Source organism: Bradyrhizobium sp. Mp19, from assembly GCF_029952935.1.
Lineage (GTDB): Bacteria > Pseudomonadota > Alphaproteobacteria > Rhizobiales > Xanthobacteraceae > Bradyrhizobium > Bradyrhizobium elkanii.
Genome location: NZ_JASAUT010000014.1, coordinates 1 through 56334 on the forward strand (window position 1 = coordinate 1; position 56334 = coordinate 56334).

The 56334-nt window shown below is 65.1% G+C and carries 52 protein-coding genes (1 of these 52 only partly in view); 24 read left to right on the forward strand and 28 right to left on the reverse strand.

Features of this window, described 5'->3' with window-relative positions; genetic code table 11:
- Positions 1–123: 123 nt before the first annotated feature.
- The 3 genes from QJT82_RS17550 to QJT82_RS17560 all read right to left on the reverse strand — a co-directional run bounded on the left by QJT82_RS17550 (position 124) and on the right by QJT82_RS17560 (position 3241).
- Positions 124–1632, reverse strand: coding sequence for a tripartite tricarboxylate transporter permease (locus QJT82_RS17550; protein WP_028341157.1), 1509 nt, complete (start codon positions 1630–1632; stop codon positions 124–126).
- 6 nt (positions 1633–1638) lie between these two features.
- Positions 1639–2124 carry a tripartite tricarboxylate transporter TctB family protein gene (locus tag QJT82_RS17555; protein ID WP_028341156.1) on the reverse strand — a complete coding sequence of 162 codons (486 nt, stop codon included), beginning with the start codon at positions 2122–2124 and terminating at the stop codon, positions 1639–1641.
- Between the two features lie 151 nt (positions 2125–2275).
- A complete protein-coding gene (locus tag QJT82_RS17560) occupies positions 2276–3241 on the reverse strand; it encodes a tripartite tricarboxylate transporter substrate binding protein (RefSeq protein ID WP_028341155.1) in 966 nt (321 codons plus the stop codon).
- Between the two features lie 380 nt (positions 3242–3621).
- Between QJT82_RS17560 and QJT82_RS17565 the strand changes: the two genes are divergently transcribed.
- The 7 genes from QJT82_RS17565 to QJT82_RS17595 all read left to right on the forward strand — a co-directional run bounded on the left by QJT82_RS17565 (position 3622) and on the right by QJT82_RS17595 (position 9392).
- The gene (locus QJT82_RS17565) at positions 3622–4038 is read left to right on the forward strand and encodes a hypothetical protein (RefSeq protein WP_028341154.1); all 417 of its coding nucleotides are present in this window, start codon (positions 3622–3624) and stop codon (positions 4036–4038) included.
- Positions 4035–4898 carry an alpha/beta hydrolase gene (locus QJT82_RS17570; protein ID WP_210199786.1) on the forward strand — a complete coding sequence of 288 codons (864 nt, stop codon included), beginning with the start codon at positions 4035–4037 and terminating at the stop codon, positions 4896–4898. Before QJT82_RS17565 ends, QJT82_RS17570 begins: the two co-directional genes overlap by 4 nt.
- Before the next feature lie 30 nt (positions 4899–4928).
- Positions 4929–5846: an amino acid ABC transporter substrate-binding protein gene (locus QJT82_RS17575; protein ID WP_028341152.1), complete on the forward strand. Its 918-nt coding sequence runs from the start codon at positions 4929–4931 to the stop codon at positions 5844–5846.
- Positions 5847–6000: 154 nt separating this feature from the next.
- Positions 6001–6732, forward strand: coding sequence for an amino acid ABC transporter permease (locus QJT82_RS17580; protein WP_016845630.1), 732 nt, complete (start codon positions 6001–6003; stop codon positions 6730–6732).
- Positions 6733–6734: 2 nt separating this feature from the next.
- On the forward strand, positions 6735–7427 hold the full coding sequence (locus QJT82_RS17585; protein ID WP_028341151.1) for an ABC transporter permease subunit: 693 nt from the start codon (positions 6735–6737) through the stop codon (positions 7425–7427).
- A gap of 191 nt (positions 7428–7618) precedes the next feature.
- Positions 7619–8350, forward strand: a complete 732-nt coding sequence (locus tag QJT82_RS17590; protein ID WP_028341150.1) for an amino acid ABC transporter ATP-binding protein — start codon at positions 7619–7621, stop codon at positions 8348–8350.
- Between the two features lie 181 nt (positions 8351–8531).
- Entirely contained in the window at positions 8532–9392 is an 861-nt protein-coding gene (locus QJT82_RS17595) for a D-amino-acid transaminase (RefSeq protein WP_028341149.1), read from the forward strand.
- A 238-nt stretch (positions 9393–9630) separates the two neighbouring features.
- On the opposite strand, the gene QJT82_RS17600 is transcribed toward QJT82_RS17595, so the two are convergent.
- From QJT82_RS17600 to QJT82_RS17610, 3 genes are all read right to left on the reverse strand, one after another.
- The gene (locus QJT82_RS17600) at positions 9631–10089 is read right to left on the reverse strand and encodes a carboxymuconolactone decarboxylase family protein (RefSeq protein ID WP_028341148.1); all 459 of its coding nucleotides are present in this window, start codon (positions 10087–10089) and stop codon (positions 9631–9633) included.
- A gap of 27 nt (positions 10090–10116) precedes the next feature.
- Positions 10117–11733, reverse strand: coding sequence for an MDR family MFS transporter (locus QJT82_RS17605; RefSeq protein ID WP_028341147.1), 1617 nt, complete (start codon positions 11731–11733; stop codon positions 10117–10119).
- Positions 11734–12064: 331 nt separating this feature from the next.
- Positions 12065–13213: an HlyD family secretion protein gene (locus QJT82_RS17610; RefSeq protein WP_035631700.1), complete on the reverse strand. Its 1149-nt coding sequence runs from the start codon at positions 13211–13213 to the stop codon at positions 12065–12067.
- Positions 13214–13355: 142 nt separating this feature from the next.
- Here QJT82_RS17610 and QJT82_RS17615 point away from each other — a divergent pair, with 142 nt between their 5' ends.
- The 4 genes from QJT82_RS17615 (at position 13356) to QJT82_RS17630 (ending at position 17350) form a co-directional block, all read left to right on the forward strand.
- Positions 13356–14267, forward strand: coding sequence for a LysR family transcriptional regulator (locus QJT82_RS17615; protein ID WP_028341145.1), 912 nt, complete (start codon positions 13356–13358; stop codon positions 14265–14267).
- Between the two features lie 279 nt (positions 14268–14546).
- Positions 14547–15518, forward strand: coding sequence for a tripartite tricarboxylate transporter substrate binding protein (locus QJT82_RS17620; RefSeq protein ID WP_028341144.1), 972 nt, complete (start codon positions 14547–14549; stop codon positions 15516–15518).
- Between the two features lie 145 nt (positions 15519–15663).
- Positions 15664–15849 carry a DUF3311 domain-containing protein gene (locus QJT82_RS17625; RefSeq protein ID WP_028341143.1) on the forward strand — a complete coding sequence of 62 codons (186 nt, stop codon included), beginning with the start codon at positions 15664–15666 and terminating at the stop codon, positions 15847–15849.
- Between the two features lie 10 nt (positions 15850–15859).
- A complete protein-coding gene (locus QJT82_RS17630; RefSeq protein WP_028341142.1) occupies positions 15860–17350 on the forward strand; it encodes a sodium:solute symporter family protein in 1491 nt (496 codons plus the stop codon).
- On the opposite strand, the gene QJT82_RS17635 is transcribed toward QJT82_RS17630, so the two are convergent.
- The gene (locus QJT82_RS17635) at positions 17321–21004 is read right to left on the reverse strand and encodes an indolepyruvate ferredoxin oxidoreductase family protein (protein ID WP_028341141.1); all 3684 of its coding nucleotides are present in this window, start codon (positions 21002–21004) and stop codon (positions 17321–17323) included. The two genes, QJT82_RS17630 and QJT82_RS17635, sit on opposite strands and share 30 nt — an antisense overlap.
- A 157-nt stretch (positions 21005–21161) precedes the next feature.
- Between QJT82_RS17635 and QJT82_RS17640 the strand changes: the two genes are divergently transcribed.
- On the forward strand, positions 21162–21617 hold the full coding sequence (locus QJT82_RS17640) for an Lrp/AsnC family transcriptional regulator (protein WP_028341140.1): 456 nt from the start codon (positions 21162–21164) through the stop codon (positions 21615–21617).
- Between the two features lie 110 nt (positions 21618–21727).
- On the opposite strand, the gene QJT82_RS17645 is transcribed toward QJT82_RS17640, so the two are convergent.
- Positions 21728–22228: a hypothetical protein gene (locus tag QJT82_RS17645; protein ID WP_028341139.1), complete on the reverse strand. Its 501-nt coding sequence runs from the start codon at positions 22226–22228 to the stop codon at positions 21728–21730.
- Between the two features lie 60 nt (positions 22229–22288).
- Positions 22289–22702: a hypothetical protein gene (locus tag QJT82_RS17650; protein ID WP_245288730.1), complete on the reverse strand. Its 414-nt coding sequence runs from the start codon at positions 22700–22702 to the stop codon at positions 22289–22291.
- A 128-nt stretch (positions 22703–22830) separates the two neighbouring features.
- On the opposite strand from QJT82_RS17650, the gene QJT82_RS17655 reads away from it, so the two are divergent.
- Positions 22831–23751: a LysR family transcriptional regulator gene (locus QJT82_RS17655; protein ID WP_028341137.1), complete on the forward strand. Its 921-nt coding sequence runs from the start codon at positions 22831–22833 to the stop codon at positions 23749–23751.
- Positions 23752–24248: 497 nt separating this feature from the next.
- Here QJT82_RS17655 and QJT82_RS17660 read toward each other — a convergent pair whose 3' ends face one another.
- The 3 genes from QJT82_RS17660 to QJT82_RS17670 are packed head-to-tail and all read right to left on the reverse strand — an operon-like array spanning position 24249 to position 27487.
- A complete protein-coding gene (locus tag QJT82_RS17660; RefSeq protein WP_028341136.1) occupies positions 24249–25034 on the reverse strand; it encodes a fumarylacetoacetate hydrolase family protein in 786 nt (261 codons plus the stop codon).
- Between the two features lie 12 nt (positions 25035–25046).
- Positions 25047–26411, reverse strand: a complete 1365-nt coding sequence (locus QJT82_RS17665; RefSeq protein WP_028341135.1) for an LLM class flavin-dependent oxidoreductase — start codon at positions 26409–26411, stop codon at positions 25047–25049.
- Positions 26408–27487 (reverse strand): Ldh family oxidoreductase, encoded by a 1080-nt coding sequence (locus tag QJT82_RS17670; protein ID WP_028341134.1) that lies wholly within the window; start codon positions 27485–27487, stop codon positions 26408–26410. The genes QJT82_RS17665 and QJT82_RS17670 overlap by 4 nt, the downstream gene beginning before the upstream one ends.
- Positions 27488–27890: 403 nt before the next feature.
- On the opposite strand from QJT82_RS17670, the gene QJT82_RS17675 reads away from it, so the two are divergent.
- A complete protein-coding gene (locus tag QJT82_RS17675; RefSeq protein WP_028341133.1) occupies positions 27891–32006 on the forward strand; it encodes a GAF domain-containing protein in 4116 nt (1371 codons plus the stop codon).
- Here QJT82_RS17675 and QJT82_RS17680 read toward each other — a convergent pair.
- From QJT82_RS17680 to QJT82_RS17690, 3 genes are all read right to left on the reverse strand, one after another.
- Positions 31980–32321, reverse strand: a complete 342-nt coding sequence (locus QJT82_RS17680) for a hypothetical protein (RefSeq protein ID WP_028341132.1) — start codon at positions 32319–32321, stop codon at positions 31980–31982. The two genes, QJT82_RS17675 and QJT82_RS17680, sit on opposite strands and share 27 nt — an antisense overlap.
- Positions 32322–32377: 56 nt before the next feature.
- Complete coding sequence (locus tag QJT82_RS17685; protein ID WP_016846164.1) at positions 32378–32617, reverse strand: DUF2171 domain-containing protein; 240 nt, start codon at positions 32615–32617, stop codon at positions 32378–32380.
- A gap of 72 nt (positions 32618–32689) precedes the next feature.
- Positions 32690–33160, reverse strand: a complete 471-nt coding sequence (locus tag QJT82_RS17690) for a cupin domain-containing protein (protein ID WP_244481944.1) — start codon at positions 33158–33160, stop codon at positions 32690–32692.
- A gap of 219 nt (positions 33161–33379) precedes the next feature.
- Between QJT82_RS17690 and QJT82_RS17695 the strand changes: the two genes are divergently transcribed.
- Positions 33380–33979, forward strand: a complete 600-nt coding sequence (locus QJT82_RS17695; protein WP_028341130.1) for a DUF1080 domain-containing protein — start codon at positions 33380–33382, stop codon at positions 33977–33979.
- A gap of 48 nt (positions 33980–34027) precedes the next feature.
- Here the strand turns inward: QJT82_RS17695 and QJT82_RS17700 are convergent, their stop codons facing one another.
- From QJT82_RS17700 to QJT82_RS17725, 6 genes are all read right to left on the reverse strand, one after another.
- A complete protein-coding gene (locus QJT82_RS17700) occupies positions 34028–35515 on the reverse strand; it encodes a hypothetical protein (RefSeq protein ID WP_028341129.1) in 1488 nt (495 codons plus the stop codon).
- A 115-nt stretch (positions 35516–35630) separates the two neighbouring features.
- Positions 35631–36737 carry a cellulase family glycosylhydrolase gene (locus QJT82_RS17705; protein WP_028341128.1) on the reverse strand — a complete coding sequence of 369 codons (1107 nt, stop codon included), beginning with the start codon at positions 36735–36737 and terminating at the stop codon, positions 35631–35633.
- Positions 36738–36969: 232 nt separating this feature from the next.
- Positions 36970–37917 carry a DUF5996 family protein gene (locus QJT82_RS17710; protein WP_028341127.1) on the reverse strand — a complete coding sequence of 316 codons (948 nt, stop codon included), beginning with the start codon at positions 37915–37917 and terminating at the stop codon, positions 36970–36972.
- Positions 37918–38097: 180 nt separating this feature from the next.
- Positions 38098–38697, reverse strand: coding sequence for an NAD(P)H:quinone oxidoreductase (gene wrbA / locus QJT82_RS17715; RefSeq protein WP_028341126.1), 600 nt, complete (start codon positions 38695–38697; stop codon positions 38098–38100).
- A gap of 171 nt (positions 38698–38868) precedes the next feature.
- Positions 38869–39567, reverse strand: coding sequence for a pirin family protein (locus QJT82_RS17720; RefSeq protein WP_028341125.1), 699 nt, complete (start codon positions 39565–39567; stop codon positions 38869–38871).
- A gap of 76 nt (positions 39568–39643) precedes the next feature.
- Complete coding sequence (locus tag QJT82_RS17725) at positions 39644–40396, reverse strand: SDR family oxidoreductase (protein WP_028341124.1); 753 nt, start codon at positions 40394–40396, stop codon at positions 39644–39646.
- A 116-nt stretch (positions 40397–40512) separates the two neighbouring features.
- On the opposite strand from QJT82_RS17725, the gene QJT82_RS17730 reads away from it, so the two are divergent.
- From QJT82_RS17730 to QJT82_RS17745, 4 genes are all read left to right on the forward strand, one after another.
- On the forward strand, positions 40513–41427 hold the full coding sequence (locus tag QJT82_RS17730; RefSeq protein ID WP_016846155.1) for a LysR family transcriptional regulator: 915 nt from the start codon (positions 40513–40515) through the stop codon (positions 41425–41427).
- Between the two features lie 190 nt (positions 41428–41617).
- Positions 41618–44053 carry a hypothetical protein gene (locus QJT82_RS17735; RefSeq protein ID WP_051447891.1) on the forward strand — a complete coding sequence of 812 codons (2436 nt, stop codon included), beginning with the start codon at positions 41618–41620 and terminating at the stop codon, positions 44051–44053.
- A 394-nt stretch (positions 44054–44447) separates the two neighbouring features.
- Positions 44448–45437 (forward strand): tripartite tricarboxylate transporter substrate binding protein, encoded by a 990-nt coding sequence (locus QJT82_RS17740; RefSeq protein WP_028341123.1) that lies wholly within the window; start codon positions 44448–44450, stop codon positions 45435–45437.
- Between the two features lie 144 nt (positions 45438–45581).
- The gene (locus tag QJT82_RS17745) at positions 45582–45953 is read left to right on the forward strand and encodes a hypothetical protein (protein ID WP_196238169.1); all 372 of its coding nucleotides are present in this window, start codon (positions 45582–45584) and stop codon (positions 45951–45953) included.
- Here QJT82_RS17745 and QJT82_RS17750 read toward each other — a convergent pair.
- The 4 genes from QJT82_RS17750 to QJT82_RS17765 all read right to left on the reverse strand — a co-directional run bounded on the left by QJT82_RS17750 (position 45950) and on the right by QJT82_RS17765 (position 49030).
- Complete coding sequence (locus QJT82_RS17750; RefSeq protein WP_028341121.1) at positions 45950–46423, reverse strand: YbaK/EbsC family protein; 474 nt, start codon at positions 46421–46423, stop codon at positions 45950–45952. The two genes, QJT82_RS17745 and QJT82_RS17750, sit on opposite strands and share 4 nt — an antisense overlap.
- A 5-nt stretch (positions 46424–46428) precedes the next feature.
- Positions 46429–47172, reverse strand: a complete 744-nt coding sequence (locus QJT82_RS17755) for a haloacid dehalogenase type II (protein ID WP_028341120.1) — start codon at positions 47170–47172, stop codon at positions 46429–46431.
- Positions 47169–48008 carry a dienelactone hydrolase family protein gene (locus tag QJT82_RS17760; RefSeq protein ID WP_028341119.1) on the reverse strand — a complete coding sequence of 280 codons (840 nt, stop codon included), beginning with the start codon at positions 48006–48008 and terminating at the stop codon, positions 47169–47171. The genes QJT82_RS17755 and QJT82_RS17760 overlap by 4 nt, the downstream gene beginning before the upstream one ends.
- 137 nt (positions 48009–48145) lie before the next feature.
- Positions 48146–49030, reverse strand: a complete 885-nt coding sequence (locus QJT82_RS17765) for a 4-hydroxyphenyl-beta-ketoacyl-CoA hydrolase (protein ID WP_018269758.1) — start codon at positions 49028–49030, stop codon at positions 48146–48148.
- Positions 49031–49501: 471 nt separating this feature from the next.
- Here QJT82_RS17765 and ykgO point away from each other — a divergent pair, with 471 nt between their 5' ends.
- Together ykgO and QJT82_RS17775 are read left to right on the forward strand one after the other, a co-directional pair.
- Positions 49502–49627, forward strand: a complete 126-nt coding sequence (gene ykgO, locus QJT82_RS17770) for a type B 50S ribosomal protein L36 (protein WP_002718645.1) — start codon at positions 49502–49504, stop codon at positions 49625–49627.
- Positions 49628–49750: 123 nt separating this feature from the next.
- Positions 49751–50434: a tetratricopeptide repeat protein gene (locus QJT82_RS17775; protein ID WP_051447890.1), complete on the forward strand. Its 684-nt coding sequence runs from the start codon at positions 49751–49753 to the stop codon at positions 50432–50434.
- 97 nt (positions 50435–50531) lie between these two features.
- Here QJT82_RS17775 and QJT82_RS17780 read toward each other — a convergent pair whose 3' ends face one another.
- A complete protein-coding gene (locus QJT82_RS17780; protein ID WP_018269760.1) occupies positions 50532–50708 on the reverse strand; it encodes a hypothetical protein in 177 nt (58 codons plus the stop codon).
- A gap of 359 nt (positions 50709–51067) precedes the next feature.
- Between QJT82_RS17780 and QJT82_RS17785 the strand changes: the two genes are divergently transcribed.
- Both QJT82_RS17785 and poxB read left to right on the forward strand, forming a co-directional pair.
- A complete protein-coding gene (locus QJT82_RS17785) occupies positions 51068–52030 on the forward strand; it encodes an alpha/beta hydrolase (protein ID WP_028341117.1) in 963 nt (320 codons plus the stop codon).
- 110 nt (positions 52031–52140) lie between these two features.
- Complete coding sequence (gene poxB / locus QJT82_RS17790) at positions 52141–53877, forward strand: ubiquinone-dependent pyruvate dehydrogenase (RefSeq protein WP_028341116.1); 1737 nt, start codon at positions 52141–52143, stop codon at positions 53875–53877.
- A gap of 189 nt (positions 53878–54066) precedes the next feature.
- Here the strand turns inward: poxB and cycA are convergent, their stop codons facing one another.
- Positions 54067–54459, reverse strand: coding sequence for a cytochrome c-550 CycA (gene cycA, locus QJT82_RS17795; protein ID WP_018269764.1), 393 nt, complete (start codon positions 54457–54459; stop codon positions 54067–54069).
- 235 nt (positions 54460–54694) lie between these two features.
- Here cycA and QJT82_RS17800 point away from each other — a divergent pair, with 235 nt between their 5' ends.
- A complete protein-coding gene (locus tag QJT82_RS17800) occupies positions 54695–56188 on the forward strand; it encodes an FAD-linked oxidase C-terminal domain-containing protein (protein ID WP_028341115.1) in 1494 nt (497 codons plus the stop codon).
- A gap of 97 nt (positions 56189–56285) precedes the next feature.
- Here the strand turns inward: QJT82_RS17800 and QJT82_RS17805 are convergent, their stop codons facing one another.
- Positions 56286–56334, reverse strand: partial view of a hypothetical protein gene (locus QJT82_RS17805; RefSeq protein WP_028341114.1) — the final stretch only. The gene runs 365 nt beyond the window's last position; only the last 49 of its 414 coding nucleotides appear in the window; the start codon falls outside the window, past its right edge — the gene reads right to left on this strand; the stop codon is at positions 56286–56288.

The window sequence follows — 56334 nt, forward strand, 5'->3', positions numbered from 1 at the left end:
CCGAAGGCGGGCGTCTCGAAGGATGGCCACGAGGGCACCGCCACGATATGCGATAGCCCTGCGCTTGCGGGAGAGGGGGGCGCACCACCGACTTGATGCGACTCAACTCCCTCTCGTCGCGCGCTACGCCCCCTCATCCAGCGCCACCAGCTCGCGTTTCTTGCGCAGCGACGGCAGCAGCGGGCCGACCAGCAGCACCAGCGCGAAGGCGAGGCAGATCGCCGAGATCGGCCGCTCCACGAAGGTCATGAGATCGCCCTGCGAGAGGATCAGCGATTTGCGCAGATTGTTCTCCAGCATCGGCCCCAGCACGAAGGCCAGCACCAGCGGCGCCGGCTCGTAGCCGAGCTTGCGCATGAAATAGCCGATCACGCCGAACGCGATCATGACGTGGACGTCGAACACGTTGTTGCTGGAGCAGTAGACGCCGATGATCGTGAACAGGATGATCAGCGGGAACAGCACGTTGTAGGGCAGCCGCAGCAGCTGCACCCACATGCCGATCATCGGCAGGTTGAGCACCAGCAGCATGAGGTTGCCGATATACATGCTGGCGACGATGCCCCAGAACAGCGTCGGGTTCTGCGAGATCATCAGCGGTCCCGGCTGCAGGCCGTGGATCACGAAGGCGCCGAGCAGCAGCGCCATCACGACGTTCGGTGGGATGCCGAGCGTCATCAGCGGAATGAAGGCGCCGCCGGCCGCGGAATTGTTGGCCGATTCCGGCCCCGCGACGCCCTCGATCGCGCCATGGCCGAAGCGCTCCGGATGCTTCGAGAGCCGCTTCTCCAGCGCGTAGGACGCGAACGATGCCACCACGGCGCCGCCGCCGGGCAGGATGCCGAGGAAGAAGCCGAGCACGGTGCCGCGCGCCACCGGCCCGGCGCTGGCCTTCCAGTCCTCCTTGCTCGGCAGCAATTGGTTGATCCTGGTCTTGATGATGTCGCGCTTGATCGCCTGCTCGGTGTTGAGCAGCACCTCGGCGACGCCGAACAGGCCCATCACGACCGGCACAAGGCCGATGCCGTCGATCAGCTCGAGGCGGCCGAAGGTCAGCCGCGGCTGCGCCGTGATGCTGTCCAGCCCGACCAGGCCGAGCACGACGCCGATGCATGCCATCAACAGCGCCTTGGCCATCGAGCCCTGGGTGAGGAAGGTGAGCACCACGAGGCCGAGCACCATCAGGCTGAAATATTCGGCCGGCCCGAACGCGATCGCGACGCTGGCAAGCGAGGGCGCCACCAGCATCAGGGCGATCAGCGCGAAGGTGCCGGCGATGAACGAGCCGAAGGCGGAGATGCCGAGCGCCGGGCCGGCGCGGCCCTGCTTGGCCATCTGGTGGCCGTCGATGCAGGTGACGACGGAGGCCGCTTCGCCCGGGATGTTGACCAGGATCGAGGTGGTCGAGCCGCCATACATCGAGCCGTAATAGATGCCGGCCATCATGATGATGCCGGATTCCGGCGTGCCGGACAGCGTCACCGGCAGCAGCAGCGACATCGCCGAGATCGGGCCGATGCCGGGCAGCACGCCGACCAGCGTGCCGATGAACACGCCGATGAAGCAGTAGAGCAAGTTGATCGGCAGCAGCGCGACGCCGAGGCCGTGGGCGACATTGACGAGAGTATCCATGGGCGCTCAACCGATCTCGAACAGGCCGCTCGGCAGCTGGATCGCGAGCAGATGCTTCAGCACCCACCACATCCCGAGCGGGGCAAGGATGGACAGCGGGATCGCCAGCGACCAGCGCACCGGATCGATCACGCGGAGCAGCAACAGCATCAGCGGGATCGCCGACAGCAGGAAGCCGAGCGGCTCCAGCGCAAAGGCGAACGCCGTGAGGCAGACGATGACCAGCACCGGCTTGCCCCAGCGCGCATTCTCCCAGCGCGAGGCGAAGGTCGGGCCGCCCTCGGTGACCGCCGCGATCATGATCGAGGCCGCGAACACGCACATCAGGATGCCGGTATAGAACAGCACGTAGCCGGAGCCGGGATCGTTGATGGTGCCGAGCTTCAGCTTGAGGCCCGACCAGATCACGAAGGCGCCGAGCCCGAGCCCGATCAGCCCGCCCCAGAGCTCGGAGTTGTTGAGGCGGAATTTGACGTTGGTTTGGTCTGTCATGTGTTGTGTTGCTCTCAATCACCGTCACCCTGAGGTGGCGGCGCGAAGCGACGCCCTCGAAGGGCGACGGTGCCCCGCTCCATCCTTCGAGGCGAGCCGCAAGGGCGGCTCGCACCTCAGGATGACGACGGCGCTTGTGGCGACTTAAACTCTACTTCTTCGCCAGCCCGAGCGTGTCGATCACCTTGCGCTCGGACTCGGTGACCTCGCCCACGAACTTCTTGTAGTCCTCGGTGTTCTTGTAGTTCGGCACCATGTCGTATTTCGCGAGGGTCGCGATCACCGCCGGGTCCTCGATCGCCTTCTTGAAGGCGTCGTGCAGCTTGGCGACGATCTTGGGGTCCATGCCCTTGGGGCCGGCGATGCCGAACGGCGAGTCATAGACCATGGGGTAGCCGAGCTCCTTCAGCGTCGGCACGTCGGGATAGTTCGGCGAGCGCGCGCCGGTCCACACCATCAACAGGCGGAGCTTGCCGGCATCGACCAGCGGCCGCCAGCCGGTGGAATCCGCCTGCAGCATGGTGTGCTGGCCGAGCACGGCGGCATTGGTCTCGGCGCCACCCTTGAACGGCACCTGGGTCAACTTGATCCCGGCCATCAGCGCGATCTGCTCCATGCCGATATGCAGCGAGGTGCCGGTGCCGGGCGTCGCATAGGTCACCTTGCCCGGGTTCTTCTTGGCGAAATCGACCACGTCCTGCCAGGTGTTGAACTGCGACTCCGCGTTGGTGGTGACGCCGAAGGTGTAGCCGGTGAGGTGAATGATGTAGGAGAAATCCTTCGCCGGATCCCACGACACTTCCTGCATCAGGGGCAGGCGGAACACGGTGATCGGGATCTGGGCGATGGTGTAGCCGTCGGGCTTGGCGCCGGCGGCCATCGTCGCGGGGCCCACGGTGCCGCCGCCGCCCGCCTTGTTGTCGACCGCGATCGGCTGGCCCAGCACCTTCGAGGCGCTCTCGGCGATCGCGCGCATCGAGATATCGGTCGAGCCGCCCGCCGGCCAGGGCACGATCAGCGTGATCGGCTTGGTCGGATAATCCTGCGCGAGCGCCGCTGTTGACACCAGCATGCCGGCGGCGGCGAGCAGGACCATCAAGCGATTGCGGTGCGACATCTCGATCTCTCCCTTGTGGCCGCGTTCGATCGTGGCCGCGTCTTGTTCGGTGTTGGCAATGATCGTTCCCGTCATGCTGGGACCGAGGGCGCATTGGACAGAACGGGGCGGGCAACGGAAGCGCGAATTGCGCTCGAAGCGCCGGCTGCGACAATTGGTCTGCCGCGACCTGCCGAGCGGCGGAATTCAATCGGCATTTGGTCTGACGGATCGGCCGTTCCCGGCAACGTGCGAGGAGGGCGCGGGGTGTGCGCGCCTGACCGGCAAGCCGGGGTTTGGTCAAGCGAATAATGAAGGGAACCCAAGGGCATCGGCGCCTTGCGGGATTGCGCGCTTGCCGTCATCATGGCGCCGCCCGCTGCAGGAACGCCGCCCGACAGATGACGCCATCGCCTGACGCCACCGACGACGCTGTGACGAGGGCGTTTGCCGGCCTTCCCGCATTGCTCGACGAGGCCCCTCGGCTGGTTGCGCGCGGGCGGCTGCTCGATTGCGACTGCCTGATCGGCCCGATGGCGCGGCCGTTTCATGCCGCGATCCGCGCCGGCCGGATCGTCGAGCTTGCGCCGTCGCCGGTCCTGATGCGCTCCTGGCGCTTTTCCTATCGCGCGACGCCGCAGGCCTGGGCCGCCTATTGGCAGGTCGAGCCGAAGCCCGGCTGGCACGATCTGCTCGCGCTGACCAAGCGCGGCGAGGCGGTGCTGGAAGGCGACCTGCATCCCTTCATGGCGCATCTGCAATACTTCAAGGACCTGCTGGCGCTGCCGCGGCAGCATTTCGCGGCTGCCGTGTCATGAGCGGCAAGATCATGAACGGCCACATCGAGCCGATGGTCGGCCGCTACGTTCACGTCGAGATCGGCGGCGAGCTGCACCGCATCTATTTCGAGGAGAACGGCAAGGGCATTCCGCTGGTCTGCCTGCACACCGCGGGGTCAGATGCGCGGCAGTGGCGCCATCTGCTCGCGGATACGCAATTTGCCGAAAATTTCCGCATCATTGCCTTCGATATGCCCTGGCATGGCAAGTCGAATCCGCCGATGAGCTGGACCGGCGATGAATACCAACTCACCACTGCGCGCTACACCGAGACCATCCGCGCTTTCTGTCGGGCGTTGGGGCTGGAGAAGCCTGTGGTGATGGGCTGCTCGATCGGCGGCCGCATCGTGCTTAACCTTGCGATCGAATATGCCGCCGAGTTCCGCGCGCTGATCGGGCTCGAGGCTGCCGATTTCCAGGCGCCGTGGTATGACACCAACTGGCTGAACCGGCCGGACGTTCACGGCGGCGAAGTCTGCGCCGCGCTGGTGTCCGGGCTGATCGCCCCGCAAAGCCCTGAAGCCGCGCGGATGGAAACGCTGTGGGCCTACAAGCAGGGCGGCCCCGGCGTGTTCAAGGGCGATCTGTATTTCTACCGTGTCGACGGCGACCTGCGCGGCCGGGTCGCGTCAATCGAGACTAAAGTATGCAAGCTCTATCTCCTCACGGGCGAGTATGATTTCTCCTGCACGCCCGAGGACACGAGGCGGACCGCAGCGGCAATAGGGGGCGCCAGCGTCACGATCATGGAGAAGCTCGGTCATTTTCCGATGAGCGAGAATCCGGAACAGTTTCGCCGCTACATCGCACCCGTCCTCGCCGATATTCTCACACAGTAAATCGACCGTTTCCACGCAAGGAGTAGACGTATGACACGCAAGTATCTCATCGGCCTCGCGCTCGCCGCCGCGGTCGGCGCGAGCCAGGCGCAGGCCCAGGAGCTGACCGGCACGCTGAAGAACATCAAGGACACCGGCGCGATCACGCTCGGCTACCGCGATTCCTCGATCCCGTTCTCCTATCTCGACGACAACCAGAAGCCCATCGGCTACGCCATGGACATCTGCTACAAGATCGTCGATGCCGTGAAGAAGGAGCTGAAGCTCGACAAGCTCGAGGTCAAGCTCAACCCGGTGACCTCGGCGACGCGTATCCCGCTGATGGCCAACGGCACCGTCGACCTCGAATGCGGCTCGACCACCAACAATGCCGAGCGCCAGAAGCAGGTCTCCTTCACTAACAGCCACTTCCTGACCGCCAGCCGCTACGTCACCAAGAAGGCGAGCAAGATCAATTCGATCGACGATCTGAAGGGCAAGACGGTGGTCTCGACCGCGGGCACCACCAACATCAAGCAGCTGACCGAGGCCAACCTCGCGCGCGGGCTGAGCGTCAATATCATCCCGGCCAAGGATCATGCCGAGGCCTTCCTGATGGTCGAGACCGATCGCGCGGTCGCCTTCGTGATGGACGACATCCTGCTCGCGAGCCTCGTCGCCGGTTCGAAGTCGCCGGATGACTACGTGATCTCCAAGGATGCGTTCTCCAAGCCCGAGCCCTACGGCATCATGCTGCGCAAGGACGACGCGCCGTTCAAGAAGGTCGTCGACGCCGCCACCGCCGCGCTCTACACCAGCGCCGACGGCCAAAAGATCTACGACAAGTGGTTCAACCAGAAGATCCCGCCGAAGGGCCTGAACCTCAACGTGCCGCTCGGGCCGGAGATGAAGAAGCAGCTTGCCAAGCCGTCGGATTCACCGGATCCGGATGCGTATCTGGTCAACTGATCGCGTTGCTGCGTATGGCCTGCCGCCTCGCGGCGGCGGGTCCTGAAAGTTTGCATGTCCGGCCATTTTTGGAGGAGAATGGCCGGACATTTGCATGGACGCCGCGCGCGATGCCGGCGTAATGCCGTGACCGGCGCGGCCGCGTGGGGGACCTGTGAACTACAATTGGAACTGGCACATCTTCCTTGAGCCGAACCCGATGGGGACCGGCACCTATCTCGACCTGTTGTTGGCGGGACTGGTGGTCACCATCAAGGTGTCGGTGCTGGCCTGGATCATCGCGCTGGTGTCCGGCTCGGTGATCGGCGTGCTGCGCACGCTGCCGTCGCGGACGGCGTCGTGGATCGGCTTCTGCTGGGTCGAGTTCTTCCGCAACATGCCGCTGCTGGTGCAGCTGTTCCTGTGGTTCTTCGTGCTGCCCGAGCTGCTGCCGCGGTCCGCCGGGCTGTGGCTGAAGCAGTTGCCGAACGCGCCGTTCTGGACCGCTGCGATCGGCGTCGGCTTCTTCATGTCGGCGCGCGTCGCCGTGCAATTGCAGGCCGGCATCACCTCGCTGCCGCGCGGGCAGAAGCAGGCCTCGACCGCGCTCGGCCTCACCACGGTGCAGACCTATCGCTACGTGCTGCTGCCGATGGCATTCCGCATCATCCTGCCGCCGCTGACCTCCGAATTCCTCAACACCATCAAGAACAGCGCGGTCGCCATCACCATCGGCCTGATCGAATTGACCGGCCAGGCCCGCTCGATGCAGGAGTTCTCGTTCCAGGTGTTCGAGGCGTTCACGGCTGCAACCGTGCTCTACCTGCTCCTCAATTTCGTCGTGGTGACCGCGATGCGCTTCCTCGAGCGCTATGTCGCGATCCCCGGCTACATCACGGGCAAATGACGATGATCGGCAGTTTCGATTTCGACGTCATCCGCCGCTCGCTACCCTACCTGTTCCTGGAGGGCATGCGCTTCACGCTGACCTTGACCGCGCTCGCCGCGTTCGGCGGCCTGGTGTTCGGCACCCTGATCGCCCTGATGCGGCTGTCGAGCTACAAGGTGCTCGGACGCATCGCGGGCTTCTATGTCGACTTCATCCGCTCGCTGCCGCTGGTGCTGGTGATCTTCTGGTTCTACTTCCTGGTGCCGTATATCGGGCAGTGGCTGACCGGCGCGTCGCGGCCGATCACGGTCGGCGCCTTCGCCTCCTCGCTGATCACCTTCATCGCGTTCGAGGCGGCGTATTTCTCCGAGATCATGCGCGCCGGCATCCAGTCGATCTCGAAGGGCCAGCCGGCCGCGGCCAGCGCGCTCGGCCTGACCTATGCGCAATCGATGCGCTACGTCGTGCTGCCGCAGGCGTTCCGCAACATGCTGCCGGTGCTGCTGACGCAGACCATCGTGCTGTTCCAGGACACCTCGCTGGTCTACGTGCTGTCGATCCCGGATTTCCTCGGCGCCGCCAGCAAGGTCGCGCAGCGCGACGGCCGCCTGGTCGAAATGTACCTGTTCGCCGCGCTGGTCTACTTCGTCGTTTCCTGTATCGCGTCCTACGGCGTTCGCCGCCTGCAGGCGCGCATTGCGATTGTCCGGTAGCCAGTCATGCTTTCGAACATTCGAGACACTGCCCCCTTCACCTCTCCCATCGGGAGAGGTCGGATCGCATCAGCGATCCGGGTGAGGGGTTTTGCTCCATCGATAGACCGCAATCCCTCACCCGGCGCTGCGCGCCGACCTCTCCCGATGGGAGAGGTGGAAGCGCGCTCGCTGCAACGCCTGAGTCACGCATGATCGAGATCAACCACGTCAATAAATGGTACGGGCCGTCCTTCCAGGTGCTGAAGGATTGCACCACCAGCGTCGCCAAGGGCGAGGTGGTGGTGGTCTGCGGCCCGTCCGGCTCGGGCAAGTCGACCCTGATCAAATGCGTCAACGCGCTGGAGCCGATCCAGGGCGGCGACATCACGCTCGACGGCGTCAAGGTCAACGATCCCAAGACCGACCTGCCGAAGCTGCGCTCGCGCGTCGGCATGGTGTTCCAGCACTTCGAGCTGTTTCCGCACTTACGGATCATCGACAATCTCCGCCTCGCGCAGGAGAAGGTGCTCGGCCGCAAGGCTGAGGACGCCACCGCCAAGGCCATGAAGCTTCTGGAGCGCGTCGGGCTGAAGGATCATGCCAAAAAGTTTCCGGCGGAGCTGTCCGGCGGCCAGCAGCAGCGCGTCGCGATCGCGCGGGCGCTGGCGATGGATCCGATCGCGATGCTGTTCGACGAGCCGACCTCGGCGCTCGACCCGGAAATGATCAGCGAGGTGCTCGACGTGATGGTCGACCTCGCCGGCGAGGGCATGACCATGATGGTCGTGACCCACGAAATGGGCTTCGCCAACAAGGTCGCCGACCGCGTCATCTTCATGGACCGCGGCGAGATCGTCGAGGACGCCAAGAAGGCCGACTTCTTCGGCAAGCCGCGCAGCGACCGCGCGCAGAAGTTCTTGTCGAAGATCCTGCAGCACTGAGGCAGAGGGCGCCTCTCCACCCGTCATTCCAGGGCGCCTCGAAGAGGCGAACCGGGAATCTCGAGATTCCGGGTTCGACGCTGCGCATCGCCCCGGAATGACGACGGCTACAGGGTTTTCCCCCGTTAACAATTTGCGTATACGAAGGCCTGAAACCCCCTTCGTCCGCAGGAGAACTCGCGTGGAAAAGATCGCTTACGTCAACGGCTCGTTCGTGCCGCATTCGGAGGCCAAGGTCTCGGTGTTCGACCGCGGATTCCTGTTCGCCGACGGCATCTACGAGGTGGCGGCGGTGCTGGAGGGCAAGCTGATCGACAACGCCTCGCACCTGGCGCGGCTCAGGCGCTCGGTCGGCGAGATCCAGCTCGCGCTGCCGGAGACGCTGGAGCGGATCGAGGAGATCCAGAAGGAGCTGGTTGCGCGCAACGACCTCGTCAACGGCATGGTCTATCTCGAGGTCACCCGCGGCGCCGACAGGGGCCGCGACTTCGCGTTCCCGAAGGCCGACGTCAAGCCGACGCTCGTGATGTTCACCTCGGAAAAGGACATCATCAACGCGCCCTCGGCCAAGACCGGCATCAACGTCATCACGGTGCCCGACATCCGCTGGGAACGGCGCGACATCAAGAGCGTGGCGCTGCTCGCGCAGGTGCTGGCCAAGCAGGCCGCGGCCGCGGCCGGCGCCGGCGAAGCCTGGATGATCGAGGACGGCAAGGTCACCGAGGGCGGCTCGTCCTCGTCCTTCATCGTCACCCAGGACGATGTCATCGTGACCCGGCAGAACGGCAACGAGATCCTGCCCGGCTGCACCCGCAAGGCGGTGGTCAAGCTCGCCGAGGAGCGCCAGCTGCGCATCGAGGAACGCGCCTTCACAGTCGAGGAAGCGCTCGCCGCCAAGGAAGCCTTCATCACGAGCGCCTCCGTCTTCGTGCAGGGCGTGGTCGCGATCGACGGCAAGAAGGTCGGAGGCGGCAAAGTCGGCCCGATCACCGACCGCCTGCGCGAGATCTACATCGAGTTCGCCCGCGCGACGGCGGTTTGACACTGCGTAGGGTGGGTTAGCGCAGCGTAACCCACCGACCTTGCTCACCGCGGAGAGAATGGTGGGTTGCGCCTTCTGCTAACCCACCCTACGGTCTGCGCATCGCCTTGGCACCGTCACCCTGAGGTGGCCGCTTCTTCAGCGGCCCTCGACGGGTCGACGGCCCGGCTGTGGCCGTGCATCCTTCGAGACGCGCTGCGCGCTCCTCAGGATGACGGGGATGGATCATCCGCGCTGCTCACGCCGCCACTTTCACCTTCACCGGATGCACCGCGCGGAAGCCGATGGCGATCCGGTTCCAGGCGTTGATCGCGCCGATCAGCGTCGTCAGGTTGACCAGCTCGCTGTCCGAGAACTGGGCGCGCACGGCCTCATAGTCGGCGTCGGGCGCATGCGTCTCTGCAACCAGCGTCAACGCTTCGGTCCAGGCCAGCGCCGCGCGCTCGCGCTCGCTGTAGAGCGGCGACTCGCGCCAGGCGTTGAGCAGATAGAGCCGCTGCTCGGTCTCGCCGTGCTTGCGGGCGTCCTCGGTGTGCATGTTGATGCAATAGGCGCAGCCGTTGATCTGCGAGGCGCGGGTCTTGACCAGCTCGATCAGCGATTGCTCGAGGCCGCTCGCAGCGATCTGGTTTTCCACCGCGACCAGCGCCTTGATGGTCTCGGGTGCGGCCTGGTAGAAATTCATGCGGGGCTTCATTGTCATTCTCCTTGGTTGTGGTTGGGGTTAGTGCGCGCCGCCGCCAGCGAGCTGGCCCGGCTTCTTCAGGAAGAGTGTCGCCGCGAGTGCGATGATCAGCGCGACGCCGAGCAGGTAGAAGGTATCGCTGAAGGCGAGGATGTAGGCCTGCTTCTGCACGATCTTGCCGATCGTCGCGATTGCGCGGTGGGCGGCCGCGGCCTGGTCGGCGACGCCGTGGTTCATGAAATACTGCGTCAGTTGCTCGATCCGGTTCCGCGTGGCCTGTTCCAGCAGCGAGACCGACTGCATCAGCACGTTGGAATGATATTGCTCGCGCTTGGTCAGCAGCGTCTGCAGCACGGCGATGCCGACGGCGCCGCCGAGGTTGCGCATCATGTTGAACAGCGCGGAGGCCGAGCCCGCGTTCTCCAGCTCGATGCCCGCGGTCGCAACCGCCGACAGCGGCGCCATCACCAGGGCCTGGCCGATCGCGCGGACGATGTTGGGCCAGAACAGCTGGTCGGTGGCGTAGTCGTTGGTCATGAAGATGTTCATGAAGTTGGAGCCGGCGAACAGCGCGAAGCCGACGCCGATGATGATGCGGGGGTCGAAGCGCTGCATCAGCCGCGGCACCAGCGGGATCAGCACCAGCTGCGGCAGCCCGGTCCATGCCAGCACCATGCCGATCTGCTCGGCGTTGTAGCCCTGGATGCGCGACAGGTACTGCGGCAGGATGAACACCGAGCCGTACAGCGCGATGCCGAGCAGGAAGTTGGCCAGCATGCCGAAGCCGAAATTGCGGCGGGCGAGCAGGCGCAGATTGAGCAGCGGCTTCTCGACGGTGAATTCGACGATCAGGAAGGCGACCAGCGCGACCGCCGCGATCACCGACAGGCGGACGATGAAGGGCGAGCCGAACCAGTCGTCCTTGTTGCCTTCCTCCAGCACGGTCTGCAGCGCGGCGAGCCCGATCGCCATGGTGATGATGCCGAGCCAGTCGCCCTGGCGGATCAGCGACAGCTTCATCGGGCTCGGATCGAGCGAGACGTACAGCATCGCGATCATCACCGCGCCGGGCACCAGGTTGACATAGAAGATGTACTGCCAGCCCCAGTTCTCGGTGAGATAGCCGCCGATGGTCGGGCCGATCGCCGGCGCGAACGTCGCCGACAGCGCGAACAGCGCGAGCCCGATCGGCTGCTTGGCCTTCGGCAGCAGCGTGATGATCAGCGTGAACGCCATCGGGATCAGCACGCCGCCGGTGAAGCCCTGCACCGCGCGCAGCGCAATCATCTGCGGCAGGTCCTGCGCCAGCGCGCACGCCGCCGAGAACACCAGGAACAGGGCGGCGTTGGTGAGCAGATAGATGCGCACCGAGAACACCTGCGCGAGCCAGCCGGAGAGCGGGATCACCACGATCTCGGCGATCAGATAGGAGGTCGAGATCCAGCCGCCGTCGTCGATCCCGGCGCCGATCGCGCCCTGCACGTCGGCGAGCGAGGCATTGACGATCTGGATGTTGAGCACCGCCATGAACGCGCCGAGCGTCGCCCCGATCACCGCGATCCAGGTCTTTGTCGGGATCGCGGGTGTCGCCGGCGTGGTGGGAGCGGTGAGGTTTGCAGCGTCGGCTGCATCGGCTGTGGGCTGGAGTGCGGTCATCGGGGTCGTCCTTGCTGGCCCACGCAAGATGTATTAGGCGGCGCCTTTCGATAATCCGGGAAACAGTGGAAGGATTGTCCGGCAGTGATTGATAATCGGGCGCTGTTACGACGCGCGACGCAGATCCTTCGTCTGCCAGCCGTCAGTTCGTGAGGTGGGCACGCCTGTCAGGCTCCCTCTCCCGCTAGCCGGGGGAGGGTGGGGTGGGGGCTCTCTCCGCGAGTCGTGTCGTGGAGAGAGCCCCCACCCGCCGCGCGCTACGCGCACGTCGGCCTCCCCCGCAGGCGGGAGAGGCGAAGAAAGTTCGCACTCTTATCGTCGACCGTTGTCTCTACCCGCCGTGCTGCCGCGTCGCCGACGCCAGCCGCCGCTTCTCTTCGCGCTCGGCCAGCACCGTCGCCTTGGTGTTGACGGTCGGGATCGCCGACATGCCCGGCCGCAGCAGGCCGGTGAGACTGTGATCGTCGAGCACGATCTTGACCGGCACGCGCTGCACGATCTTGGTGAAATTGCCGGTGGCGTTGTCGGGCGGCAGCAGCGCGAATTCGAGGCCGCTGGCCGGCGACAGGCTGTCGACATGGCCCTTCAGCGTGGTGCCGCGAAAGCTGTCGACCGTGAGCTCGACCGGCTGGCCGTTGCGCACATGGGTCAGCTGCGTCTCCTTGAAATTGGCGACCACATAGACCGCGTCCAGCGGCACCACCGCCATCAGCTGGGTGCCGGCCTGCACATATTGCCCGACGCGGAGCGTGCGGGCGCCGACCGTGCCGTCGACCGGCGCGGTGATCCGCGCGTAGGACAGGTTGAGCTCGGCCTGCTGTTCGACCGCGCGAGCCCTGTCGGCTTGGGCAACAGCCTGGGCGCGCTGCGTGGTCAACACGTCGACTTTGCGCTGGGCGGCCGACAGCGCCGACTTCGCGTGCTGCAATTGCGCGGTGTTGGCGCGCAGCGCCGCGTCGGTCTGCTGCGCGCGCTGAATGGTGCCGGAGCCGGATTTCATCAGCCCGTCGTAGCGGGTCTGCTCTTCCTGGGCGAATTTCAGGTTGGCCTCGGCGGCGGTGACGTCGGCCGTGCTCTGGTCGATGATCGGCTGCTGCAGTTCGAGCTGGGCATCGAGGTTGCGCACCGAGGCTGTGGCGGCGTCGACATCGGCCCTGGCCTGGCCGAGCGCGGTGCGGTAATCGCGGTCGTCGATCTCGGCCAGCAGCTGGCCGGCCTTCACCGGCTGGTTGTCGGTGACCAGCACCTTGGCGATGTAGCCCGAGACCTTCGGGGCGATGATCGTGGAGTCGGCCTTCACATAGGCGTCGTCGGTGGTTTCGAGGTAGCGGCCGGTGGTGACGTAGTCGTAGCCGAAGTCAGCTGCCACGGCGGCGCCGATGATTGCGGCGAGCCCGAGCGCCACCCGCTTGGCCGTTTTCCGCGACGGACGGAGATCGATTTTGGCCGATTCTTCAGGGACATAAGTGGTGGTCGACATGACATCCTCCGGGTCGAACATTTGCGTCCTTCCAGAAAGGGCGCCCAGTACGGCCCTTAGATGCAATGTCCTCCCCGCTGTGATAATCCCGATAAAACTGGAAGCATTATCAAGCCAGCGCTGATAATCCGGACCTTGCCGAATGGATCGCCTGACCAGCCTGACCGCCTTCGTCCGGGTCGTGGATACCGGCGGCTTCTCCGCCGCCGGCCGCAAGCTCAACATGTCCACCACCATGGTGAGCAACCACGTGCAGTCGCTGGAGGACCGGCTCGGCGCCCGGCTGCTCAACCGCACCACGCGCAAGGTCAGCCTCACCGAGGTCGGCCAGGCCTATTACGACCGCTGCGTCCAGATCCTCGCCGATATCGAGCAGGCCGACGACATCGCGGGCGCCCAGCAATCGGTGCCGCGCGGCACGCTGCGCATCTTCACCAACACCCATCTCGTCCAGTTCCTGTCGCCGGCGGTGGCCGAGTTCCTCGCCACCTATCCCGAGGTCAAGGTCGATCTTACGATCGGCGAGCGCAATGCCGATCTGATCGACGAAAATTACGATCTCGCCGTGCGCATGGTGCCGCCGCCGGACTCCAGCCTGATCGTGCGCACCATCGCGACCTGGCGCCATGTGCTGTGCTGCTCGCACGGCTATATCGAGCAGCACGGCAAGCCAACGCTGCTGGCCGATCTCTCCACGCGCAACTGCATGCGCCACGCCAACTACCCCTATGGCGACGAGTGGCGCTTCGCCGACCGCAAGGGCACGCCGGCCGCGGTGCGCGTCTCCGGAAATCTGATTTCCAACAGCGGCGAGACGCTGAAGCTCGCGGCGCTGGCCGGCGTCGGCGTCTTCCTCGCCGCCGGCTTCCTGGTCCGCGACGAGCTGGAGTCGGGACAACTGGTCCGCCTGCTGCCCGAATACCGGCCGGTCGAGCTCACAATGAACGCGGTCTATCCGCACCGCCATCATCTATCGGCGAAGGTCCGCACCTTCATCGACCTCCTGGTCCGTCACGCCACCGAGCAGCAGAAGCTGATCAATCCGTATTCGTGAGCGAAGGAGCGCGGATGCTTGCGATGATGGCACGCGTGCGCCCTTCATCACCGTCATCCTGAGGAGCCGCGCAGCGGCGTCTCGAAGGATGCACGGCCCGGCTGCTGGCCGTTCATCCTTCGAGGCTCGCTCCGCTCGCACCTCCAGCGACAAAGGCGAAGCCTTTGCGCGGGGATGACGGGACTAATAGTGCGACGTTCCTTCCGCGTCATGACCACCCGGCAGCCGTTGCATAGCCGTTGCGTGTATGAAGATCGCCTCACCTGCCGGGGGCCCGTCATGCCGCTTCGTCTCCTCGCATCACTCCTGTTCGCGATCGCAGCAAATGTCCTGCTGCACGTGCCGGCGCGCGCCGCCTATCCCGACCACATCGTCAAGATCGTGGTGCCGTTCGCGCCGGGCGGCGGCACCGATGTCGTGGCGCGGACGCTGGCGCAGGAGATGCAGAAGGATCTCGGCGTCACCGTCATCATCGAGAACAAGCCGGGGGCGGGCACCATCATCGGCACGCAGAGCGTTGCGGCGAGTCCATCCGACGGCTACACGCTGCTGATGGCGACCTTCGCCAGCGCGGTCAATCCGAGCCTCTACAGCAAGCTGCCCTATGACGCGCACAAGGATTTTGCGCCCGTGGCGCTGGTGGCGCGCTCGTTCAACGTCGTCGTGGTCAATCCGGCTTCGCCGATCAAGTCGATCGCCGATTTGATCGCGGCCGCGAAGGCCGATCCGGAAAAGCTGTCCTACGGCACCTATGGCACCGGCACCTCGGCGCATCTCGCCGGCGAACTGTTCAAGCACATGGCCGGGGTCAATCTCACCACCGTGCCCTACAAGGGCGCGGCGCCCGCCATCACCGACCTCTTGGGCGGCCAGATTCAGGTGATGTTCACCACGGTGGCAAGCTGCGCCTCGCTGGTCGAGGCCGGGCAGCTGCGCGCGATCGGGGTGACGTCGGCTGAGCGCTCGGCCGCGTTCCCGCAATTGCCGACGGTGTCGGAAGCCGGCGCATCCGGCTATGTCGCGGAATCCTGGTACGGCCTCTACGCGCCGGCCAACACGCCGCCGGACATCATCGACCGCCTCAACAAGTCGGCAGCCAAGGCGGTGCAGGCAGAGGCCTTCAAGAAGCTCAGCGTCAATGAAGGCCTCGTGATGGTGGCCTCACCGCCGGCCGAGCTCGACCGCTACTTTGCCGGCGAGGAGGCGCGCTGGCGCAAGGTGATAAAGGACGCCGGCATCAAGGCCGAATAGGCGGCATGCGCCAGGTGACGATCACATCTTTTTGCGTCGCATTGCCGTAACCGTGATTCTAGACGCAACGAACCGGTTCCTGGATCGCTGCCATGATCAGCGGAACCTGCCGCCTTGAGCTGTGTCTTGCGTCAAAGAGTAGGCCATGTGGATTTTGTTGCTGCTGCCGTTCATCGGCTTGCTGTGGGTGCCGTTCTATAATTTCGTCGAGCCCACCCTGTTCGGCTTTCCCTTCTTCTACTGGTACCAGCTCGCCTGGGTGCCAATCTCCTCGCTTCTGATCTGGCTGGTCTATCGCAGCCGCCGGCCTGATGCCGACGAGCCGCGGTGAGGGGACAGCCATGACCGATCACATCGCCTGGGTGGCGCTCTGCGTCTTCATCTTCTTCTTCGCGCTCGTCACCGTGATGGGCTTCTTCGCGGCGCGCTGGAAATCCGGCCCGGTCAGCGAGCATCTCGACGAATGGGGCCTCGGCGGCCGCCAGTTCGGCACCTGGATCACCTGGTTCCTGGTCGGCGGCGATTTCTACACCGCCTACACCGTGATCGCGGTGCCGGCGCTGGTCTATGCGGTCGGCGCCTATGGCTTCTTCGCGCTGCCCTACACCATCATCGTCTATCCCTTCGTGTTCGCGGTCATGCCGGTGCTGTGGAAGAAGGCGCATGCAAGCGGCTACGTCACCGCCGCCGATGTCGTCCACGGCGCCTATGGCTCGCGCGCGCTCGAGCTTGCGGTGGCGTTGACCGGCCTGGTCGCGACCATGCCCTACATCGCGCTGCAGCTGATCGGCATGGAGGTCGTGATCAAGGCGATGGGGCTGTCCGGCGAACTGCCGATCATCGCTGCCTTCGTGATCCTCGCACTTTATACCTATAGCTCTGGCCTGCGGGCGCCGGCACTGATCGCCTTCGTCAAGGACATCATGATCTACATCGTGGTGCTGACCGCCGTGGTCGTGGTGCCGGCAAAGCTCGGCGGCTATGGCGCGGTGTTCGCGGCGGCCAACGACGCCTTCACGGCGAAGGGCGGCGCCACCGGCCTGACGCTGAAGCCTTCGCAATATCTGCCTTATGCGACGCTGGCGCTCGGCTCGGCGCTCGCCGCCTTCATGTATCCGCACACGCTGACCGGCATCTTCGCCTCGAAGTCGGCGGATACCATCCGCAAGAACGCGATCCTGCTGCCGGCCTATACGCTGCTGCTCGGCCTGATCGCGCTGCTCGGCTACATGGCCCATGCCGCCAACATCAAGGTGACGTCGCCGAACGACGTGGTGCCGATGTTGTTCAAGACGCTGTTCCCGGAATGGTTCGCGGGCTTTGCGTTCTCCGCGATTGCAATCGGCGCCTTGGTGCCGGCGGCGGTGATGAGCATCGGCGCCGCCAATCTGTTCACCCGCAATGTCTGGAAGTCCTATGTCAATCCGGAGATCTCGCACGCCGGTGAGGCGTCGGTGGCGAAGATCACATCGCTGGTGGTCAAGGTCGGCGCGCTCGCCTTCATCCTGTTCCTGCCGACGCAATATGCGCTCGACCTGCAACTGCTCGGCGGCCTCTGGATCGTGCAGACGCTGCCGGCGCTGGTGTTCGGCCTGTTCACCGTCTGGTTCCGCGCCGAAGGGCTGCTGCTCGGCTGGGCGGCCGGCATCGGCTGGGGCACGTATACGGCGTGGAGCAACGGGCTGAAGCCGCTCGCCAGCATCTCGTTCGGCGATTCCAGCTACAGCTTCTATGTCGGGCTCGGCGCGCTGCTGCTCAACATCGTCGTGGCGGTGCTCGCGACCGTCGTGGTCGGCCTGATATCACCCGCCAAGCGCAGCGCGGCGGCCTGAGCCGTCGCCTTGGTCTGACGGGGCGGAGGCAAGTCGCGCGGTGAGCCGCGCGACCTCCGCCCTGGTCTTCTCGATCGCGGCATCCTTCACCGGCCCATAGCCGCGGAGCTCCATCGGCGCCTTTGCCAGCGCGACCAGATCGGGCAGCCGTGCCTCGTCGAGCTTGCCGAGCATGGTCTCGATCAGCGCCTCATACCAGCCGATCAGTTCGCGCTCGGCGCGGCGCTCCGCGCTGTAACCGAACACGTCGAACGCCGTGCCGCGCAGCCCCTTGAGCCGCGCGAGCAACCGCAGCGGCGTCTGGATCCATTGGCCGAACGCGCGCTTCTTCGGCCGTCCCCGTGCATCACGTCGCGCCGGGAGGAACGGCGGCGCAAGGTGATATTGCACCGTGAAGTCGCCGTCGAACTCGCGCTTGAGCTCGTCAAGGAAGCCGGTCTGCATATGCAGCCGCGCCACCTCGTATTCGTCCTTGTAGGCCATCAGCTTGAACAGCGCGCGGGCGACGGCGTCGGTGAGGGGAAGATCTTGTCTGCTTGATTCGATCTGTCCGCGTGCCCCGTCCGCCTCTCCCGCTTGCGGGGGAGGCCGGATCGCATCGACAGATGCGATCCGGGTGGGGGCTCTCTCCGCGATACGATTCGTGGTGGGACCCCCACCCCAACCTCGAGAGCGAGCTTCGCTCGCCTCGGACCCCGCAAGCGGGAGAGGGGGCGCACCTCCGTCGCGGCTGCTGCTCAGCGTGGCCTCGGCGCGGCGGACGCGATCGACCGTGGTCCGATAGCGCGCGGCGTAAGCCGCGTCCTGGTACTCACTGAGGAAATCCGCGCGGCGCGCGATCACCTGCTCCAGCGTCTCTGGTACATCGGCCGCAGCACCGTCGGCCTTCGGCAAGAACTCCGGATCGGCGAACGCGATCCGGCCCCAGGCCAGCGCCTGCCTGTTGCGCTCGATGGCGACGCCGTTCAATTCGATCGCGCGGGTCAGCGCCTCCAGCGAGACCGGCACCAGGCCCTGCTGCCAGGCAAAGCCGAGCATCATGATGTTGGCATAGACGCTGTCGCCAAGCAGCCGCTCGGCCAGCGCGTTGGCGTCGATCATGGTGAGGTTGCCCGACCCGATCACCCGCTCGATCGCGCGCAAGCGAACCGGCGAGGCGAGGTCGGCATCGCGAAATCGCACCACATCGCCGGTCGGCATCTCGGCGATATTGACCGCAGCGCGCATCCCCTTGCGATAGGTGCCGGACGCTTTTGCCGACGAGCTCACCACGAGGTCGCAGCCGATCAGCGCGTCGGCCGCGCCCTGGTCGATCCGCACCTGATGCAGCGCCTCGGGCGTAGCCGCCAGCCGCAGATAGCTCAGCACGGGGCCGAACTTCTGCGCGAAGCCCGTGAAGTCGAGCACCGAGACGCCGCGGCCCTCGAGATGCGCGGCCATCGCGATCAGTGCGCCGACGGTGATGACGCCGGTGCCGCCGACGCCGGTGACGAGGAGATCGTAGGGACGCTCGAGCGCCGCGAGCTCCGGCACCGGCAACGCCCCCGCGCGCGCGAGCGGATCGATCGCGCTTGCCGTCTTCGCCCGCCGCTTGCCGCCCTCGATGGTGACAAAGCTCGGGCAGAAGCCGTTGAGGCAGGAGAAATCCTTGTTGCAGGTCGAGATGTTGATCCGGCGCTTGCGGCCGAACGGCGTCTCCTTCGGTTCGACGCTGAGGCAGTTGGATTCCACCGAGCAGTCGCCGCAGCCTTCGCAGACGAGGTCGTTGATATAGGCGAAGCGCGCGGGATCCTCGATCGTGCCGCGCTTGCGCCGCCGCCGCTTCTCGGTGGCGCAGGTCTGCTGATAGATCAGCACGGTGACGCCGGAAATCGCGCGCAGCTCGCGCTGCACGGCGTCCATCTCCTCGCGCGGATGGATGGTGACGCCGGCCGGCAGGTCCGCCGGCGAGAAATGCGCGGGATCGTCGGAGACCAGCGCGATCCGCGCGACGCCCTCGGCGCGGACAGAGTGCGCGATCGCCTGCACGCTGACCGGGCCGTCGACCGGCTGGCCGCCGGTCATCGCCACCGCGTCGTTGAACAGGATCTTGTAGGTGATGTTGGCTTTCGCGGCGATTGCCTGCCGGATCGCCATCGAGCCGGAGTGATAGTAAGTGCCTTCGCCGAGATTCTGGAACACATGGCTGTTGCCGGTGAATTTCGACGACGCCGCCCAGTTGACGCCTTCGCCACCCATCTGGATCAGCGACGAGGTCTCGCGGTCCATCCAGCTTGCCATGAAGTGGCAGCCGATGCCGGCCAGCGCCTTGGAGCCCTCGGGCACTTTCGTCGAGGTGTTGTGCGGGCAGCCCGAGCAGAAATACGGCGTCCGCGTCGCGCCCGGCACCGCGATCATGCGGTCCTGTTCGGGCACCAGCGCGGCGACGCGGCGGGCGAGTTGCAATTCCGGAAACATCGGATCGAGACGCCGCGCCAGCACGTCGGCGAGCATGCGCGGCGACAATTCGCCGGTCCAGGAGATCAGCCGCGCGCCGCTCTCGTCATGCTTGCCGACCATCCGCTCCGGCTTGGCGCCGGGATAGTCGTAGAAATACTCCTTGAACTGGCTCTCGATGATGCCGCGCTTCTCCTCGACCACGAGGATCTCGCGCTTGCCCTTCACGAACTCCATCGCATCGTGCAGCGCCAGCGGCCACACCATGCCGACCTTGTAGATGTCGATGCCGAAGCGGCGGCAGGCCGCCTCGTCGAGCCCGACCAGCCGCAGCGCCTCCATCAAATCGAGATGCGCCTTGCCCGTGGTGACGATGCCGTAGCTCGCATGCTTGATATCGTAGATGTGCCGGTCGATCGGATTGGCTTTCGCGAACGCGTAAACCGCGTGCTTCTTCGCCTCCAGCCGTTCCTCGATCTGCGAGCCCGGCAGATCCGGCCAACGATAATGCAAGCCGCCGGGCGGCGGCACGAAATCCGGCTGCACGAAACGGCGCGGCGGCCGCAATTCGACCGAGGCGCCGGATTCCACGATCTCCGAGATCGCCTTGAAGCCGACCCACATGCCGGAGAACCGGCTCAGCGCGTAGCCATATTCGCCGAAGGCGAGATATTCGCCGACATCGGCCGGATGCAGCGTCGGCATGAACCAGCTCATGAAGGCGACGTCGGACTGGTGCGGCATCGAGGACGACACGCAGCCATGGTCGTCGCCGGCGACGACAAGCACGCCGCCATGCGGCGAAGAGCCGTAGGCATTGCCGTGCTTCAGCGCATCGCCGGAGCGATCGACGCCGGGGCCCTTGCCGTACCACAGGGCGAACACGCCATCGACCTCGCGATCCCTTTGCGTCTCGACCTGCTGCGAGCCGAGCACCGCGGTCGCCGCGAGGTCCTCATTGACCGCGGGCAGGAATTCGATGCGGTTGTCCTTGAGCTGCTCGCCGATCTTCCACAGTTCGAGATCGACGCCGCCGAGCGGCGAGCCGCGATAGCCGGAGATGAAGCCCGCGGTGTTGAGGCCGGCGGCGCGGTCGCGCCGCGCCTGGTCGAGCACGATGCGCACGATCGCCTGTGTGCCGGTGAGGAAAACGCGGCCATTTTCGCGGCTGTAGCGCTCGGACAGCTGGTAGGCGTCGAGCAACGGCATCTGGCCCATGACTGACCCCTCCGGGAATCGCGATGTCTGATCCGACAAGGCTATGCCTGTGGGGCTGGTAGGTCTTACCTATCCATTCATTCGTCGCGGAAAAATCGGTAGGATATTGCTGAGAGTGATATAATTCGGTAGAATCTACCAAACCGGAGTCCCCGCAATGGTCGAAGAGCAGGACGAGAAAATCCTCGCCGAGCTGCAGAAGGATGGCCGCGCCACCAACCAGCAGCTTGCGGAAACCGTCGGGATGTCGACCTCCGCCTGTTGGCGCCGGGTCCGTGCGCTGGAAGAGTCCGGCGTCATCTCGGGCTATTCGGCGCTGGTGGCGCGCGAGCGCGCCGGCTTTGCGACCTCGGCGATCCTGCACGTCTCGCTGGAGCGGCACGACGTCAAATTCGTCGACGAGTTCGTCGCGCGGGTGATGAAGCGCCGCGAGGTGCTGGAATGTTTCGCGACCACCGGCGACGCCGACTATCATCTGCGCGTCGTGGTGCGCGACATGGACGCCTACAATAGATTCTTGGACGAGTTCATGTTCCGCATCCCCGGCATCCGCCACGTCCGCACCAACGTGATCCTGAAGGAGATCAAGACCGGCGTGGCATTGCCGTTTTAGCTCGTTGCAGCGCTTCGTAGGATGGGTAGAGCGCAGCGAAATCCATCACTCGTGCCGCGGGTGCGCTTGATGGGTTTCGCTTCGCTCTACTCATCCTACGAGGATACGGGTCATGCCGCCTGTTCTGCCGATTTGGCCCGCATCAGCAGCATGAACACCATGACATGGCTGACCAGCAGCAGCGGCACGTAGAGAGCCGGAATGTAGATGCCGGCGCCGAACAGGCCGGGATCGCCGATCTTCACGCCGTTGTAATAGGCGTTGAGCAGATCCAGCGTGCCCCAGACGTTGAACACCCAGACGATCGGAATCGCGATCGCCCAGCGCCAGGACAGCGCGGCCATGGCAAGCAGCGCGAGACCGGCCGCGGCGAGATCGCCCCATCCGACCTCAGCCGCGAAATCCGCGCTCAACTGCGGCGACACGAACCCGGTGACCATAAAGTTCATGCCCAGGAACCTGAACGCATGGAACGCTGCGAGCAGTCTGAGCGCGTTATCACGTGGCATCGCGCGGACCGCCGGCCAGACATAGGTGACGGCTACGACAGCACTTGTCAGAAACGCACCGGCGACGCTGAGGACGAATGGAAGATTGAAGCCCGGGGGCATCGGCGGATTCCCTTGTGGTTGTCGATCGGTTCGGTTGGCTTGCGTTCAGGGCCTTGACGCTCAGGGCCTGGCGAGTAACAGGCGGAGCGGCAGCAGCGGGCCGACCCCGATGTACTCGTGATCCATCAGATCGAGCTTGGACAACGGCAGACCCTCCATGATCGCGTGCGCCTCGGCAGCATCCTTGGCGTCAAGCAGCAGGACCACGCCGCGCCCGTCGGAGCGCGAATACCATTCGCGAATCTTGCCGTTGAGATAGAGCTGCACGGTCTGCCGGATTTCGTCCGGCATCACGGCCATCACCTGATCGCGGGTGACGCCGGCTTTCGCGGTGAGGATAACCATCACGCCGGTGGTGACGGTGGAGGTGGCTTGGGCTTGGGCTTGAGCTTGGGCAAAGGAGGGAGCGGTCATGGAAGTGGTGCCTGTCAAAGTGAGGGTGAGAGCCAGGATTGTGTGACGGATTGCTTGCATCGGTCGCAGGTCTCCGTTCACGACGGATGTCGTGATGTCGCGTGAGCAGCGCGCGTGATGCCGCTGCTTGTGGCTCCGATGTAAGGCGGCTTTCCGCGGGCGACTATTCGCGATAATGTTCACGGGCCATGAAGCAGAACTTCACAGTCCGGCAGGGCGCGCTCGACGGCGTCGAGGCATTCCTGGCCGTCGCCCAGCACCGCAGCTTTCGCCGCGCGGCGGCCGAGCTCGGCGTCACGCCGTCGGCGATCAGCCAGGCGGTGCGCGCGCTCGAGGCGCGCCTCGGCGCCGTGCTCTTCATTCGCACCACCCGCAGCGTCGGGCTGACCGACGCCGGCGAACGATTTCTGGCGCGCGCAAGACCGGCATTCGAGGAGCTGGTCGCGGCGAGCGGGGCGGCGCGCGAGCTCGGGCAGAAGCCCGCGGGGCTGTTGCGCCTCACCGTGCCGCGCTCGGTGGTGCCGATCCTGCTGGAGCCGCTGATCGCTTCGTTCTGCAAGGCGTATCCCGAGATCGAGGTCGAGCTCGCCGCCAGCGAGGAATTGGTCGACCTCGCCGCCGGCGGTTTCGATGCCGGCATCCGCATGGGCCAGTTCATCAACCCGGACATGGTCGCGGTTCGCCTGACCAAGCCGTTCCCTTTTGCCATTGTCGGCAGCCCGGACTATCTCGCGCGCCGCGGCCGGCCGAAACGCCCGGACGATTTGCGCAGGCATGCGTGCCTCCGTTTGCGACGATCGAACGGCGGGCTCGCGCCATGGTCGCTGAACGACAATGGCCGTTCGATCGAGCTTGCCGTGTCGGGATCCTTTATCGGCCATGATTTCCCGACGCTGGTCGGCGCGGCGGTCGAAGGTGTCGGACTGGCGCAAGTGCCCGCACCGCTGGTATCAGGCGCCGTGAAGGAGAAGAAGCTCGTCCGTGTGCTGGATGCATTCGCGCCGACCACGCCGGGCGTGTTCCTCTACTATCCCGGCCACCGCCAGATCATGCCGAAGCTGCGCGCCTTCATCGATCACGTGAAGAGCAGGCCGCGGGCTGGGCGGTGAGCCAAATGTAGGTTGGGTGGAGCGAAGCGATACCCATCGTCGTGCAGTGGATTCGAGACGATGGGTTTCGCTTCGCTCTACCCATCCTACGCAGCATGTTTTGCTTGCCGCTGCGAGAGCGGCGAAACGAAATGCAAGGTTTGGACGGTTCATGTCGCGAGAATGCGGACGTACGACTCACTGACCGAGCCACAAACTCGCCGTCGTCCCGGCGAAAGCCGGGACCCATAACCACCGATGCTCATTGTTGCGCGACGCCGTGGCCGCAGCCTTCTTCAACAATTCAACCCTGTGGCTATGGGTCCCGGCCTTCGCCGGGACGACGAATGGAGAGAGAAGCGACCAGCTCCATCACCGTCATGCTGAGGTGCGAGCGCAGCGAGCCTCGAAGCACGACGGCCCGGCTCTCGACGCAAGGATGGAGCGGGGCCGTGCATCCTTCGAGGCTCGCTTCGCGAGCACCTCAGGATGACGGCTCTAAAGCGGCGCGGCGTGCCTCACACCTTCTCCCTCACGAACTGGTTCCGCAATGTCCCGATCCCGGTGATGTCGATCTCGACCACGTCGCCGTCCTTCAGGTCCGGCGAGGCGCCGTCGGTGCCCATCCAGATCACGTCGCCGGGCGACAGCGTGAAGTATTTCGAAAGCTCGACGAGGAACGGCACGATGCCGAAGATCATCTCGTTGGTGCGGAAGCAGCCGGTCTCCTTGCCGTTGACGCGGATCGCGGTCTCCATGCGGTCGAGGTCGACGTCGGTCTCGATCCACGGGCCCATCGGCTTGAAGGTGTCGGCGTTCTTGGCACGCCACAGCCCGCGATCGGCCTTCTGCCAGCTCCGTTCGGAGACGTCGTTGCCGATGGTGTAGCCGAACACGCAGTCCATCGCGTTGGCCTCGGTCAGGTGCTTGGCTTTCTTGCCGATCACGACGACGAGCTCGCCCTCGTAATGGATCTTCTCGGTGGCACCAGCCGGGATCACGACATTCTCGTCATGCGCGATCAGCGCGTTCTGCGCGCGGTATCCGATCTCGGGACGGTCAGGCACGTTCGGCACGGTGCCGGCCTTGTCGGCGGCCTCTTTGAGGTGCTTCAGATAATTCAGACCGACGCAATAGAAGGTGCGCGGGATCAGCGGCAGCTCGATCTTGACGTCCTTCAACGCATGCGTCTTCGCCGTCTTGCTCCATTCGCCGAACGGATCGCCGTTGACGGTGGTGACGGTGTCGCCCTCGACGAGGCCCCAGGAAGTCGTACCCGCGGCGGTGAATTTCAGCCAGCGCATGATGATGTCCCTCTATTCCGCGGCCTGCGCGCGGGTCTTCCAGGCGCCCGCGGCCGGGCGCTTGAGCCCGAGATTTTCGCGCAGCGTCGTGCCGGCGTAGTCCTTGTGGAACAGCCCGCGCTTCTGCAACTCGGGCACCACGTGGTCGACGAAGTCGGCATAGGAGCCCGGCACGTAGCTTGCCGCGACGACGAAGCCGTCGCAGCCGCGACCCTCGAACATCTCCTCCAGCCGGTCGGCGATCTCCTTCGGGCCGCCGACCATCGCGTCCTGCACCTGGCCGCGGCCGGAGAAAGTGATGAAGTCGCGGGTCGAGGGATTGCTCTTGCCGGAGGTGCGCAGCACGCCGTCGCGGATGCCGAGCATGCCTTGCATGCCCTGCAGCTCCTCTGATGTCAGCGGCTCGTCGATCGGTTTGGCGCCGAAATCGAAGTTGAGGCCTTCGGCGAGCAGCGACAGCGCGTCGATCTCGAGCGGCAGCTTCTGGATCACCGCCATCCGGTCCTCGGCCTCGGCCTTGGTCGCGCCGGTGACCGGGGTGATCAAATTGCAGAGGAACATCTGGTCGGGATCGCGCCCGGCCTTGGCGGCTTCGCCCCGGATCGCGTCATAGCCCTGCTTGGCATTGGCGAGGTTGCGTGCCGCGGTGAAGATCACCTCGCCCCAGCGCCCGGCAAAGCGCTGGCCGCGGCCGGAAGCGCCGGCCTGGATCACGACGGGATGGCCCTGCGGCGAGCGCGGCACCGTGAACGGGCCGCGCGAGGTGAAGAATGCGCCCTTGTGGTCGAGCCGCTTCACCTTGGTCGGATCGGCGAAACGGCCGCTCTTCTTGTCGATCACCAGCGAACCGTCTTCCCAGGCGTCCCAGTGGCCGAGCACCACCTCCATGAACTCGTCGGCGCGGTCATAGCGGTGATCGTGCTCGAGATGCTGCTCGCGGCCCATGTTGAGCGCTTCGCCGTCATTGACCGAGGTCACCACGTTCCAGGCGGCGCGGCCACCCGTCATCAGGTCGAGCGTGGCGAAGCGGCGGGCGACGTCGAACGGCTCGAAATAAGTGGTGGAGGCGGTCGAGGCGAGGCCGAGCTTGGTGGTGACCATGCCCATCGTGGTCAGCACCACGATCGGGTCCATCTTCACGCAGCGGATGCCGTATTCGACGGTGTGGGCGTGATCGTTGCCGTAGCGATCGGGCATTGCGAGACGATCGTCGAAGAACGCCATGTGGAACTTGCCGCGCTCAAGGATGCGCGCGATCTCCTGATAGTAGTCCGCCGACATCGAATCGTCGCGCGATTCCGGGTGGCGCCAGGAGCCCGGCAGGTTGGTGCAGTTCTGCGCCTGCAAGAAGCCAACCAGCGCCATTTGCCGTGTCATGTCGTTCTCCTGTGTCCGGAACTATCAGCGAGGTCGAGCTGGTCGGTGAGCTTGTAATCGGCGGCGAGCGCCTTGAGCTTGTCCCAGGTCGCATCCTCGATCTCGATGCCGTCCTTGCGCCGCTGCTGCTCGCGCAGATATTCGATCTCGCCCGGATAGAACACGCCGCGGCTCCCTTCCGAGGGCGGCGTCGATTTCAAATAGCGGGCGAAGTCGGCGACCTCCTTCCTGAAATCCTTGAGCGGGCGGAATGCGGCGACGTTGAACACCGCCATGAAGCAGCCGTCGTTGTGACGGCCGGTCGGCTCGACGCCGAAGCCGAGCCCGGTCAGCAGGCCGCACAGCACCTCGACCATCGCGGCAAGGCCCGAGCCCTTGTAGCCTTCGCTGCCGCCGAGCGGCAGCAGCGCGCCGCCCTTGCGATAGTCGGCAGGGTCGGTGGTGTCGCGTCCCTCGGCATCGATGATCCAGCCCTTCGGGATACTCTCGCCGCGCGCCACCGCGAGCTGGATCTTGCCGGCGGCGACCGCCGAGGTCGCCATATCCAGGTAGAACGGCGCCTCGAGGTCGGACGGCACCGCGATCGAAAGCGGGTTGGTGCCGAGCCGCGCCTCGCGGCCGCCGAACGGCGCCACATGTTTCGGCGAACGGCCGGAATCGGCGGCCGCAATCCCGATCATGCCTTCGCGCATCGCCATCATCGGGTAATGCGCGAGCCGTCCGACATGGCTCTGCCGGAACACGGTGCAGGCCGCGACATTGGCGGTCTTCGCCTTGTTGATGGTCATCTCCATCGCCTTGGCGTTGACGTGGAAGCCGAAGCCCCAATGACCGTCGATCACGGTCGTGGTCGGCGTCTCCTGCACGACGGTCCATTTCGCGCCGGGCACGATGTGGCCGGCCTTGATGCGGTCGATATAGGTCGGGATTGCGATCACGCCGTGGGAGTCGTGGCCGGCGAGGTTGGCATTGACGCAGCCGGAGGCGACGGCGTTCGCCTCCTCCTCCGATGCGCCGGCACCCCTAAGGAGTGCCGCGCCGATGCGCGTGAGACGTTCGGCCTGGACGATCGGCATGGGATTTTCCTCGTGGTCGGCCCGCGTGCTGCGCGGTTCTTGCTTGCTGTTGTCGACGTCATGCTCTCAAAGCGCAGCAGGGCGAGCAAGGGCAGAAAATCCGGGCGGCCATACCGCCAGCAGGGTGCTCACGGCGATGTTTTCACAGAGTGGAACGGGCGCGGTCGCGATGCGGAATTTGGTCGCTCCGGCGGCGCCGGCAGGGCGCAGATCCCGGCATTACGGCCCTCCGCCTCAGGCTGGCACACCGGTGTCCGTAATATCCCGGAAAACCTCGGTCCGCGTTCGTCAGCCGTTTACTTTGTCGTGCAACTTGCCGGATACGCTAACCACCACTTAGGCCTCTCGCGGGCAATGTTCCCCCGCCAGATTGAAGGGGTTGGCCCCGGGGCCTTCAAGGATCGTGCAGTCGAGCATCGGGCGTACATTCGCGGCGTTGAGTGCCACCAACGAAGCGATCCTGTACGCGAAATCACCAGAAGAATTGTACGGCAAGGTCTGTGAAGCCGCGTTCTCGAGCGGGAGCTTCCTGGCCGCGACCGTGTTTTTGCTGGAGCCGGATACCGGTCTCTTGAAGTTCGCGGCCGGCTTCGGCGACGATGTCGCGCGACTGCGCAGCATCACCATTTCCGCGCTTGCCAATACGCCGGAGGGAGAAGGCGTCGCCGGCCGGGCGTTTCGCGATCAGAACGCCTGCGTCGCCAACGATTATGTCAACGACGCCCGTTCGGTCGCCTGGCGCAACGGTGCCGCGGCGGCCGGCGTCGGCGCGGCGGCGGCCCTGCCGCTGGTCTGCAACCGGCGCAGCGTCGGCGTCTTCATGGTGACGCGGCGCGAAGCCCAGTCGCTCGGCGAAGAGATCGTTTCGCTGCTGGAGCGCATGGCCGCGAACGTGTCCTTCGCGCTCGATAATTTCGACCACGAAGCGTCGCGCAAGAGCGGCGAGCGGGCGATGCGCCGGCTCAACCGCATGTTCGGTGCCATCAGCGCAACCAACGAGGCGATCCTTCGCGCCAAGACCGAGCACGATCTCTACCAGCGGGTCTGCGATGCCGCGGTGTTCAGCGGAAAGTCCTTCGCCACGGTGGTGCTGCTGGCCGAACCCGACACGCACTGGTTCGAGCCCGTCGCCGGCACCGGCGAGGCGCTCGACCTGATCACGCAGACGCGCTTCTCGACCGATCCGGACAACGTCTACGGCAAGGGGATTTGCGGCGAGGCGTTCCGGACCCAGCGGCCCTGCGTCGAGCACGACATCCCGATATCGATGAGCCCGTCGCATGAGCCGATCGGCGGCAGCGGCCTGATGGCCTGCGTGGCGCTGCCGCTCACCCGGTTCGGCAAGAGCGTCGGCGTCCTGATCTTCTTCACCGGCAATTCCTGGGCGCGCGACGAGGAGATCATCGCGCTGCTCGCGGGGATCGCCGAGAATGTCTCGGTCGCGCTCGACAATTTCGGCCGTGCCACCGAAAAGGCCAATGCCGACGCCGAGCGCGAGCGGCTGTCGCGGATGTTCGCGGCACTGAGCGCGACCAACGAGGCGATCATGCGCGCGAGGTCGCGGCTCGAGATGTTCGAGCTGGTCTGCGCGGCCGCGGCGCATGGCGGCGGGTTCAACTCCACCAGCATCCTGATCGCCAAGCCCGGCGACGATTTCCTGGAGATGATGGCGGTCGCGGGACCTACCGCGGCAAATGCGCGCCGTCTCAACGTCTCGCGCAGCGAGGCACGTCCCGAAGGGCGCGGCGTCTGCGGCCGGGCGTTCCGCACCCGGCGCGCCTGCATCAACAACGATTTTCTGGGCGACGTTGCCGGCAACCCGTTCCGCGACGTCATCGACCGCGAGGATGCGCGATCGGGCGCGGCTTTTCCGCTGATCGTCGACGACGAGCCGGTCGGCGTGATGCTGTTCATCTCCGCCAAGCGCAACACCTTCTCGGCTGAATTCGCCGAGCTCCTGCAGCGGCTCGCCGACAACGTCTCCTACGCGCTGGGCAGCTTCGACCGTGCCGACGAGAAGGCACGGACCGAGGAGCAGAAGGAGCGGCTGCGGCGGATGTTCGCGGCGCTGAGCGCGACCAACGAGGCGATCATGCGGGCGAAATCCCGCAGCGAACTGTTCGATCTGGTCTGCGATGCCGCGGCGGTCGGCGGCCAGTTCGTCTCGGCCACGATCAGGCTGGTGCGCCCCGGCGAGGTCTTCCTGGACAATGTGGCCGCCTCGGGCCCCGACCGGGTGCGGGCCCGCGAGGTTCAGCTGTCGGCGGACGCGACGCGGCCGGAGGGACAGACGCTGACCGGCGTTGCGATCCGCACGCGCAGGCCCTGCATCAGCAACGACTATCTCAGCGATTTCGGCTCCGAATCGCACGTTTATCCGGCCGTGCGCGACAGCGGCAGCAAATCAGGCGCAGCCCTGCCGCTGCTCAAGAACGGCGAGGCGATCGGCGCGCTGGTGTTTCTCTCAAGCGAATTCGGCACCTTCAGCCCGGAGATGATGGCGCTGTTGCAGCGGCTTGCCGAGAACGTCTCGTTTGCGCTGGCCAATTTCGATCGCGCCGACGAGAAGGCGCGGGACGACGAGCAGAAGGAGCGGCTGTCGCGGATGTTCGCGGCGCTGAGCGCGACCAATGAGGCGATCATGCGGGCGAAGTCCCGCGCCGAACTGTATCGGCTGGTCTGCGCGGCGGCGGCGACCGGCGGCAAGTTCACCTCGACCACGATCGCGCTGGCGCAGGCCGGAAGCGACTATCTGCGGATCGTCGCGATCGCGGGGCCGGCGGCGGAGGGCGCGCGCCAGGTGACGCTCTCGACCAGCGAGGCGCACCCCGAGGGCCGCGGCGCCTGCGGCCGGGCGTTCCGCTCGGGCAAGGCGTGCATCATCAACGACTATTTTGCCGATGCCGAGACCGCCGCCTTCCATGAGCGCGCCCGGCTCGATGGAACGCAGTCCAGCGCCTCGTTTCCGCTTGTTGTCAGCGGGCGGGTGGTCGGGGTCATGATCTTCGTCGCGCTCGACAAGGACACCTTCACGCCGGAGTTCGCCGAGCTGCTGCAGCGCCTGGCCGACAATCTGGCGTTCGCGCTCGAGAGCTTCGATCGCGCCGATGAGAAGCACAAGGCCGACGAGCGCATCGAATACCTTGCCTCGCACGACAGCCTGACCAATCTGCCCAACCGCGAGACGTTCAACGAGATGCTGCATCACGCGATCTCGGCGGCGGATCGCCATCACCGGCGGCTCGCGGTGCTGTTCATCGATCTCGACCGCTTCAAGGTGATCAACGACTCGCTCGGCCACGACGCCGGCGACATGCTGCTGGTGGCGATCGCCGAGCGGCTGCAAGGATCGTTGCGCGCGAGCGACGTGGTGGCGCGGCTCGGCGGCGACGAGTTCGTGGTCATCCTCGAGGAGACCGCCGAACGGGACGACGTCGAGCGCATCGCCGGCGATCTGCTGATCTCGCTCAGCCAGCCGCTGACGATCAGCGGACATGAGTGCCACACCACGGCCTCGATCGGCATCGCGATGTATCCGGCCGATGGCTCGGACGTGCAGACGCTGACCAAGAATGCCGACATGGCGATGTATCTCGCCAAGGAGGACGGCAAGAACGGCTTCCGCTTCTTCTCCAACGAGATCAGAGCGCAGTCGATCGAGCGCTTGACGATGGAGAGCGCATTGCGCCGCGCGCTGGAGCGCAACCAGTTCTCGCTCGACTATCAGCCCAAGGTCGATATGGCGAGTGGAGCGATCAGCGGCGTCGAGGCGCTGCTGCGCTGGACCCATCCGGAGCTCGGCAAGGTATCGCCGGGGCAGTTCATTCCGCTCGCCGAGGAGATCGGCCTGATCGTGCCGATCGGCCGCTGGGTGCTGAAGGAAGCCTGTGCGCAAAACATGGCGTGGCAGCGCCGCGGCCTCAGGGCCGTGACGATGGCGGTCAACCTTTCACCGCGGCAGTTCGGCGATCCGAATTTGCTCGACGACATCGACGCGGCGCTGGAGGAGAGCGGCATGTCGCCGGCGCTGCTCCAGCTCGAGGTCACCGAGAGCATGGTGATGCGCAACGTGACGCGCGCGGTGCGCGTGCTCGACGCGATTCAGAATCGCGGCATTCGGCTCGCGATCGACGATTTCGGCACCGGCTATTCGTCGATGTCGCTGATGAAGCAGTTCCCGATCGACACCATCAAGATCGATCGCTCCTTCGTGCGCGACCTGCCCAATGATTCCGAGGACGTCGCGATCGCGCAGGCGATCATCTCGATGGGCAAGGCGCTCGGCATGACCATCGTCGCCGAGGGCGTCGAGACCTCCGAGCAGCAGGAATTCCTGCGCGCCCATGCCTGCGACGAGATGCAGGGCTTCCTGTTCAGTCGGCCGCTGCCGCCGCGCGATCTCGCCGAATTGTTGAAGCCGTCGCAGGCGGAGGCGTCGCCGCCGTTGCAGCCGTCGCTGGATGGCGAGGCGACCAGCGAGGCCGGGCCGGATCTAGGGCGGAAACGCGCTGTCGTCTGACGGCTGCACGGGCAGGTCGCGAACGTCGGAATCGGTCGATGCGACCTTGCGCGAGAAATCATAGGGCCACGGCAGGATGTCCTGGCCGGCCAAAGTCTGGCGCAACAGAAGGGCAGCCTCCGCAAAGCTCGCGCCGTCAGGCAGGCGGAGCTGGCGGCTCCAGGTGGGCGGCAGCGGATCGGCGGCATCGCGCATCTCGAACGCCGGCCCCCACCACCAGGCAGGTGCGGGCGGCCGTTCCGGTTCAGGAATAGCGCGCCAGCGCGCGAACTCGTCGACGATGCGGGCAAATTGTAGCTTGGCGGCGGGATGCATCGAAGGCCCCTCCTCGGGCCGGGATGATAGCATCGCTCCCACCTCGCGCAACGCGGCTATTGGCGGCCGTGCTGCCAATGCGCCGTCACGTCGGAGCCCGATTTGTTGAGGTGGACGTGCTGGTCGACATGGTCGACCCAGGACAGCGGAATGAAGTGGTGGTGCTGACCGTCAGGCGAGCTTTGCTTGGTCAGCTTGATCTTGTCGGTGCCTTCCATGTGGTCGACCTTGCCGACCGTTTTCTTGTCCGACGAGATCACATCCATATGTTCCCGAATGTCGGCAGCGTTTGCCATGCGTCATCTCCTCGTCATGATGATGAGGGGATGAAACGCCGCGTGGATGCAAAGGTTGCTAGCCGGTTCCGGCTACTTCTGCTCGACCTCGGTCGCGGTGGCCGGGCCTTCGCCCATGATCAGCAGCACGGCGTCCTCGTCCTTGGCGCCGTCCCAGTGCACTTGCTTGCCGAAATGGGTGACGAAGCTGCCGGCCGGCATCGCCACGGTGCCGTGATCGGGATCGAATTTCGGTCCCGAGCCGACCCACCAGGTGCCCTTGAGCACGACGATGTAGCGGTCGTTGGGATGGAAGTGCGGACGGCTGAAGTGATTGCCCTTGGTCCATTTGGTGTAGACCATGTAGAAGCCGGGCTTCGAGGGATCGCCGACCACGACGGCATTCTGCGCGCCGCGCGCATCGACCGGGCTCCAGGGGATCTGATCCGGCAGCTTGTAGGTGACGGCGGCCGGATTGAGCTCGGCCGCGGAGCTGACGCTCAGCATGCCGGCAAAAGCCAACGGCATCATCAGGTATCGCCAGGATCGGTTCGACGCCGTCATCGGTATGCTCCCAGATCGGATTTCTCGGGCGACCGCCGCGCCCGTACGCCGCGCGAGGCTAATCGTCCTCGCGTCCGCCCGGCAAGACGCGGCCATGCATGTCTGATCTCAGGATTGCGACAGCGATTCGTGACACAACGCAGTTGCAATATGAAAAAGCATTTACGCCGCTGCAGACGATGATAGGTTGCGCGCCAACCAAAAGACGGGAGGATAACCTTGAAGAAGCATCTGTCGATACTGGCGGTGGGACTTGTGATCGGTGCGGCCGCGCTGCAATTTCCCACCACCGCCTCGGGGGACGACGGCTGGATCACGCTGCTCGACAGCTCCAAGAAGGGTGACTGGGACGAGGTCGGCAAAGCCAACTGGGCGATGAAGGACGGCGCGTTGGTCGCCGACAAGCTCGACGGCAAGGATCTCTCCTATCTCGTCAGCAAGACCCAATACAAGGATTTCCAGATCCGGGCCGAGTTCTGGACCGACGAGGATGCCAACAGCGGCATCTTCATCCGCTGCGAAGGCAACAAGGTGATCGACTCAAAGGTCTGCTACGAGGTCAACATCTTCGACAAGCGGCCGGACCCGACCTACGGCACCGGCGCGATTGTCGACGTCGGCAAGGTCGATCCGATGCCGAAGGCGGCCGGCAAGTGGAACGTCTACGAGATCACGGCGCAGGGGCCGCATTTCGTCGTGACGCTGAACGGCCAGAAGACTGTCGACGCCCAGGACTCCAAGCACGCCAACGGCTACATCGCGCTCCAGTATGGTTCGGGCGTGGTCAAGTTCCGCAAGGTGCAGATCAAGCCGCTCTGACGGCATCGGTTGAGCGGGGCCTCGGTCGCAACGCGACGAGGCCCCTCCTTATTGAGGAGCACTGCCGGTCGTAGAGACCTTCCGATCGTCGCCTTGCGTGCGCAGATGATGGCCGATCACGAGCCCGGTCAGGCACAGCAACAGCCCAAGCGCCGGCGGCGCAAACAGCGCCTCTTCCTGGAAGATGCCGTTCACCAGCACGACCATCGTGCCGAAGGCGGCGAGCCCTTGCATGAGAATTCCCGACGAGGCGTAGAGGCGCCAGGCCTTGAGCGCCATCGCCAGGAAGTAGCCGAGCGGCACCAGTGAGCCGATCCCCATCTGGTACAGCAACACGCCGACGGCGCTCTCCACCGCGCCGTCCATCGTGCCGGCCGCCTGCGCGGCGTTCCAGTCGATCGAGAAGTAACCTTCGGAGAGGTTACCGCCGACGCCAAGTCCGCGGCCGATGGGATTCTGCCGAAAGCCGTCCCATCCGCCCATGAAGCCGATCACGTGGAAGTCGCCGATCTGGAGTCCGATATAGATCGCCGCGATGGCGTACAGCACGAGGCCGATCAGCGCCACGGCAAGGGTGATGGTGGCGCCGAACAGCCCGGTTGCCGTCCAGGCCAAGGCGACGAAGACGACCAGGATGAGCGCGCCTTTCACGCTGCAGCAAATCAGCAGCGGGATCGCAGCCAGCGCCAGCCAGCGATATCCGACCGCGAACAGGAACAGGATGGAGAAGGCGATGCCGTAACCGAAGCTGATCGGGCTCATATTCGGTCCGAAGATGCGCAGCAACGACGAGAGGCCGAGGTCCTCGAACAACGGGCTGTTGAGAAAGCTGAAACGGAAGCGATCGATCAGATCCACCGGCACCCTGCCGGTTGCGCGCATCTCGGCTTCCCAGGACCCGGAACGGGTCGCCTTCAGCTCGTCGAAATGCCAGAACGTGTAGCCGTTGGTGATGGAGAGCCAGAAATCGCGGAACAGCAGTTCGACATATCCGCAGACGATCAGCAGCGCGGCAACCGTCACCAGGAAGGGCGTGATGCGGATCTCGAAGGTTGCGGCCGTCAGCAGCGACAGCTGAAACAGAAACAGCGGCAGCGCGATGTTGCGCAGATAGACGAGGGCCGCGTGCGAATCCTGCGTGGCGCCGAGCAGGAAATACGCGGTCACGGTTGCGAGGGTGATCAACCCCCATTTCATGATCCGGTCGATCTCGGCGGAATGTTTCCGCTGGTGCAGCGCATAGAGCGCCAGCGTGACCAGCCACATCACCGCGCAGACCAGGAAATTGTAGCCCTTGACGAAATCCATCTCCTGCTCGGTCGTCATATAGGACGACAGAATCGAGACGAAGAGATTCTGGAAGAAGATGATGAAGATGGCGATCGACGGCGCGTAGGCCGGCACCGCGAGCACGATGGCGCAGCCGATCAGGCTTTCGACGACGATCGCGAGCCCGGCGTTGGCCGCCTGCATGATCGGTGCGAATGCGATCGATGCCACGGCGATGCCGAGTGCAGGAATCAGATCGCCGGCCAACAGCGGCCGCGGGGCTATCTCTGCTCGCACAGGCTCTGACCTAACGTGACCGGACGTGTCACACCGCATCGTCGATCTAGCCGCGCATTGTGTAAGAACCGGTTAACCAGATGGGTCAGCGGGTGCCGAGCAGGGCCCTCAGCGCATCGCGGTCGGCCTTGCCGGTGGCGGCGTCGGCGAGGCCGAAGCCCTGCGACAGCTCCCAATGGGTCCAGCCCCAGCATTGTTGCCGGGCGTAAGCCGTCACGCCGGCGAGCCAACGCAGCCGGCTGTCGCGCGGCGCTCCGGCCTTGAGCACCCCGAATTCATTGATGATGATCGGCCGCGAATATTGCCGTTGCCAGGCGGCGGCAGGCTCGAGCCATTGGTCGATGCCGCGGTCGGGAATGGCGCGGTCCACCATCGCGAGTGCCTTGCGCTTGTCCAGCGCGGTGAGCTGCTCCCGCAGCTGTCGAACCCTGGGATCGTCGGCGCGGACCGGATAAGGCAATCCGGTGACGTCGTGCAGCGGCTCACTCGGATCCCAATGGGCCTGATGGGTGAACACCATCGGATCGTAGAAGTGGATGGCATAGACGACATTCGGATCGTCGAGCGGAGTGAAATCCGGCAGCGAATCCGCGCGCTGCCAGTTGACCGGCCCGGTGACCAGCGTGGTCTGCGGCAGCAGGCCGCGAATGAAGCCGGCCAGCTCCCGGACTTCGCCCTGCCATTGCGCGGCCTCGACATCCGGCTCGTTCAACAGTTCCGCAAACACACGGTCGGACGGATAGCGCTGCATGACCCGTGCGAGCTCGGTCCAGGCGCGCTTCATTTCGATCATCGCACTGGTGGGATCGTCCTTGTGCAGCGCGTTGAAGTGCTCGCCGGAATGCAGGTCGATCGACACCGCATAGCCGAGCGGGAGCAGGGTCTTGAGCGCGGCATCGACGGTGCGCAGGCGGCTGTCGATCTCCGCTTTCGCGGCGAAGCGCGGCATGACGAAGTCGGCGGGCACCGGCAGCCGGACGTGGGTCATGCCGGCCTTGCGCAGCTCGAGCAGCAGGGCGCGGGGCGGCGCCGACCGCGGATCGGCGATCCAGCCGTCGGCATTGACGCCGCGTGACAGCGCCTTGAGCCGGTCGGCCGGGACGCCGTCGATCAAGGCGGGACAGGCCCGCGCGGCGACCGACAGCAGAATGGACGCGCTGACCGCGAGGGCAAGGATCGATGGCCGCGTCATGACCGATCAGCGTGCGATGGTTGTCGCGGGATCGTGACGGGTTGCGGGGCGCTCACGAATTTACTGCCTGTTGTGTTCGAGCCGGCCGGGGTTGCGGGGCGTCGTCCGAAAGATAGCTCGGCCAAGCAACGATGCGGTAAAGACGTAACACGAAAATTTAACTTATGCAGGCGCTCGGCAAGGCGACGCCGTCGCGCGAAGAGGATTGAGCCGCCGGTGCTGCGCGCCGGAGCTAGATCCCTCGGACCACGCCCGGCTGGCCCGGTGCGCATTCCAGCGCAGCACGGTCCCAGTTCGCGTTGATGGCCGCGGCCTCATAGCTCGATTGCAGGAATTCGAGCAGCGCCTTGTCCGGGTCTGCAGCCATTCGCACGGCATCGTAGGGCAGGATGAATTCGCCGAGTGTCTCGCTGAAGAACGCAGCGTCGGGCCGTACCGGCGTGCTGCGATAGCCCGCGGGCTCCGGATAGGCGTAGGAATAGAATGCGGGATAATCGATCACACCGCCGCCTGGCCAGAAGCCGGCGCTGCTGACCTCGTGCGAATAGGCTTCGTGCGCCACCTCGTCGGGCAAATGGGGCACGCCGCCGGGATGTCGCGGCGCGGTTCTGCCGGAAAACCGCGTCACCGCGAGATCGAAGCTGCCCCAGAAGAAATGCACCGGGCTCGCCTTGCCGAGAAAGCCGGTCCGGAATTGCTTGAACACGCGATCGCAGTTCACAAGGATCTGGTGAAACCGGCGCACGGCATCCGCATCGTACGATGCATGCTGCGTATCCTGCGAGAAGCGGATCGGGTCGGCGACTTCGTTCGGTATCTCGTCAATGGCGACGTCGATGCCGAGGTCCTTCAGATTGGTCGTGACCGCCGCGTAGAAGCTCGCGACCGATTGACCGGCCAGCGCGAATTGCCGTTCGGTGCCGTCGCTGGTTGAGATGCGGAGCACGTGATCGATGAAATCGAAGTCGATCTGGAAGGTGCGATCGCCGTCGGGGATCGGCGAGGTCGTCAGCCCGCGCGCCGTGACATAGAGCGTGACGTGCCAGGAGTGATTGAGCCAGGGCGACTTCGTCAGCCGGATCTTGCCGGCGATCTGGGTGAAGAGCTGGAGCGTGGCACAGCTGTCGCGCCACGCCGCGGTCGGCAGTTCCGGCCAGCGGGTCTTCTGTGTGTTGGTCATGGCAAACCTCTGGGCTGCGCCGACAAGCTGCCTTGCGGCATAGCACGAAAGTGGTCCCGATGACTTCGGGAACCGACACTGCCGAAACAGTGGATCGGGCGGCAATCGTCCGGGAGAGTGCCGCCCTGTTGCGCGAGAATCCGGCCGAGGTTTGAAACTCAACCGGCTTCACCGTGCGGCTTAGCCGCGAAGTTTCCTCGCGGTCTCCGCGATCGCGCGGCCCTGATAGCGGGCGCCGGCGAGTTCGTTCTCGCTGGGCTGGCGGCTGCCGTCGCCACCGGTGATCGTGGTGGCGCCGTAGGGCGCGCCGCCGGTGACCTCGTCGAGCCTCATCTGTCCGGCAAAACCATAGTTCAGCCCGACCACCGTCATGCCGAAATGCAGGAGGTTGGTGATGATCGAGAACAGCGTGGTCTCCTGGCCGCCATGCTGGGTCGCGCTCGAGGTGAAGGCGCCGCCGACCTTGCCGTTCAGCGCGCCCTTGGCCCAGAGGCCGCCGGCCTGGTCGAGGAAGTTGGCCATCTGCGAGGCCATGCGGCCGAACCGGGTGCCGGTGCCGACGATGATCGCATCGTAGTTGGCGAGATCGTCAATCTTGGCGATCGGCGCGGCCTGGTCGAGCTTGTAGTGCGAGGCCTTGGCGACTTCGGCCGGCACCAGCTCGGGCACGCGCTTGATGTCGACGGTGACGCCGGCTTCGCGCGCACCTTCCGCGACGGCATTCGCCATGGCTTCGATGTGACCGTAGGCGGAGTAATAGAGAACGAGAACCTTGGCCATGATGGCCTCCTTTGGGTGGGGGAGAGGAATTGGGTTTGGGGGCTGTCATTGCCGGGCTTGACCCGGCAATCCATCGTTCTCAGAGACTCTTCGGAAGGGGATGGATGCCCGGGTTGCGTAAAGACGCGCTTCGCGCTTTTGCCCGGGCATGACGAAGTGTGGATGTGGTACTTACGCCGCGTCGACGAGGACGAGCTCGGCATCCTCGAGCGCGGTGATCTTCAGTTTGGCCTCATCGCGGATCGCGGCGCCGTCGCGGGCATTGACGCGCACGCCGTTGACCTCGATGCTGCCGGCCGCCGGCACCAGATAGAGGTGACGGGCCTTATCGGCGGCGTATTCCGCGCTCTCGCCGGCCTTCAGCGTGGTGGCGAGCACCCGCGCATCGGCACGGATCGGCAGCGCGTCGTCGTCGCCGTCGATACCCGAGGCGATGGTGACGAGCTTGCCGGAGCGGTCCGCCTTCGGGAACGGCTTTGAGCCCCAGGTCGGGTGGCCGCCCTTCGTCGTCGGCTCGATCCAGATCTGGAAGATCTTGGTCTTCGCCGGCTCCAGATTGTACTCGGAGTGACGGATGCCGCTGCCGGCGCTCATCACCTGGACGTCGCCGGCTTCGGTGCGTCCCTTGTTGCCGAGCGAGTCCTGGTGCGTGATCGCACCTTCGCGAACATAGGTGATGATCTCCATGTTGGCGTGCGGATGCGCCGGGAAGCCGGAGTTGGGCGCGATCTCGTCGTCGTTCCAGACGCGCAGCGCGCCGTGGCTGACATTGTCGGGATCGTAGTAGCTCGCGAACGAGAAGTGGTGCTTGGCCTTCAGCCAGCCGTGGTCGGCGCCGCCAAGCTCTGCGAATGGTCTGAGTTCGATCATGGTCATTCCCCTTGTTGTCGATGTTTGAGGAGCGGGCCGGGCGCACTGCGCCCGGCGTCTCCAGAAAATTTTCCGATCAGGCGCCGAAGCCGCCGTCGACGTTGAGCACGGTGCCGGTCACGAACGAGGCTTCCGGGCTTGCCAGGAACACGACGCCGGCTGCGACTTCCTCGGGGCGGCCGAAGCGCTGCAGCGCATGCTGCAGGCGTTGCGTCTCGGCAAACTCGCCGCCGTCCTTCGGGTTCATGTCGGTGTCGATCGAGCCGGGCTGCACCACGTTCACCGTGATGCCGCGCGGTCCGAGGTCGCGCGCCGCGCCCTTGGTGTAGCCGACGACGGCCGCCTTGGTGGCGACGTAGTCGGCAAGGCCCGGGAACGAGGCGCGATCCGCCAGCATGGAGCCGACGGTGACGATGCGGCCGCCTTCGCCCATCAGCTTGGAGGCGGCGCGGATCGCGGTGATCACGCCGTCGATGTTGATCGCCTCCTGGCGGGCGAGCGTCGCGGTATCGGCCTTGGGATCGTCGACCGCGCCGCCCGATGCGACACCGGCGTTATTGACCAGGATGTCGAGCCGGCCAAAATCCTTGGCGACGGTCTTCACCAGCTGATCGACATCGGATGACGAGGCCTGGTCGGCCTTGTAGGCGCGGGCTTTGACGCCCTTGCCCTTCAACTCGGCGACGACGGCCTCGGCCTTCTCGGGAGAAGCGACGTAGCTGATCGCGACGCTCGCGCCTTCCGCCGCGAGTGCACGGGCGCTGGCCGCGCCGATGCCGCGCGAACCGCCGGTAACGAGGGCGACCTTGCCTGAGAGCTTCTTGGTCATTGGATTTCTCCATCGGTTGAATTTGATGGCACTTGGATATGCCTTTGACTGTGGTATAGAAATAGAAACTATCGAAACTCATTGTTTCCAGTATTGAGCAATCAGGACAGCCGCCCATGTCGAAACTGCCGGACTTCGAGGCGCTCGCGATCTTCGCAAAAGTCGTGGAATTACGGTCCTTTGCGGCGGCCGCGACCGAGCTCTCGCTGTCCAAGGCGACGGTGTCCAAGGCGGTCAGCCGGTTGGAGGAGCGGCTCGGCGCCCGGCTGTTCAACCGCACCTCGCGGCGGCTGGCGCTGACCGATGCCGGCCAGAAATTGTCGGAGCGCGCCGCGCGGCTGCTCGCCGACGGCGAGGCCGCCGAGAACGAGGCGCTGGCGCAATCGACCACGCCGCGCGGCCTGGTGCGGCTCGCGGTGCCGATGAGTTTCGGCATCAAGACGGTGGCGCCGCTGCTGCCGGAATTCATGGAGGCCTATCCGGAGGTTTCGATCGACCTGCATTTGAGCGACGCGACGGTCGATCTGATCGGCGAGGGCTTTGATGCCGGCCTGCGCATCGCGCGGCTGCCGGATTCCTCGCTGATCGCGCGGCGGCTGTGCGGCATGCCGCGCTACACGGTGGCGGCGCCGTCCTATCTGAAGCGCCACGGCCGGCCGACCCATCCGATGCATCTCGCCGAGCACAAATGCTTCGGCTACGCCTATCTCTCGACCCAGGGCGTCTGGCACTACACCAACGCGTCGGGCGAGCAGGCGAGCGTGCGTCCCGCCGGCCAGCTCCGCGTCAACAATGGCGAGGCGGTGATGCCCGCGCTGCTCGCCGGCCTCGGCATCGCCGATCTGCCCGACTTCATCGTCGGCGACGCGATCGCGCGCGGCGAGGTCGAGGTGATCCTGAAAGGCTGGAAGCAGCCCGAGGGCGCCGTGCATCTCGTCACACCGCCCGGCGGCCCGCGTCCTGCGCGGGTCGAGGTGCTGGCGGATTTCCTGGCCAAGCATTTCGCCAAAGGGCGCGCCCAGCGGAAATAGAGCACCGCGCTCAGCGGAAACAGACGCCCGCACGCGCACCGGCCAACCGCCGTGCGGCCCGTCACATTCGTGTCATCCCTTTTAAATTGTATAACTTATGTGAACTAACCCATGATCGTGGGCTGCCGCGATCGTCTATTTCTGCGTCCTGAACCGGTGTTGCCGCAAAGCGCATTTTCGGAGGAACCAGATGATTGATCTGACCAAGCATGATTTCACGTCATTGTCGGTCAAGGACCTGCTCGATGCCCGCGAGGCCTATCACGTGCATCTGGCCCATCTGCAATCGGTCTACGCCACGGCGATCGGGCGCTATCTGATCCGGGACAACGATCGCAACGCGACGGAAAGGAAGGCGCACTCCAAACCGCAGGCGCTCGGTCCGCGCACGCTGTTCAATTCGTCGGTCAAGGACTGGTCGTGGCCCTGCATCCTCGTCTTCGTCCGCGACTGGATGAAGCGCTCCGAGCTGAAGAACCATCCGGAGAAGCAGGACCAGCTGGTACCTCCGTTCCTGTATCTGCCCGACGGTCGCGTCGTGCCCACCTGCGTCGTCAAGGTCGATCCGAACGAGGGCAGTCCCGGCAGCGTCGATCCGCCGGTGTTCAAGAGCGATCTGGTCGGCGGCGGCTTTCCGGTGCAGACCATGATCCAGGGCAAGATCCACCGTGGCTCGATCGGCTGTCTCGTCACCAATGGCGAGACGGTGTTTGCGCTGTCCAACCGTCACGTGGTCGGCGCCGCCGGCCGCGAGATCTTCGCCGGCTTCAAGAACACCGACCGCCGCCTCGGCGTCAGCGATGCGCTGCAACTCGGCAAGCGCGCCTTCAGCGAGGTCTATCCCGGCTGGCCCGGCTCGCGCGTGGTGGCCAATCTCGATGCCGGCTTGATCCGCGTCGACGACGTCAAGGGCTGGACCGCGCAGGTCTACGGCGTCGGCCAGGTCGGCGACGTCGTCGACCTCAATGTCGGCACCTTCCGTCTCGACATCATCAACCAGCCGCTGATCGCGTTCGGTGCGACCAGCGGATTGATGAAGGGCAAGATCCTCGGCCTGTTCTATCGCTACAAGACCGTCGGCGGCATGGAATATGTCAGCGATTTCGTGATCGGCCCGCGCGACGGCGACACGCCGCTCAACAATTATCCGGGCGACTCCGGCACGATGTGGTTCGTCGACGATCCGGACGCCAGGAAGAACGCCAGCGGCGCGCGGATCCTCAGTCCCTTGGCGCTCGAATGGGGCGGCCAGGAACTGTTCGGATCGAGCGGCAAGGTCCCGATGCAGGTTGCGCTCGGTATCTGCATGGCGACGCTGTGCCGCGAGCTCGATGTCGAGTTGATCGGCGACTGGAACGCCGGTCACACCGAGTATTGGGGCGAATGGGGCCACGTCAAGATCGGTGCCTACGCGACCGGTCTGATCGATGCGAAGCTGCCCAAGCTCGCCACCATGATGGACGCCAATTCCGACAATATCGGCCTCGACGACAAGCTGCTTGCCGACCTCAAGCCGCATCAGCGAGGCACGTTCTCGCCGCTGGCCGATGTCGCCGACCTGGTCTGGCGCTTCACCCGGCACACCGACGAAAGCAACCATTTCGCCGACATGGACAAGCCGGGCAGGGACGGCAAGACGCTGCTCGATCTTTGCGCGGAGTCGACGCGCAACGTCGATCCGAAGGTCTGGAACGACTATTACGAGGGGATCGGCGAGGACCGGCGCGGTGCGCTGCCGTTCCGGGTCTGGCAGATTTTCGACGAGATGGTGGAGTACGCCGCCGCCAACAAGAAGCTGGAGTTCGTCTGCGCCGCGGGCATCGTCGCGCATTACATCGGCGATGCCTGCCAGCCGCTGCACATCTCGCAATTCCACCATGGCCTCGATCCGAACGACAAGGCGCATGCCAAGGTGCACAGCGTGTACGAGACCACGATGATCGGCCGCCACGGCAAGGATCTCATCAAGATGATCCCTGACGCCCGGACCAGCGACGTTGCCGAGATTGTCCCTGGCGGCACGCCGACCGGCCGCGACGTCGCGGTTGCCGTGGTCGCGCTGATGCAGCGGACCGTGAAGCGGCTGCCGCCGATGACCATCGTCAACCTGTTCAATTCGCATATGGGCAGCGGCCAGGTCGAGGCGCTGTGGTCGAAGCTGAAGGATGCCACCGCGGCCTGCATGCAGGACGGTGCCAAGACCCTGGCCCGGGTCTGGGAAGCGGCCTGGCGCGCCGGCGCGGGCGAGGATCGCGGGCAGGGCGGCAAGTTCGATCAGGACAGTTTGAGCAAGCTCTACAACGACCCGAGCTTCCTGCCGGCGTTCCCGCTCCAGCAGCTCACACTGGATGCCGACGACCACCTCGTTCCGATCGGAGGAAGCAGCACGCGGCGCCGCAGTGCGACAACCGCGCGACGCGCGCGTCCGCAAGCAGCGAAGAAGGCCGCCAGGAAAGCTGCGAGGGAAACGGCCCGGAAGGCACCGAAGAAGGCGCCGGCGCGCAAGCGGCCGGCCGCGGCAGCTCCGGTCCGACGCGCGGCCGCCAGCAAAAAGACCGCGACCAAGCGCGGCGCGGCCAGCAAACGGTCGGTCGGAAAGTCCCGCAAGGCGGCGCGCAAGCGTTAGCTAGTGCATGATGGAGTCAGGCTGAACCAGCCTCGCGGCAGACTGCTGAACCTCTCCCGCTTGCGGGGGAGGTCGTATCGCATCAGAGATGCGATACGGGTGGGGGCTCTCTCCACGATACGACTCGTGGAGAGAGCCCCCACCCCAACCCTCCCCGCAAGCGGGAGAGGGGGCGCACCGCCTTTGCGACTGCCACTTGGCCTAATTCCGTCAACCGCTAGGACCTGACCCAGCTGGCCTCGATCTTCTTCGTTAGTCAGTCCGCACCGGATGCGGCAGCGGGACGCTTGAGATGCGCGTCCCGCTCCTGCACCATGCGACCAAGCCGCGGCCATGACCGTGGCATTGCGATCGGCTGCGATCGCCAAGAAGGATGACTGGGGAGAAACTCTCGATGAACCGCCGCGAACTCCTGCGCGCCGCTGCCGCATTGCCGCTTGCGCAGACTGCGCTCGCCAACTCCGCGTTTGCGCAAGGCGCCTATCCCAACCGCAACATCACGATGATCGTGCCGTTTCCGGCCGGCGGCCAGGCCGACCTTGCGGCACGGCCGGTGGCGCTCGCGCTGGAGCGCATCCTCGGCAAGCCCGTGATCGTCGACAATCGCGCCGGCGGAGCAGGCGGATCGATCGGCAATGCACAGGCCGCGCGCGCCGAGCCCGACGGCTATACGCTGCTGATGACGCTGTCCTCGCTCGCGGTGCTGCCGGAGGCCGACCGGCTGTTCGATCGTCCGGTTGCCTATGAGGTGTCGCAGTTCGCGCCGGTCGCGCGCGTGCTCGCCGATCCGACGCTGCTGGCGGTGCCGGCCTCGGCGCCGTGGACATCGCTGCAGGAATTCGTCGACGACGCGAAGAAACGCCCGGGACAGATCCCCTACGGCTCGTCCGGTCCGTACGGCACGCTGCATGTCGCGATGGAGATGTTCGCGGCGAGCGCAGGGATAAAGCTGCTGCACGTGCCGTTCCGCGGCGCAGGCCCGGCGCTCACCGCGCTGCTTTCCGGCACCGTGCAGGCATTGGCGTCGGCGCCGGGCACGCTCAAGCAGCAGGTCGAGGACGGCAAGATGCGCGTGCTCGCCAATTGGGGCGCCGAGCGGATCGCGAGCTTCCCCGATCTGCCGACGTTCAAGGAACTCGGCTACAAGGACGTCGAGTTCTACATCTGGGCGGGACTGTTCGCGCAGTCAGCGCTGCCGATGCCGATCATGGACCGGCTGCGCGCGGCGATGGCCGATGCCGTGAAGGCGCCGGAGGTGATCAAGACCTTCGAAACCGCAGGCAGTCCGGTCGCCTATATGGACGCGCCGGCGTTCTCAAAATTTGTTGCAGACGACAGCGCGCGGTTGATCGCGGCGGTGAAAAAGATCGGCAAGGTCGAATAGGTCCCTCCCTCCGGGACAAACTCTCTTCACTTTTAGTTGTCCGCGTGAACGATCCTTGGCCGCATTCATTGGGCAGCTTTGGAGCAAATCGCGGCGCGGGAACTTGCGCGCGCGGGCCAACATCTGGAACTACGGGAGCCCGACATGCGATCGCAGCGGATCGTCCTGAGCCTTGCCATAGCGATCGGCGGAGCTGCCACGGCAACGGCCGCGGTCGCCGAGGAGTATCGGGGAACCTGGGAACAGCAGATGGCGTGCACACCGGACGTGTGGCGGCTCTGCAGCGACCAGGTGCCCGACGTGCAGCGCATCGTGGCTTGCCTGCGGCAGAACACGCCGCAACTTTCCAACAGTTGTCGTGCCGTGTTCGAATCGAACGCGCAACAGCCGCAGACACAAGGGCGGGCCCAACAGCCGCAAATGCAGGGTCGTGCGCCGCAGATGCAGCAGCGGCCGCGTGCACCACAGCCGGTGCAGCCGGCGCCATCGCGGCCACCGTTCGACGATGAGGACTAATTCTCGGGTCTGACTTCGCAGACGTCGACCCATTCGGCTGCGGTCAGCTCCGCCATCCTGTCGGGCGTGATGCGGACCGCGCTGTGGGTCGAGCCCGCCGCCGGCACCACGACATCGAATGCCTTCAGCGATACGTCGCAATAGACCGGCAGTGGCGTCTTCAGCCCGAACGGGCAGACGCCGCCGACCTCGTGACCGGTGATGTCGGCGACCTCGTCGAGGCCGAGCATCTTCGGCTTGCCGCCGAACGCCGCCTTGACCTTCTTGTTGTCCATCCGCGACGTCCCGGCGGCAACGATCAGCACCACGCGGTCGCCGACCCGCAGGCTCAACGTCTTGGCGATCCGCGCCGGCTCGACGCCGTAGGCCTCCGCCGCCAGCACGACGGTCGCGGAGCTCGTGGTGGATTCGATCACGGAGATTTCGGGCGCCTTCTCGGCGAAGAAGGCGCGGACGGAGTCGAGACTCATAATGTTCAGGACCTTGCAGACACCAGAGCGGGAAGTTCGGAGAGACCGTGGATCCGGTGATCGGGCACGACGCCGAGCTCGTCCATCTGGGTACGCAGTGCCTTGAACATCGTCAATGGGGCGACCGTCTCGCTTTCGACGCAGGCCAGCGCCATCGCTTCCGGCGTCACCCGCTCGATCCATGCGACGTTGAGGCCGAACGACTTGGCACCGCAGGCGTCCCACGGATTGGAGGAGATGAACAGCACCTCCGCCGGCGGTACTTTCAGCACCTCCTCGATCAGCGTGTAGGCTTCGGGCGCCGGCTTGAACACCTTGTGGGCATCGACGCTGATGGTCGCATTGAGCACGCAGTCGAGTCCTGAGTTGCGCACCAGCGCATTCAGCATGTCAGGGCTGCCGTTGGAGAGGATCGCGAGCTTCTTGTCCTTCATCGCCTCGAGCGCGGCGACCGCATCCGGATACAGCGCCAGATGCTGATACTTGTCGATGATGCGGGCGAAGGTCGCCGCGTCATATTGCAGGCCGAGGCAGCGCAGCGTGTAGGCGAGGGAGTCGCGAGTTACGCCGGCGAAATCCTGGTAGCGCCGCATCAGCGAACGCAGCCAGCTATATTCGAGCTGCTTGATGCGCCAGATCTGCGTGATGATGTCGCCGTAGCCGGGGAACGCATCCTCGGTGACGTCGGCCACCGACTGGACGTCGTAGAGTGTGCCGTAGGCGTCGAAGACGATTGCCTTGATGGTCATTGTGATCTCTCTTGCCCGCCGATTGTCGCATACAGGAATTTCCTGAGTGCGTCGATGGATTGATCCCTGGCTACCTCGTTGAATTCGAGGTGATGACCGAGCATCTGCACCGGCGTGCTGTAATGCTGCACGTCGAAACCGTGATAGGCGCCGGGATAGACGATCAGCTCGATCGGATGTCCCGCACGATTTTGCCGGGAGATGCCGTAGTCGTCGCGGCCTTCGGCCAGGGTCCGGCACTCCTTGGCCGGCGTCCAGTCGTCGAGCTCGCCGACCATGATCAGCGTCGGCACCGTCATGTCGCCCTTGATGCTGAGGCAGGGCGGGTAGAACGCGACGGCCGCGCGGAATTTCTCTGCCGCGTTATGTTCGATCGCGCCGCGCTCGACCGAGAGCAGGGCGAGCCAGGCGCCTTGCGAGAACCCGACTACCGCGACGCGATCGGGATCGACCGCCGATTGCCGCGCGAGATAGCTCAGCGCACGATAGGCGTCATGGACGGTTGCGGCCGGCGCGCCGCTCGTGCAGGCGCTGGTGATGCCGCGCGGCCCGAACCGGTCGACCGTGAGCGTGACATAGCCCCAGGCCGCCAGCCGCTTGCCCCAGCGCTCGTCGAGTTGCTTGAAGAAGCCGCTGCAGCCGTGCAGCAGCACCACGGCGGGCGAGGGGCCCGGTCCATCGGGTGTTCGCAGATAGCCTTGCAGTGGCTGCGCACTTGCAAGCGGGCTCTCGAATTCGACGAACGCGGCCGGCTGCCCGGCGCGTGCCGCGCAGCAGAGTTCTGCGCTTCCGATCAGGAGTGCGGAGAGGGTGGCAAGTCCGGTGAAGTTCGTCATGAACCACCTCCGAAGCTTGCCGCCGACAATACTCCCTTAGATCATGATGCGCTTCCACGGAATCGCATCATGATCTCATCTCCTTGTTTGGGCATGATCTTTTCGGAAAACCGCTTCGCACTTTTCCGGATCATGCTCTAGATCCCCAAAATCTTCCGCGCGTTGGCCTTCATGACCTTCGGCCGGATCTCCTCGCGGATGTCGAGCTTGGCGAAATCGGCGAGCCAGCGGTCCGGCGTGATCACCGGCCAGTCCGAGCCGAACAGCATCTTGTCCTGCAGGATCGAGTTGATGTAGCGCACCAGGATCGGCGGGAAGTATTTCGGCGACCAGCCGGAGAGGTCGATATAGACGTTCGGCTTGTGGGTCGCGACCGACAGCGCCTCTTCCTGCCAGGGGAAGGAGGGATGCGCGAGGATGATCTTGAGGTCGGGGAAATCGGCCGCGACGTCGTCCATGTACATCGGGTTGGAATATTTCAGCCGCATCCCCATGCCGCCCGGCATGCCGGAGCCGACGCCGGTCTGGCCGGTGTGGAATAGCGCGATTGCGCCGCCGTCATTGATGGCTTCATAGAGCGGGTAGGCCATGCGGTCGTTGGCGTAGAAGCCCTGCATGGTCGGGTGGAATTTGAAGCCGCGGACGCCGTATTCCTCGATCAGCTTGCGTGCCTCGCGGACGCCGAGCTTGCCCTTGTGCGGATCGATCGAGACGAACGGGATCAGCACGTCGAGATGGTCGGAGGCGACCTCGAGCATTTCGTAATTGTTGTAGCGGCGGAAGCCGGTCTCGCGCTCGGCGTCGACCGGGAAGATCACCGCGGCGATGTTCTTGGCGCGGTAGTAGGCCGCGGTCTCCGGCACGGTCGGCGGATGCTTGTGCGGCGACTTGAAGTAGTCGGCCATCTGCGCCTGGAAGTCGTCATAGCCGTCGTCGCCATGCATGCCGCACGGCTCCTCGGCATGGGTGTGGATGTCGATCGCGGTGACCTTTTCGATGTCGGGCAGTTTGAGCTTGGGCATTCGGTTTCCCCGGCGGCGTGTTCATTGGTGATGGAAAATAATTATATGATATAACGATTTTCGCAAGCACCGAGGAGTTGAAGGATTCTGGCCGCGCGCAGAGCTCAATCCGGCGCAAAGTCCCGTTCGGTCACGGTCGGGGACGGGCGCGAGGAGGACGGAAACGCGATTCGGCGGCCGTGACGCCATCGTCAAAGGGACATGGCGGGTCGCCTCGATGGCCCGGATAATTGTGGCCGTCGCCGTTTCCGGAGCGATCTCAAGGGTGTGGCTCGGTGCCTTCCGCGGGTTCCCGGCCAGGATAGGCCCGAAAATCGTCCTGTCTCGGTTGACATTTAACGGTCCGATGGCTTAGAACCCGGCCGTCCCGGGCGGTAGGCCGCTTGTCGGGATAAATCCCATTTTGCCAAATATTGGCATTGATCAGGTACGGCCTCCAACACGGGCCTTTCGAAGTAACAGGATTGTCCCATGAAGGTCCGTAACTCGCTGAAGTCGCTGCGCGGCCGCCATCGCAACAACCGTCTGGTTCGCCGCAAGGGCCGCGTCTATGTGATCAACAAGGTCCAGCGCCGCTTCAAGGCGCGCCAGGGTTGATCCGACAAATCTGATCGACAAGGCTGATCCCGCCCGGATCGCCGGCCGATTCCGATCCTTCCTTCACAGGTCTTTGACGCCGCGCTGCTTTGCAGTGCGGCGTTGTGCGTCTAGACTTCCGCCATGGGATCAAAGCTCGGATTCAAGTTCCTGGGGCCCGCCAACCGCCGGCTGGCGATCCTGATCGCCGCGCTTCTGGCCGGACCTGTTTTGACTTTGCCTGTTGCAGCCGTCGCGCAGGACGATCCGCGGGTGGTCCCGCCGCCCAAGGCCCAGAAAAAGCTACCTGAAGCGCCGACCAAGCTGCCGAAGGTGCCGGCCGACCGCACCCGCGGGCTGGATTTCCTGTTCGGCGCCCTGAAGGCCGCCCCCGACGAGGACAGCGCCCGCCATGTCGAGGCGCGGATCTGGGCGCTGTGGCTGCAAACCCCGAGCGATACCGCGGCGCTGTTGATGGTGCGCGCCAAGGCGGCGATCGACGCCCAGAATGTCGATGTCGCGCTGAAGCTGCTGGACGCGGTGATCAAGCTCCGCCCCGACTATGTCGAAGCCTGGAACCGGCGTGCGACGATCTACTATTTGAAGAACGATTACGTTCGTTCGCTGGGAGACCTGCAGCAGGTGCTGACCCGCGAACCCCGCCATTTCGGCGCGCTGGCGGGCGTCGGCATGATCATGCAGGACATGGGCGACGACAAGCGCGCGCTCGACGCCTTCCGCAAGGCGCTGGCTGTCGATCCCTACCTCGAGAAGGTGCCGCAGATCGTCAAGCAGCTGACCGAAAAGGTCGAAGGCCGCGACATCTGATTGCGTGCGATTGATCGCGATCGTGGGGCGATGGCCGCGAATGGGCACGTTGCTCACGAGCCTGATGCTTGCTCGCGATACGGTCCGGCGTAGGAGGCTAGTGCAAGAACTTGCCGCGGGACGCGGTGTCCTGGGCTACGGCAGCATAGAATTGCTGAAGCTCCGCCTCCAGGTGCTCATTCACCAGCAACAGTGCCTTCAGGGCGCCGCGCAGGTCGCCATTGCAGCTCGCCACGATCTGATCGATGGCCGCATCGCTAGGGTCGGAAATCATGGTACTCCTCCGATTACTTCCCGTTGAACTCGTCATGCGGACGCGGGTTCCTGTGGATACTGTGTACAAGCCTGGAAGCAGTCCAGTAGCGTCCCGGTGTCGATGAAGCCTCGCGTCTGATGGCGAAAATGCCACCGCCAATCTATGAAATTACTAATGACGCAGGTATGAACCCGCTATCCACAGGCTGGGCGCATTGTGGACAACTCCGCGCCGGGGCGCGGGCCGGAAAATCGACGATTGGCTTTTCGAACAAGAGCATACCCGGGCAGGGGGCACATCCGCGCGAAACCTGATTTCGGCTTCGTCGTAATTCTCAGGTGCCCAATCAGGTGCCTAAGCCCTTTCGGATCCCCTCGATGTTGACCGTAATCATTGTGCTGGCGGTAGCCGGGCTGGCGCTGGCCCTGGCGACACAGCTCGGCGCCCTGCTGATCCAGCGTACCTTTCCGCCTCGGGGCCGAATGATCGATGTGGCCGGGGCGCGGCTGCATGTGGTCGAACTCGGCCCGCGCGACGCGGTCGGCCCGCCGGTCGTGATGCTGCATGGCGCAAGCTCCAATCTGCGCGCGATGCAGCCGCTCGGCGATCGCATTGCCAAAGCGCGCCGGGTGATCCTGATCGACCGGCCGGGTCACGGCTGGAGTCCGCGCGAGCGCGTCGCGGATTCGACGCCCGCGATCCAGGGCCGGATGATCGTGGAGGCGCTGACCAGGCTCGGCGTCGAGCGGGCGATCGTGGTGGCGCATTCCTGGGCCGGCGCGCTTGCCTTGCGCATTGCGCTGGATCATCCGGATCGCGTCGCCGGCCTCGTGCTGCTCGCCCCTGTCGCCTATCCGTGGCGCGGCGGCGCCGGCCGCTACAATGATGTGATCGCGACACCACTGATCGGACCGTTGCTTGCGCATACGATCACGCTGCCGCTCGGTCTCCTCATTGCCAGTTCGGCTGCGCACGGCGTGTTCGCGCCGCAGCCGATACCGGCTGACTTCGTCCGCGACAGCGAGGCATTGCTGCTGCTGCGTCCGCGCGAGTTCATCGCCAATGCGCGCGACCTCGTCACGCTGAAGGCCGCCGTCGTCGAACAGGCCCCGCGCTATGCCGAGATCAGGGCGCCGCTGTCGATCATTTCGGGCGACGTCGACAAGACGGTCTCGACCGGCATCCACTCGCGGCCGCTCGCCGCATCGGCGCCGAACGCGAAGCTGATCGTGCTGCCGGGCACAGGCCACATGGTGCAATACGTCGTGCCCGACCTCGTGGCGTCCGAGATCGAGACGATGGCCGACCTGATGATGCGGGACGTGGTGACGGCGCAATAGCTGCCGCGCCTTTGCGCCGCGCGAATGTGATCCGGCAAGGCTTGCGCCGCCGCGTGGCGCCGAACATCATGCGTTCCACCGGTTTCGGATTGCAGCAAAGGACACGTCTCATGCGGATCGACAACATTGCCGACCTCATCGCTGAAACCCTTGCCCAGGCCGGCGTCAAGCGCATCTACGGCGTCGTCGGCGACAGCCTCAACGGCCTGACCGAGGCGTTGCGCAAGCGCGGCACGATCGATTGGCTGCATGTGCGTCACGAGGAGGTGGCCGCGTTCGCCGCCGCCGCCGAATCCCAGATCACGGGCGCGCTCGCGGTGTGCGCGGGCTCCTGCGGCCCGGGCAATCTCCATCTCATCAACGGCCTGTTCGACGCGCATCGCAGCCGCACGCCGGTGCTGGCGCTGGCGGCACAGATCCCGTCGGCCGAGATCGGCGGCGGCTATTTCCAGGAGACCCATCCGCAGGACCTGTTTCGCGAATGCAGCCATTATTGCGAACTGGTGTCGGATCCGGGGCAACTGCCCTACATGCTGGAGAACGCGATCCGCGCCGCGGTCGGCAAGCGCGGCGTCGCCGTATTGGTGCTGCCCGGCGACGTTGCGATGCGGACGGCGCCGAAGCGCGACATCGCACCGAATGCCGGCCTGCTGCCGCCGGCGCCGGTGGTGCGTCCGGCCGAACCTGAGTTGAATGCGTTGGCGGCGCTGCTCAATGGCGCGCGGCGCGTCACGCTGTTCTGCGGTCGCGGCTGCGCCGGCGCGCATGACGGCTTGATCAAGCTTGCCGAGACGCTGAAGAGCCCGATCGTGCACGCGCTCGGCGGCAAGGAATATGTCGAATACGACAACCCCTATGACGTCGGCATGACCGGCTTCATCGGCTTCTCCTCCGGCTATGCCGCCATGCACGGCTGCGACGTGCTGCTGATGCTGGGCACCGATTTTCCCTACAAGCAGTTCTTCCCGGCCGGCATCAACATCGCGCAGGTCGATATCCGCCCCGAAAATCTCGGCCGCCGCTGCAAGCTCGATCTCGGCATCGTCGGCGACGTCGGCGAGACCATCGCCGCGCTGCTGCCGAAGCTCCATGTGAAGACCGACCGCAAGCATCTCGATGCCAGCCTCGCGCATTACAAGGACGCCCGCGCCGGGCTCGACGATCTCGCCCGCGGCAAGCCGGGCCAAAAGCCGATCCATCCGCAATATCTGGCGCGCCTGCTCAGCGAGCAGGCGAGCGAGGATGCGGTGTTCACGGCCGACGTCGGCACGCCGACGATCTGGGCCGCGCGCTATCTGAAAATGAACGGCCGCCGCCGTCTGGTCGGCTCCTGGGTGCACGGCTCGATGGCCAATGCGATGGCGCATGCGATCGGGGCGCAGGCGGCGCAGCCCGGCCGGCAGGTGGTGTCGATGTCCGGCGACGGCGGCTTTGCCATGCTGATGGGCGATTTGATCACGCTGACCCAGGCCAAGCTGCCGGTGAAGGTCGTGATCTTCAACAACAGCGTGCTCGGCTTCGTCGCGCTGGAGATGAAGGCCGCCGGCTTCATCGAGACCGGGGTTGATCTGAAGAATCCGGATTTCGCGGCGATGGCCCGCGCCATGGGCATTCACGGCGTCAGGGTGGAGGATCCCGGCGAGCTCGAGGGCGCGATCCGCGACGTGCTCGCGCATAACGGCCCGGCGGTGCTCGACGTCGTGACCGCGACGCAAGAACTGTCGATGCCGCCGACCATTACGCTGGAGCAGGTGAAGGGGTTCAGCCTGTGGGTGCTGCGCGCGGTGATGAGCGGCCGCGGCGACGAGGTGGTCGATCTCGCCAAGACCAATCTGTTGCCGCGCTGATCGCGGCGGCCGGGCATGATCCGGAAAAGTGCGTGGCGCTTTTCCCTCGTGACAAACGCGGGACGCGTCCGCGCGGAGATCATGTTCAAATCAGAGAGCCAGAAGGGGATGGCGTTTCGAAGAAAAGCCATCCCGTTCTAACGTCCGCCCCGGCATTGGCGCCGGGCGGACGGCGACCGATACCGCCGATTACTTCTGCTTGCCGTCCTTGTCGAACGACGAGACGTAGGCCCAGAGGTTGTTGGCCTCGTTCTCGTTCTTGATGCCGGCGAATGCCATCTTGGTGCCGGGGATCTTGGCCTTCGGGTCCTTGATGTATTCGAGGAAGGTTTCCTTGTTCCAGGTGATGCCGGAATTCTTGTTGGCATCGGAATAATTGTAGTCCGGCGCGGAGCCGGAATGGCGGCCGTCGAGGCCGTTGAGCTCGGGGCCGACCTTGTTCTTGGCGCCTTCGCCGATTGCGTGGCAGGCGAGGCATTTATTGAACGAGGTCTTGCCGGCGGCGGCATCCTGCGCCAGCGCGGAGGATGCGGAAGCCAGCGATGTGACGACCGCCAGCGCGCTCAAGGTCTTTAGGTTCATGGGGTTCTCTTCGTTTCGTCCCGGGAGGTAGTGATCGTTTGTGGCATGTCCGGCTTGGACAGGACAAGCCACGAAACTTTGACAGGTTTCGCGGCCGCCCGCTTGTCCGAGAGAGAACTCGCCATTGCGGGGTGGGGCAATCCGACCTTCGGCCGGTCCACTGAAACAGGTGCAGACGTGATTGATTTGTCGTAACAAATCGGCGAAGGGCCAAAGCCCATCCGAGGGAACAACGATGTCCATCATGATGCCGGCGGCCGACCAGGCCGTCCTCGCTCGCCGCGCCGAAATCGTGGCCGCCTTGCGCGCAATCGTCCCGGGCGAGGGCGTGATCGACAGTGCCGCCGAGATGCTGGCCTATGAATCCGACGGCCTGACCGCCTATCGGCAGCCGCCGATGGTCGTGGTGCTGCCCGATACCACCGAGCAGGTGTCGAAGGTGCTCAAATATTGCCAGGGCCAGCGCATCAAGGTGGTGCCGCGCGGCTCCGGCACCTCGCTGTCCGGCGGCGCGCTGCCGCTTGCCGACGGCGTGCTGCTCGGACTAGGCAAGTTCAAGCGGATTCGCGAGATCGACTTCGACAACCGCGTCGTTGTCACCGAGCCCGGCGTCACCAACCTCGCGATCAGCCAGGCGGTCGCCCATGCCGGCTTCTACTACGCGCCCGATCCGTCGTCGCAGATCGCCTGCTCGATCGGCGGCAATGTCGCGGAGAATTCCGGCGGTGTGCACTGCCTGAAATACGGCATGACCACCAACAATGTGCTCGGCTGCGAGATCGTGCTGATGTCGGGCGAGATCCTGCGCATCGGCGGCAAGTCGGCCGAGAATGCCGGCTATGATCTGATGGGAATCATCACCGGCTCGGAGGGACTGCTCGGCGTCATCACCGAGATCACCGTGCGCATCCTGCAGAAGCCGGAGACGGCGCGTGCGCTGATGGTCGGCTTCGCCGAGGTCGAAGCGGCCGGCGAATGCGTCGCCCGGATCATCGGCGCCGGCATCATCCCGGGCGGCATGGAGATGATGGACAAGCCCGCGATCCACGCCGCGGAGGCGTTCGTTCATGCCGGTTATCCGCTGGACGTCGAGGCGCTTTTGATCATCGAGCTCGACGGCCCCCAGGTCGAGGTCGACGAGCTGATCAAGCGGGTCGAGGCGATCGCGCAAGGCTGCGGCTCGACCTCCTGCCAGATCTCGACCTCGGAGGCCGAGCGCAATCTGTTCTGGGCCGGCCGCAAGGCGGCGTTCCCCGCGGTCGGGCGGATCTCGCCGGACTATCTCTGCATGGACGGTACCATCCCGCGCGGCGCCTTGCCGAAGGCCCTGGCGCGGATCCGCGAGCTCTCCGAGAAATACGGCCTCGGCGTCGCCAACGTGTTCCACGCCGGCGACGGCAATCTGCACCCCTTGATCCTCTACGATGCCAACAAGCCGGGCGAGATCGAGAAGGCGGAGGCGTTCGGCGCCGACATCCTGCGCTGCTGCGTCGAGCTCGGTGGCGTGCTCACCGGCGAGCACGGGGTCGGGATCGAGAAGCGCGACCTGATGCCGGACATGTTCACCGAGATCGACCTCAACCAGCAGCAGCGGCTGAAATGCGCCTTCGATGCCGAGGGCCTGCTCAACCCCGGCAAGGTGTTTCCGACCCTGCACCGCTGCGCCGAGCTCGGCCGCGTGCATGTTCACGCCGGCAAGCTGGCGTTCCCGGATATCCCGCGGTTCTAGAGCATGATCCGGAAAAGTGCGAAGCGGTTTTCCGAAAAGATCATGGTCAAACAAAGAGCTAAAGCGCGATGACGATTCAACCCAATCTCATCGCGCTTTAGTACCGTCTGAGCAGCCCCGACGCCGCGCCGCTATCGCCATAGCCG

Bases quoted from the DNA above. Each gene is read 5' to 3' on its own strand.
- QJT82_RS17550 (WP_028341157.1), bottom strand. From the start codon at position 1,632: ATGGATACTCTCGTCAATGTCGCCCACGGCCTCGGCGTCGCGCTGCTG.
- QJT82_RS17555 (WP_028341156.1), bottom strand. From the start codon at position 2,124: ATGACAGACCAAACCAACGTCAAATTCCGCCTCAACAACTCCGAGCTC.
- QJT82_RS17560 (WP_028341155.1), bottom strand. From the start codon at position 3,241: ATGTCGCACCGCAATCGCTTGATGGTCCTGCTCGCCGCCGCCGGCATG.
- QJT82_RS17565 (WP_028341154.1), top strand. From the start codon at position 3,622: ATGACGCCATCGCCTGACGCCACCGACGACGCTGTGACGAGGGCGTTT.
- QJT82_RS17570 (WP_210199786.1), top strand. From the start codon at position 4,035: ATGAGCGGCAAGATCATGAACGGCCACATCGAGCCGATGGTCGGCCGC.
- QJT82_RS17575 (WP_028341152.1), top strand. From the start codon at position 4,929: ATGACACGCAAGTATCTCATCGGCCTCGCGCTCGCCGCCGCGGTCGGC.
- QJT82_RS17585 (WP_028341151.1), top strand. From the start codon at position 6,735: ATGATCGGCAGTTTCGATTTCGACGTCATCCGCCGCTCGCTACCCTAC.
- QJT82_RS17590 (WP_028341150.1), top strand. From the start codon at position 7,619: ATGATCGAGATCAACCACGTCAATAAATGGTACGGGCCGTCCTTCCAG.
- QJT82_RS17600 (WP_028341148.1), bottom strand. From the start codon at position 10,089: ATGAAGCCCCGCATGAATTTCTACCAGGCCGCACCCGAGACCATCAAG.
- QJT82_RS17605 (WP_028341147.1), bottom strand. From the start codon at position 11,733: ATGACCGCACTCCAGCCCACAGCCGATGCAGCCGACGCTGCAAACCTC.
- QJT82_RS17610 (WP_035631700.1), bottom strand. From the start codon at position 13,213: ATGTCGACCACCACTTATGTCCCTGAAGAATCGGCCAAAATCGATCTC.
- QJT82_RS17615 (WP_028341145.1), top strand. From the start codon at position 13,356: ATGGATCGCCTGACCAGCCTGACCGCCTTCGTCCGGGTCGTGGATACC.
- QJT82_RS17620 (WP_028341144.1), top strand. From the start codon at position 14,547: ATGCCGCTTCGTCTCCTCGCATCACTCCTGTTCGCGATCGCAGCAAAT.
- QJT82_RS17625 (WP_028341143.1), top strand. From the start codon at position 15,664: ATGTGGATTTTGTTGCTGCTGCCGTTCATCGGCTTGCTGTGGGTGCCG.
- QJT82_RS17630 (WP_028341142.1), top strand. From the start codon at position 15,860: ATGACCGATCACATCGCCTGGGTGGCGCTCTGCGTCTTCATCTTCTTC.
- QJT82_RS17635 (WP_028341141.1), bottom strand. From the start codon at position 21,004: ATGGGCCAGATGCCGTTGCTCGACGCCTACCAGCTGTCCGAGCGCTAC.
- QJT82_RS17640 (WP_028341140.1), top strand. From the start codon at position 21,162: ATGGTCGAAGAGCAGGACGAGAAAATCCTCGCCGAGCTGCAGAAGGAT.
- QJT82_RS17645 (WP_028341139.1), bottom strand. From the start codon at position 22,228: ATGCCCCCGGGCTTCAATCTTCCATTCGTCCTCAGCGTCGCCGGTGCG.
- QJT82_RS17650 (WP_245288730.1), bottom strand. From the start codon at position 22,702: ATGCAAGCAATCCGTCACACAATCCTGGCTCTCACCCTCACTTTGACA.
- QJT82_RS17655 (WP_028341137.1), top strand. From the start codon at position 22,831: ATGAAGCAGAACTTCACAGTCCGGCAGGGCGCGCTCGACGGCGTCGAG.
- QJT82_RS17660 (WP_028341136.1), bottom strand. From the start codon at position 25,034: ATGCGCTGGCTGAAATTCACCGCCGCGGGTACGACTTCCTGGGGCCTC.
- QJT82_RS17665 (WP_028341135.1), bottom strand. From the start codon at position 26,411: ATGACACGGCAAATGGCGCTGGTTGGCTTCTTGCAGGCGCAGAACTGC.
- QJT82_RS17670 (WP_028341134.1), bottom strand. From the start codon at position 27,487: ATGCCGATCGTCCAGGCCGAACGTCTCACGCGCATCGGCGCGGCACTC.
- QJT82_RS17680 (WP_028341132.1), bottom strand. From the start codon at position 32,321: ATGCATCCCGCCGCCAAGCTACAATTTGCCCGCATCGTCGACGAGTTC.
- QJT82_RS17685 (WP_016846164.1), bottom strand. From the start codon at position 32,617: ATGGCAAACGCTGCCGACATTCGGGAACATATGGATGTGATCTCGTCG.
- QJT82_RS17690 (WP_244481944.1), bottom strand. From the start codon at position 33,160: ATGACGGCGTCGAACCGATCCTGGCGATACCTGATGATGCCGTTGGCT.
- QJT82_RS17705 (WP_028341128.1), bottom strand. From the start codon at position 36,737: ATGACGCGGCCATCGATCCTTGCCCTCGCGGTCAGCGCGTCCATTCTG.
- QJT82_RS17710 (WP_028341127.1), bottom strand. From the start codon at position 37,917: ATGACCAACACACAGAAGACCCGCTGGCCGGAACTGCCGACCGCGGCG.
- wrbA (WP_028341126.1), bottom strand. From the start codon at position 38,697: ATGGCCAAGGTTCTCGTTCTCTATTACTCCGCCTACGGTCACATCGAA.
- QJT82_RS17720 (WP_028341125.1), bottom strand. From the start codon at position 39,567: ATGATCGAACTCAGACCATTCGCAGAGCTTGGCGGCGCCGACCACGGC.
- QJT82_RS17725 (WP_028341124.1), bottom strand. From the start codon at position 40,396: ATGACCAAGAAGCTCTCAGGCAAGGTCGCCCTCGTTACCGGCGGTTCG.
- QJT82_RS17730 (WP_016846155.1), top strand. From the start codon at position 40,513: ATGTCGAAACTGCCGGACTTCGAGGCGCTCGCGATCTTCGCAAAAGTC.
- QJT82_RS17735 (WP_051447891.1), top strand. From the start codon at position 41,618: ATGATTGATCTGACCAAGCATGATTTCACGTCATTGTCGGTCAAGGAC.
- QJT82_RS17740 (WP_028341123.1), top strand. From the start codon at position 44,448: ATGAACCGCCGCGAACTCCTGCGCGCCGCTGCCGCATTGCCGCTTGCG.
- QJT82_RS17745 (WP_196238169.1), top strand. From the start codon at position 45,582: ATGCGATCGCAGCGGATCGTCCTGAGCCTTGCCATAGCGATCGGCGGA.
- QJT82_RS17750 (WP_028341121.1), bottom strand. From the start codon at position 46,423: ATGAGTCTCGACTCCGTCCGCGCCTTCTTCGCCGAGAAGGCGCCCGAA.
- QJT82_RS17755 (WP_028341120.1), bottom strand. From the start codon at position 47,172: ATGACCATCAAGGCAATCGTCTTCGACGCCTACGGCACACTCTACGAC.
- QJT82_RS17760 (WP_028341119.1), bottom strand. From the start codon at position 48,008: ATGACGAACTTCACCGGACTTGCCACCCTCTCCGCACTCCTGATCGGA.
- QJT82_RS17765 (WP_018269758.1), bottom strand. From the start codon at position 49,030: ATGCCCAAGCTCAAACTGCCCGACATCGAAAAGGTCACCGCGATCGAC.
- ykgO (WP_002718645.1), top strand. From the start codon at position 49,502: ATGAAGGTCCGTAACTCGCTGAAGTCGCTGCGCGGCCGCCATCGCAAC.
- QJT82_RS17775 (WP_051447890.1), top strand. From the start codon at position 49,751: ATGGGATCAAAGCTCGGATTCAAGTTCCTGGGGCCCGCCAACCGCCGG.
- QJT82_RS17780 (WP_018269760.1), bottom strand. From the start codon at position 50,708: ATGATTTCCGACCCTAGCGATGCGGCCATCGATCAGATCGTGGCGAGC.
- QJT82_RS17785 (WP_028341117.1), top strand. From the start codon at position 51,068: ATGTTGACCGTAATCATTGTGCTGGCGGTAGCCGGGCTGGCGCTGGCC.
- poxB (WP_028341116.1), top strand. From the start codon at position 52,141: ATGCGGATCGACAACATTGCCGACCTCATCGCTGAAACCCTTGCCCAG.
- cycA (WP_018269764.1), bottom strand. From the start codon at position 54,459: ATGAACCTAAAGACCTTGAGCGCGCTGGCGGTCGTCACATCGCTGGCT.
- QJT82_RS17800 (WP_028341115.1), top strand. From the start codon at position 54,695: ATGTCCATCATGATGCCGGCGGCCGACCAGGCCGTCCTCGCTCGCCGC.